Source organism: Streptomyces sp. NPDC005492 (genome assembly GCF_040605995.1).
Taxonomy (GTDB): domain Bacteria; phylum Actinomycetota; class Actinomycetes; order Streptomycetales; family Streptomycetaceae; genus Streptomyces.
In genome coordinates this window covers 1-56,151 of sequence record NZ_JBEXDX010000048.1, presented here as the reverse complement: position 1 = coordinate 56,151, position 56,151 = coordinate 1, and the positions used below count along the sequence as shown (strand labels likewise).

General features: G+C 71.5%; 50 protein-coding genes and 3 tRNA genes. 26 read left to right on the top strand and 27 right to left on the bottom strand.

Annotation, left to right across the window (positions count from 1 at the left end; translation table 11 throughout):
- Positions 1–58: 58 nt before the first annotated feature.
- The 3 genes from ABZT04_RS38665 to ABZT04_RS38655 all read left to right on the top strand — a co-directional run bounded on the left by ABZT04_RS38665 (position 59) and on the right by ABZT04_RS38655 (position 4,560).
- Positions 59–1,114 (top strand): NAD(+)/NADH kinase, encoded by a 1,056-nt coding sequence (locus ABZT04_RS38665; RefSeq protein WP_356063382.1) that lies wholly within the window; start codon positions 59–61, stop codon positions 1,112–1,114.
- A gap of 502 nt (positions 1,115–1,616) precedes the next feature.
- Positions 1,617–3,671, top strand: coding sequence for a phosphocholine-specific phospholipase C (locus ABZT04_RS38660; protein ID WP_356063379.1), 2,055 nt, complete (start codon positions 1,617–1,619; stop codon positions 3,669–3,671).
- A 52-nt stretch (positions 3,672–3,723) separates the two neighbouring features.
- Positions 3,724–4,560, top strand: coding sequence for a phospholipid scramblase-related protein (locus ABZT04_RS38655; protein ID WP_356063376.1), 837 nt, complete (start codon positions 3,724–3,726; stop codon positions 4,558–4,560).
- A 6-nt stretch (positions 4,561–4,566) separates the two neighbouring features.
- Here the strand turns inward: ABZT04_RS38655 and ABZT04_RS38650 are convergent, their stop codons facing one another.
- Both ABZT04_RS38650 and ABZT04_RS38645 read right to left on the bottom strand, forming a co-directional pair.
- Complete coding sequence (locus ABZT04_RS38650; RefSeq protein ID WP_356063373.1) at positions 4,567–5,532, bottom strand: hypothetical protein; 966 nt, start codon at positions 5,530–5,532, stop codon at positions 4,567–4,569.
- Positions 5,529–6,332, bottom strand: coding sequence for a phosphatase PAP2 family protein (locus tag ABZT04_RS38645; protein WP_356063370.1), 804 nt, complete (start codon positions 6,330–6,332; stop codon positions 5,529–5,531). Before ABZT04_RS38645 ends, ABZT04_RS38650 begins: the two co-directional genes overlap by 4 nt.
- Positions 6,333–6,558: 226 nt before the next feature.
- Between ABZT04_RS38645 and ABZT04_RS38640 the strand changes: the two genes are divergently transcribed.
- Positions 6,559–7,173 carry a TetR/AcrR family transcriptional regulator C-terminal ligand-binding domain-containing protein gene (locus ABZT04_RS38640; RefSeq protein WP_356063368.1) on the top strand — a complete coding sequence of 205 codons (615 nt, stop codon included), beginning with the start codon at positions 6,559–6,561 and terminating at the stop codon, positions 7,171–7,173.
- Between the two features lie 144 nt (positions 7,174–7,317).
- Here ABZT04_RS38640 and ABZT04_RS38635 read toward each other — a convergent pair whose 3' ends face one another.
- The 3 genes from ABZT04_RS38635 to ABZT04_RS38625 form a co-directional block, all read right to left on the bottom strand.
- Positions 7,318–8,337: a DUF2510 domain-containing protein gene (locus ABZT04_RS38635; protein ID WP_356063365.1), complete on the bottom strand. Its 1,020-nt coding sequence runs from the start codon at positions 8,335–8,337 to the stop codon at positions 7,318–7,320.
- A 93-nt stretch (positions 8,338–8,430) separates the two neighbouring features.
- Positions 8,431–9,585 (bottom strand): anhydro-N-acetylmuramic acid kinase, encoded by a 1,155-nt coding sequence (locus ABZT04_RS38630; protein ID WP_356063362.1) that lies wholly within the window; start codon positions 9,583–9,585, stop codon positions 8,431–8,433.
- Complete coding sequence (locus tag ABZT04_RS38625; protein WP_356063359.1) at positions 9,506–10,882, bottom strand: MFS transporter; 1,377 nt, start codon at positions 10,880–10,882, stop codon at positions 9,506–9,508. Before ABZT04_RS38625 ends, ABZT04_RS38630 begins: the two co-directional genes overlap by 80 nt.
- Positions 10,883–11,038: 156 nt before the next feature.
- Between ABZT04_RS38625 and ABZT04_RS38620 the strand changes: the two genes are divergently transcribed.
- Entirely contained in the window at positions 11,039–13,720 is a 2,682-nt protein-coding gene (locus ABZT04_RS38620; protein ID WP_356063356.1) for an AAA family ATPase, read from the top strand.
- A gap of 4 nt (positions 13,721–13,724) precedes the next feature.
- Here ABZT04_RS38620 and ABZT04_RS38615 read toward each other — a convergent pair whose 3' ends face one another.
- The 8 genes from ABZT04_RS38615 to ABZT04_RS38580 all read right to left on the bottom strand — a co-directional run bounded on the left by ABZT04_RS38615 (position 13,725) and on the right by ABZT04_RS38580 (position 21,029).
- Positions 13,725–14,516 carry an SDR family NAD(P)-dependent oxidoreductase gene (locus tag ABZT04_RS38615; protein WP_356063353.1) on the bottom strand — a complete coding sequence of 264 codons (792 nt, stop codon included), beginning with the start codon at positions 14,514–14,516 and terminating at the stop codon, positions 13,725–13,727.
- A gap of 74 nt (positions 14,517–14,590) precedes the next feature.
- Entirely contained in the window at positions 14,591–15,715 is a 1,125-nt protein-coding gene (pcaD, locus tag ABZT04_RS38610) for a 3-oxoadipate enol-lactonase (protein WP_356063350.1), read from the bottom strand.
- Entirely contained in the window at positions 15,712–17,043 is a 1,332-nt protein-coding gene (gene pcaB, locus ABZT04_RS38605; RefSeq protein WP_356063348.1) for a 3-carboxy-cis,cis-muconate cycloisomerase, read from the bottom strand. The genes pcaD and pcaB overlap by 4 nt, the downstream gene beginning before the upstream one ends.
- Positions 17,040–17,642, bottom strand: a complete 603-nt coding sequence (pcaG, locus tag ABZT04_RS38600; RefSeq protein WP_356063345.1) for a protocatechuate 3,4-dioxygenase subunit alpha — start codon at positions 17,640–17,642, stop codon at positions 17,040–17,042. Before pcaG ends, pcaB begins: the two co-directional genes overlap by 4 nt.
- A gap of 6 nt (positions 17,643–17,648) precedes the next feature.
- Entirely contained in the window at positions 17,649–18,422 is a 774-nt protein-coding gene (gene pcaH / locus ABZT04_RS38595; RefSeq protein ID WP_356063343.1) for a protocatechuate 3,4-dioxygenase subunit beta, read from the bottom strand.
- 8 nt (positions 18,423–18,430) lie between these two features.
- A complete protein-coding gene (locus ABZT04_RS38590; RefSeq protein WP_356063340.1) occupies positions 18,431–19,633 on the bottom strand; it encodes a thiolase family protein in 1,203 nt (400 codons plus the stop codon).
- Complete coding sequence (locus ABZT04_RS38585) at positions 19,630–20,274, bottom strand: CoA transferase subunit B (RefSeq protein ID WP_356063337.1); 645 nt, start codon at positions 20,272–20,274, stop codon at positions 19,630–19,632. The genes ABZT04_RS38590 and ABZT04_RS38585 overlap by 4 nt, the downstream gene beginning before the upstream one ends.
- A complete protein-coding gene (locus ABZT04_RS38580; RefSeq protein WP_356063334.1) occupies positions 20,274–21,029 on the bottom strand; it encodes a CoA transferase subunit A in 756 nt (251 codons plus the stop codon). The genes ABZT04_RS38585 and ABZT04_RS38580 overlap by 1 nt, the downstream gene beginning before the upstream one ends.
- A 210-nt stretch (positions 21,030–21,239) precedes the next feature.
- Between ABZT04_RS38580 and ABZT04_RS38575 the strand changes: the two genes are divergently transcribed.
- Complete coding sequence (locus ABZT04_RS38575; RefSeq protein WP_356063331.1) at positions 21,240–21,704, top strand: MarR family transcriptional regulator; 465 nt, start codon at positions 21,240–21,242, stop codon at positions 21,702–21,704.
- A 20-nt stretch (positions 21,705–21,724) separates the two neighbouring features.
- Here ABZT04_RS38575 and ABZT04_RS38570 read toward each other — a convergent pair whose 3' ends face one another.
- Positions 21,725–22,714, bottom strand: coding sequence for a DUF3048 domain-containing protein (locus ABZT04_RS38570; RefSeq protein ID WP_356063329.1), 990 nt, complete (start codon positions 22,712–22,714; stop codon positions 21,725–21,727).
- A gap of 127 nt (positions 22,715–22,841) precedes the next feature.
- Complete coding sequence (locus tag ABZT04_RS38565; RefSeq protein WP_356063326.1) at positions 22,842–23,912, bottom strand: ATP-dependent DNA ligase; 1,071 nt, start codon at positions 23,910–23,912, stop codon at positions 22,842–22,844.
- 75 nt (positions 23,913–23,987) lie between these two features.
- On the opposite strand from ABZT04_RS38565, the gene ligD reads away from it, so the two are divergent.
- The 3 genes from ligD (at position 23,988) to ABZT04_RS38550 (ending at position 27,076) form a co-directional block, all read left to right on the top strand.
- Positions 23,988–25,010 carry a non-homologous end-joining DNA ligase gene (gene ligD, locus ABZT04_RS38560; RefSeq protein WP_356063323.1) on the top strand — a complete coding sequence of 341 codons (1,023 nt, stop codon included), beginning with the start codon at positions 23,988–23,990 and terminating at the stop codon, positions 25,008–25,010.
- A gap of 4 nt (positions 25,011–25,014) precedes the next feature.
- Positions 25,015–25,944: an ornithine cyclodeaminase family protein gene (locus ABZT04_RS38555; RefSeq protein ID WP_356063320.1), complete on the top strand. Its 930-nt coding sequence runs from the start codon at positions 25,015–25,017 to the stop codon at positions 25,942–25,944.
- Between the two features lie 85 nt (positions 25,945–26,029).
- Positions 26,030–27,076 (top strand): LacI family DNA-binding transcriptional regulator, encoded by a 1,047-nt coding sequence (locus ABZT04_RS38550; RefSeq protein WP_356063317.1) that lies wholly within the window; start codon positions 26,030–26,032, stop codon positions 27,074–27,076.
- A gap of 23 nt (positions 27,077–27,099) precedes the next feature.
- Here ABZT04_RS38550 and ABZT04_RS38545 read toward each other — a convergent pair whose 3' ends face one another.
- Positions 27,100–27,891: a VOC family protein gene (locus tag ABZT04_RS38545; protein WP_356063314.1), complete on the bottom strand. Its 792-nt coding sequence runs from the start codon at positions 27,889–27,891 to the stop codon at positions 27,100–27,102.
- A 272-nt stretch (positions 27,892–28,163) separates the two neighbouring features.
- On the opposite strand from ABZT04_RS38545, the gene ABZT04_RS38540 reads away from it, so the two are divergent.
- The 5 genes from ABZT04_RS38540 to ABZT04_RS38520 all read left to right on the top strand — a co-directional run bounded on the left by ABZT04_RS38540 (position 28,164) and on the right by ABZT04_RS38520 (position 31,218).
- Complete coding sequence (locus tag ABZT04_RS38540; RefSeq protein ID WP_355919662.1) at positions 28,164–28,409, top strand: WhiB family transcriptional regulator; 246 nt, start codon at positions 28,164–28,166, stop codon at positions 28,407–28,409.
- A 58-nt stretch (positions 28,410–28,467) separates the two neighbouring features.
- Positions 28,468–28,540, top strand: a tRNA-OTHER gene (locus tag ABZT04_RS38535).
- Positions 28,541–28,549: 9 nt separating this feature from the next.
- A tRNA-Asp gene (locus tag ABZT04_RS38530) sits at positions 28,550–28,621 on the top strand.
- A gap of 30 nt (positions 28,622–28,651) precedes the next feature.
- Positions 28,652–30,004 (top strand): SDR family oxidoreductase, encoded by a 1,353-nt coding sequence (locus ABZT04_RS38525; protein WP_356063311.1) that lies wholly within the window; start codon positions 28,652–28,654, stop codon positions 30,002–30,004.
- Positions 30,001–31,218 (top strand): ribonuclease inhibitor, encoded by a 1,218-nt coding sequence (locus ABZT04_RS38520; RefSeq protein WP_356063309.1) that lies wholly within the window; start codon positions 30,001–30,003, stop codon positions 31,216–31,218. Before ABZT04_RS38525 ends, ABZT04_RS38520 begins: the two co-directional genes overlap by 4 nt.
- Here ABZT04_RS38520 and ABZT04_RS38515 read toward each other — a convergent pair.
- Both ABZT04_RS38515 and ABZT04_RS38510 read right to left on the bottom strand, forming a co-directional pair.
- Complete coding sequence (locus tag ABZT04_RS38515) at positions 31,196–33,022, bottom strand: AAA family ATPase (protein WP_356063306.1); 1,827 nt, start codon at positions 33,020–33,022, stop codon at positions 31,196–31,198. The genes ABZT04_RS38520 and ABZT04_RS38515 overlap by 23 nt on opposite strands.
- A complete protein-coding gene (locus tag ABZT04_RS38510; RefSeq protein ID WP_356063304.1) occupies positions 33,023–34,426 on the bottom strand; it encodes a hypothetical protein in 1,404 nt (467 codons plus the stop codon). It abuts the gene before it with no gap.
- A 90-nt stretch (positions 34,427–34,516) separates the two neighbouring features.
- Between ABZT04_RS38510 and ABZT04_RS38505 the strand changes: the two genes are divergently transcribed.
- Positions 34,517–34,592: transfer RNA gene (locus ABZT04_RS38505), tRNA-Trp, on the top strand.
- Between the two features lie 3 nt (positions 34,593–34,595).
- Here ABZT04_RS38505 and ABZT04_RS38500 read toward each other — a convergent pair.
- The 4 genes from ABZT04_RS38500 to ABZT04_RS38485 form a co-directional block, all read right to left on the bottom strand.
- A complete protein-coding gene (locus ABZT04_RS38500) occupies positions 34,596–35,444 on the bottom strand; it encodes a hypothetical protein (RefSeq protein ID WP_356063300.1) in 849 nt (282 codons plus the stop codon).
- Positions 35,445–35,501: 57 nt separating this feature from the next.
- Positions 35,502–36,476 carry an acyl-ACP desaturase gene (locus ABZT04_RS38495; RefSeq protein WP_356063299.1) on the bottom strand — a complete coding sequence of 325 codons (975 nt, stop codon included), beginning with the start codon at positions 36,474–36,476 and terminating at the stop codon, positions 35,502–35,504.
- Positions 36,477–36,691: 215 nt separating this feature from the next.
- Positions 36,692–37,468 carry a dimethylargininase gene (gene ddaH, locus ABZT04_RS38490; RefSeq protein ID WP_356063296.1) on the bottom strand — a complete coding sequence of 259 codons (777 nt, stop codon included), beginning with the start codon at positions 37,466–37,468 and terminating at the stop codon, positions 36,692–36,694.
- Positions 37,469–37,602: 134 nt separating this feature from the next.
- Positions 37,603–39,222, bottom strand: coding sequence for an ABC-F family ATP-binding cassette domain-containing protein (locus ABZT04_RS38485; RefSeq protein WP_356063294.1), 1,620 nt, complete (start codon positions 39,220–39,222; stop codon positions 37,603–37,605).
- A 338-nt stretch (positions 39,223–39,560) separates the two neighbouring features.
- Between ABZT04_RS38485 and ABZT04_RS38480 the strand changes: the two genes are divergently transcribed.
- Positions 39,561–40,394 carry an isocitrate lyase/phosphoenolpyruvate mutase family protein gene (locus ABZT04_RS38480; protein ID WP_356063291.1) on the top strand — a complete coding sequence of 278 codons (834 nt, stop codon included), beginning with the start codon at positions 39,561–39,563 and terminating at the stop codon, positions 40,392–40,394.
- A gap of 1 nt (position 40,395) precedes the next feature.
- Here the strand turns inward: ABZT04_RS38480 and ABZT04_RS38475 are convergent, their stop codons facing one another.
- Positions 40,396–40,812, bottom strand: coding sequence for an SsgA family sporulation/cell division regulator (locus tag ABZT04_RS38475; protein WP_356063288.1), 417 nt, complete (start codon positions 40,810–40,812; stop codon positions 40,396–40,398).
- A gap of 243 nt (positions 40,813–41,055) precedes the next feature.
- On the opposite strand from ABZT04_RS38475, the gene ABZT04_RS38470 reads away from it, so the two are divergent.
- From ABZT04_RS38470 to ABZT04_RS38455, 4 genes are all read left to right on the top strand, one after another.
- On the top strand, positions 41,056–42,150 hold the full coding sequence (locus tag ABZT04_RS38470) for an oxidoreductase (protein ID WP_356063285.1): 1,095 nt from the start codon (positions 41,056–41,058) through the stop codon (positions 42,148–42,150).
- A 62-nt stretch (positions 42,151–42,212) separates the two neighbouring features.
- Positions 42,213–42,536: a plasmid stabilization protein gene (locus ABZT04_RS38465; RefSeq protein ID WP_356063283.1), complete on the top strand. Its 324-nt coding sequence runs from the start codon at positions 42,213–42,215 to the stop codon at positions 42,534–42,536.
- Positions 42,537–42,607: 71 nt separating this feature from the next.
- Positions 42,608–43,297 carry an endonuclease V gene (locus ABZT04_RS38460; RefSeq protein ID WP_356063280.1) on the top strand — a complete coding sequence of 230 codons (690 nt, stop codon included), beginning with the start codon at positions 42,608–42,610 and terminating at the stop codon, positions 43,295–43,297.
- Positions 43,298–43,359: 62 nt separating this feature from the next.
- Positions 43,360–43,497 carry a hypothetical protein gene (locus ABZT04_RS38455; protein WP_356063277.1) on the top strand — a complete coding sequence of 46 codons (138 nt, stop codon included), beginning with the start codon at positions 43,360–43,362 and terminating at the stop codon, positions 43,495–43,497.
- Between the two features lie 222 nt (positions 43,498–43,719).
- Here the strand turns inward: ABZT04_RS38455 and ABZT04_RS38450 are convergent, their stop codons facing one another.
- Complete coding sequence (locus tag ABZT04_RS38450; protein WP_356063274.1) at positions 43,720–43,935, bottom strand: hypothetical protein; 216 nt, start codon at positions 43,933–43,935, stop codon at positions 43,720–43,722.
- Between the two features lie 146 nt (positions 43,936–44,081).
- Complete coding sequence (locus tag ABZT04_RS38445; protein ID WP_356063272.1) at positions 44,082–45,260, bottom strand: saccharopine dehydrogenase NADP-binding domain-containing protein; 1,179 nt, start codon at positions 45,258–45,260, stop codon at positions 44,082–44,084.
- Between the two features lie 183 nt (positions 45,261–45,443).
- Here ABZT04_RS38445 and ABZT04_RS38440 point away from each other — a divergent pair, with 183 nt between their 5' ends.
- The 3 genes from ABZT04_RS38440 to ABZT04_RS38430 are packed head-to-tail and all read left to right on the top strand — an operon-like array spanning position 45,444 to position 50,048.
- Positions 45,444–46,589, top strand: coding sequence for a CaiB/BaiF CoA-transferase family protein (locus ABZT04_RS38440; protein WP_356063270.1), 1,146 nt, complete (start codon positions 45,444–45,446; stop codon positions 46,587–46,589).
- Between the two features lie 11 nt (positions 46,590–46,600).
- On the top strand, positions 46,601–47,815 hold the full coding sequence (locus ABZT04_RS38435) for an acetyl-CoA C-acetyltransferase (protein WP_356063267.1): 1,215 nt from the start codon (positions 46,601–46,603) through the stop codon (positions 47,813–47,815).
- A 40-nt stretch (positions 47,816–47,855) separates the two neighbouring features.
- The gene (locus ABZT04_RS38430) at positions 47,856–50,048 is read left to right on the top strand and encodes a 3-hydroxyacyl-CoA dehydrogenase NAD-binding domain-containing protein (protein WP_356063265.1); all 2,193 of its coding nucleotides are present in this window, start codon (positions 47,856–47,858) and stop codon (positions 50,046–50,048) included.
- Positions 50,049–50,109: 61 nt separating this feature from the next.
- Here ABZT04_RS38430 and ABZT04_RS38425 read toward each other — a convergent pair whose 3' ends face one another.
- Complete coding sequence (locus ABZT04_RS38425; RefSeq protein ID WP_356063262.1) at positions 50,110–50,823, bottom strand: MerR family transcriptional regulator; 714 nt, start codon at positions 50,821–50,823, stop codon at positions 50,110–50,112.
- Positions 50,824–50,901: 78 nt separating this feature from the next.
- On the opposite strand from ABZT04_RS38425, the gene ABZT04_RS38420 reads away from it, so the two are divergent.
- Together ABZT04_RS38420 and ABZT04_RS38415 are read left to right on the top strand one after the other, a co-directional pair.
- Positions 50,902–51,381 carry a macro domain-containing protein gene (locus ABZT04_RS38420; protein WP_356063260.1) on the top strand — a complete coding sequence of 160 codons (480 nt, stop codon included), beginning with the start codon at positions 50,902–50,904 and terminating at the stop codon, positions 51,379–51,381.
- A 77-nt stretch (positions 51,382–51,458) separates the two neighbouring features.
- On the top strand, positions 51,459–52,397 hold the full coding sequence (locus ABZT04_RS38415) for a PfkB family carbohydrate kinase (RefSeq protein ID WP_356063257.1): 939 nt from the start codon (positions 51,459–51,461) through the stop codon (positions 52,395–52,397).
- Positions 52,398–52,439: 42 nt separating this feature from the next.
- On the opposite strand, the gene ABZT04_RS38410 is transcribed toward ABZT04_RS38415, so the two are convergent.
- Entirely contained in the window at positions 52,440–53,933 is a 1,494-nt protein-coding gene (locus ABZT04_RS38410; protein WP_356063254.1) for a M1 family metallopeptidase, read from the bottom strand.
- 161 nt (positions 53,934–54,094) lie between these two features.
- Here ABZT04_RS38410 and ABZT04_RS38405 point away from each other — a divergent pair, with 161 nt between their 5' ends.
- Complete coding sequence (locus ABZT04_RS38405; RefSeq protein WP_356063251.1) at positions 54,095–56,044, top strand: Xaa-Pro dipeptidyl-peptidase; 1,950 nt, start codon at positions 54,095–54,097, stop codon at positions 56,042–56,044.
- The last annotated feature ends 107 nt before the right edge of the window (positions 56,045–56,151 follow it).

Genomic DNA, 56,151 nt, shown 5'->3' with positions numbered 1-56,151 from the left:
TCACCGACGGTCTCGCCGGACGAACGCCCCGCCCCCGGCCGCATTTCCTGGAGGCTCCATGCCCGTACGCCGTATCGGCCTCGTCGTCCACCAGGGACGCGCGACGGCCCTGGAGGCGGCGCGCGCCGTGCACGACTGGAGCGAGGCGCACGGCGTCCGCTGCACGGAGATCGACGTGTGGGCCAAGGACCACCACCGCCGCACCGGACGCGAGGAGGCCGAGGCGGCGGGCAACCCCGATCTCGTCGTCACCCTCGGCGGAGACGGCACCTTCCTGCGCGGAGCCCGCATCGCCGTCAAGAGCGGAGCCGACGTCCTCGGCGTCGACCTCGGCAAGGTCGGCTTCCTCACCGAGGTCCCGGCCCACGACATCGGCGACGCCCTCGATGCCGTGCACGAGGGGCGGGCCGTCGTCGAGGAGCGGATGACGCTGACCATGCGCGCCTCCCGTCCGCTGGACATCCCCGCCGAGATGGAGGCCATGCTGCGCTACGGCCGCGGTCCCGCCCTGCCGCCGCCGCGGGTTCGGCCCGAGACCACCGAAGGGGGCGGCTGGGGCTGTGCGTTGGACGTCACCGCCCTCAACGACGTCGTCCTGGAGAAGCTGGCCCGCGACCGGCAGGTCGGCGTCGGGGTCTACCTCGCCGGACGACTGCTCGCGACCTACTCGGCCGACGCGCTGGCCGTCGCGACCCCGACCGGTTCCACGGCCTACAGCTTCGCCGCCGGCGGACCCGTCCTCTCACCCCACATGGACGCCGTCGTCTTCACCCCCATCGCCCCGCACATGACGTTCAACCGCAGCGTGATCGCCGCCCCCGACGAACCGGTCGGCCTGCGCGTCCTGCCCCACTCCGGCCAGGCCGCCGTCAGCGTCGACGGCCAACTGCGCGGTGTCCTCGACCCCGGTGACTGGATCGGCGTCTTCCGCGCCCCGCAGCGCGTCCGCCTCGTCCGGCTGCGCCCCACCGACTTCTACGGCCGGCTGCGCGACCGCTTCCGCCTCACCGACGCCCCCGCAACCGCCCAGGACGCCTCCGAACCGTTCTTCCGCCCGGACACCCCGGTCCCGCCGGACCTCGCGGGGATGCGCCTGCCGCCGGCGGCCGAGTAGCGGCCCGCGGCGGCCGGTACGGGTGGTGGAGGCACGCCGGTGGTCCCCGCGCGGCCCCGAAGGCCGTCGACGATGCCGTCTCGCATGGATTCCAGCCGGCCCCGATCGGTACCGGGCGCAGTGCGCGGTGCCAGGGGCCACATCGCCGACGAGGCCCGACGGCCGCCGACGCAGGTTCCTCGACTCGACACCGGCCGGCCGGTACGGCCCCTCCCGGTCCCCGAACGCCGCACGGAGACCGGACCACTGCGGGCGCCGGGCCCCAACAGGACCAAATCCGGGGCCGGTTCGGCACCGGCACCGTGGCCCTGCCCTGGACCCGGGCGGTCCGACCGGCGCCGTGACTGTCCGGCGCCGCCCGTGCGCCCCCGCGCGTACGGACGACATTCACACGGGCGCCACCAGACCCTTCCCTGACGTTCGTTGCTCTTGGAACACTCGCACCGCGCGCATTTCGCCATGTTCCGGCCGGCCGCGCGTCAGGATGAGAGGTGCCTCACCCATGTCCGAAGTCAATCGGCGTCGATTTCTGCAACTCGCGGGTGCCACCACGGCGTTCACGGCGCTGTCCAACAGCATCGAGCGGGCCGCCGCGCTCCCCGCGAACCACCGGTCAGGGAGCATCGAGGACGTCGAGCACATCGTCGTCCTGATGCAGGAGAACCGCTCCTTCGACCACTACTTCGGCTCGCTCAGAGGCGTCCGGGGCTTCGGCGACCCCCGTCCGGTCGTGACCCGCCAGGACGGCAAACCGGTCTGGTACCAGTCGGACGGCACCAAGGACATCCTCCCCTTCCACCCCGAGGCCGACGACCTGGGCCTGCAGTTCATCCAGGACCTCCCGCACGGCTGGAACGACGGACACGCCGCGTTCGACGGCGGCAAGTACGACAAGTGGGTGCCGTCCAAGGGCTCCACGACGATGGCGTACCTGACGCGAGAGGACATCCCCTTCCACTACGCGCTCGCCGACTCCTTCACCATCTGCGACGCGTACCACTGCTCGTTCATCGGCTCCACCGACCCCAACCGCTACTACATGTGGACGGGTTACACCGGCAACGACGGCCAGGGCGGCGGCCCCGTCCTCGGCAACGACGAAGCCGGCTACAGCTGGACGACGTACCCCGAGCGCCTCGAAAAGGCAGGGGTCTCCTGGAAGATCTACCAGGACGTCGGCGACGGCCTCGACGCGGCAGGCAGTTGGGGCTGGATCCAGGACGCCTACCGCGGCAACTACGGCGACAACTCGCTCCTCTACTTCAAGCAGTACCAGAACGCCCAGCCCGGCGACCCGCTCTACGACAAGGCCCGCACCGGCACCGACGCCACCAAGGGCGAGGGTTTCTTCGACCAGCTGAAGGCCGACGTCAAGGGCGGCAAGCTGCCGAAGATCTCCTGGGTCGTCGCCCCCGAGGCCTTCACCGAGCACCCCAACTGGCCCGCGAACTACGGCGCCTGGTACGTCGCCCAGGTCCTGGACGCGCTGACCTCCGACCCCGAGGTGTGGGCCAAGACGGCCCTGTTCATCACCTACGACGAGAACGACGGCTTCTTCGACCACCTGGTGCCGCCGTTCGCGCCGGGCTCGGCCGCGCAGGGCAAGTCGACCGTCGACGTCGGCCCCGACCTCTTCAAGGGCGACGCCAGCCACCCGGCCGGCCCCTACGGATTGGGCCAGCGCGTGCCGATGATCGTCGTCTCGCCCTGGAGCAAGGGCGGTTACGTCTGCTCGGAGACCTTCGACCACACCTCGGTGATCCGGTTCATGGAGCGCCGCTTCGGTGTGCACGAGCCCAACATCTCGCCCTGGCGGCGCGCGATCTGCGGCGACCTGACCACCGCCTTCGACTTCTCGCACAAGGACACCAAGCGGGTTCCGCTGCCCGCCACCGACGGCTACCAGCCGCCGGACAAGAACCGTCACCCCGACTATGTGCCGACGCCGCCCGCCAACCCGGTGCTCCCCGAGCAGGAGCGCGGACAGCGGCCGGCCCGGCCCCTCAAGTACGCGCCCGCGGTGGACGGTTCGGCGGATGCGGCGGCCGGAACGTTCACGCTCGCCTTCGCCTCCGGCGCGAAGGCCGGCGCGAACTTCCTGGTCACCTCCGGCAACCGCACGGACGGGCCCTGGAGTTACACCACCGAGGCCGGCAAGAAGGTCTCGGACGCCTGGAACTCGGCGTACTCGAACGGCTCCCACGACCTGACCGTGCACGGCCCCAACGGCTTCCTGCGTGTCTTCAAGGGCCCCGGCAAGAAGGCCGGCCCCGAGGTCACCGCCCGCGACTGCGGCGACGACGTCGAGCTGACCTTCACCAACAAGGGCTCCGGCACGGTGCAGTTGAAGGTCACCAGCGGCTACGGCGGCCGTGACCGGACGTTCAAGGTACGGGCCGGCGCCACCGTACGGCACACCTTCGACCTCGGCGCGAGCAAGCGGTGGTACGACCTGACGGTCACCTCCGACGCCGACGCGGGCTTCCTGCGACGATTCGCCGGACATGTCGAGAACGGCCGACCGGGGGTCAGCGACCCGGCGTTCGGTACCGCGTAAGGGCTTTCGTGACGCCGGTTGTTTTCCGGGGCACTCGCGGTAGTGTGCCCCGGTGACCACGCATTCGAACACACCTGCAGGCTGGTACCCGGATCCGCACGGAGCGCCCCAGACCCTCCGCTACTGGGACGGCGCGAAGTGGACCGACCACACCAACGCGGACCAGCAGGGGCAGGCCGCGCAGCAGGCGCCGCCGCAGGCCGTACCGCAGCAGGCGGCCGGTCCGGACCCGCGCGTCCAGCAGCAGGTGCAGCAGCAGGCCGGGGTCGCCGCGGGCGGCCCCGGCGGCGGCGGCCTGTTCAGCGAGCCGGTCCTCGTGGTGAACCAGAAGGCCAAACTGATCGAGCTGACCAACGAGTACAAGGTCATGGATCAGAACGGCAATCTGATCGGCACGGTCACCGAGATCGGTCAGAGCACGCTGAAGAAGGCGCTGCGCTTCGTCTCCAGCATCGACCAGTTCATGACCCACAAGCTGGAGATCCGCGACGCCCACGGGCAGCCTCAGTTGGTGTTGACCCGGCCGGCGAAGATCATGAAGTCCAAGGTGATCGTGTCCCGTCCGGACGGCTCGCCGGTGGGTGAGATCGTCCAGCAGAACATGATCGGGAAGATCAACTTCGCGATGGTCGTGAACGGCCAGCAGGTCGGTGCGATCAAGGCGGAGAACTGGCGGGCGTGGAACTTCGCGATCGTCGACCACACGGACAACGAGGTCGCCCGGATCACCAAGACCTGGGAAGGCCTCGCCAAGACGATGTTCACCACCGCGGACAACTACGTCCTGCAGATCCACTACCAGCTGCCCGAGCCGCTGCTGAGCCTGGTGGTCGCGACGGCGCTGACCGTCGACACCGCGCTCAAGCAGGACTCACGCGGTCTCGGCTGACCCCGCTCAGAGCGCGGTGAGATGCCCCGGCGCGGACTTCCGGTCCGGCTGCCGGGGCAACAACGCCGGTTCCGCGGAGGCCGATTGGGCCTCCAGCGCCAGTACGGCGGCCACGGGATGTTCGTGGTCGCCGTATTCGTGTGTCAGCGGTGTCACGGGGACCGCCCGGGTCAGCAGCACCACGCCCCACGAGGCGAGTCCGGCGCCCGCCAGCGCGAGGAGGATGCCCGCCGCGCCGCCCTGGAGGCGTTCGCCCAGCAGCGCGAGGCCGATCGCGGCGGCGGCCACCGGGTTCGCCAGCGTCACCACCGCGAGCGGGGCGCCGAGCCCGCCCCGGTAGGCGGTCTGCGAGAGCAGCAGCCCGCCCGCCGCGAACAGCGCGACCAGCAGGGCGACTCCGACCACCTGCATGCTCAGCAGCGGGCCCGAGCGGTCCGTCGCCGCGACCGTCACGGTCTGGGTGAGCGCGGAGGCGACACCCGAGGCGACCCCGGACGCCGACGCGTGCCGTAGCCCCGGCCGTGCGCCGCGCCGGGCCAGCACTCCGATCAGCGCGGCCGTCGTGCCCGCGACCGCCAACGCCTGCGGAACACCGAGGACTTGGTCGGGCTGCGGTCCGGACGCCGTGACCAGCAGGGCGGAGAGGCCCAGCAGGGTCAGGGCGGTGCCCCGCCACTCCACCGGGCTGACCCGCCGCCCGGCCACCCGCGCGCCCATCGGCACCGCGGCGACGAGGGTGAGCGCGCCCAGCGGCTGCACGACGGTCAGCGGACCGTAGTTGAGGGCTACGACGTGCAGCAGCGCGGCCGACGCGTTCAGGACGACCGTCCACCACCAGGCTCCGGTGGCGAGCAGTCGCAGCATGCCCGCGTCGGAGTTGCGGGCGGCCAGTCGTTCCTGGGCCACGGCCGCGGCCGCGTAGGCGACGGCCGAGAAGAGGGAGAGGACGACGGCGACGAGGGTGGCGTTCATCGGCCCGCTCCGACGAGAGCCGGCTCTTCGGTGACTTCGGGCACGAGCCGCGGCTGACCGCGGCCTGCCGTCGTCGCCGTCCGGTGCGGCGGGTGCATCACGGCGAGGGCGGCACCGAGCATGGCGGTGGCCACGATCGCGTCCAGCCAGTAGTGGTTCGCGGTGCCCACGATCACCAGCAGCGTCAGCAGCGGATGCAGCAGCCACAGCCAGCGCCAGCGGGAGCGGGTCGCGACGATCAGGCCGATCGCCACCATCAGCGCCCAGCCGAAGTGCAGCGAGGGCATCGCCGCGAACTGGTTCGAGAGGTGGTCGCTGGTAGGCGGCCCGTAGACCGAGGGGCCGTAGACCTTGGCGGTGTCGATCAGGCCGGTCGCGGCCAGCATCCGCGGGGGAGCGAGCGGGAACACGAAGGGCAGGACGAGGGCGGCCGAGGTGACCGCCGCCAGCACCCGGCGGGCCCAGACGTAGTGCGCCGGGCGCCGCAGGTACAGCCAGACCAGGAAGGCCACGGTGGCCGGGAAGTGGACCGTCGCGTAGAAGGTGTTCGCCAGGTGCACGAGGGTGTCGCCGTGCAGCAGCGCCGACTGCACCGAGCCCTCACCGGGGAGGCGCAGGGTCCGCTCCAGGTCCCAGACACGGCGGGCGTTGTGCAGGGCCTCACCGGTGTGGCCCGTCGCCAGTTGACGGCCGAGCTTGTAGACGAGGAAGAGCCCCGCGACGAGCAGGAGCTCACGGACGAGCGGAGGCCGCGCTATCGCGCCGGTCTCCTTCTCTGCAGGCTCGGTTCGGGCATTCATCCCCCGGCCCCTTCGCTGACGGTGGTGCGTGTGGTGGTGCTGGCAGGGCTTGTGACCCCTCCGGCGGACCGAACTCATCGGTACGGGTTCGTTCCGATACGCCAGTGTACCGATACGAGCGGGTACCGATACGGTGGAGTACCGGTACACTGGCGTATCGATAGCGAAACGAGACACACTGGAGAGCGGACCCCCGGGCCGCGGAACCGAGCGAGGAGAAGAGCCCATGACGTCGCAGGCTGAGGACGGACCGGACACGGTCACCGCCTCGCGCCGCTCCAAGATCACGCCCGAGCGTGAGCGGGAGTTCTTCGACGCCGTGCTCGAACAGATAAGAAAGTGCGGCTACGACTCCGTCAGCATGGAGGGCGTCGCCACCAGCACCCGGTGCAGCAAGTCCACGCTGTACCGGCAGTGGGGGACCAAGCCCCAGTTCGTCGCCGCCGCGCTGCGCGCCAACCGCCGGGTGCACTTCACCGGCATCGACACCGGCTCCCTCGCGGAGGACCTGCGCCAGGCGGCGCGGGCCGCGGGCGCCTGGTCGGCGAAGGACACCCAACTGGTCGCGGCGCTCGGTCATGCCGTCACCCAGGACAGCGAACTCGCCGGCGCACTGCGCGAGGCGCTCGTCCATCCCGAGATCGCCGCGCTGGAGGACATCCTGCGGCGCGGGGTGGAGCGCGGCGAGATCCCGCCGGACCACCCGGCTCTGCCGTACGTCCCGGCCCAGATCTTCGGCGTCCTGCGGGCCCGTCCGGTCCTGGAGGGCTGCTACGCCGACCCCGACTACCTCGTCAAATTCGTGGAGGCCGCGGTGCTCCCCGCACTCGGACTCACCTGAGAATCAGGCCGCCGTCCCTGGGATGACTGGACGGTGACCTGTTCGCGCCGCACCGTGGGGACGGGGGCGGCGCGCACCCCCGGCCGGGTGGGGTTCCTCTTGAGCGGAGAGGCGCCCCACCCGGCCGACTGTGTGCGGGGCGGATCAGATCGTCTGGCCGTCGCCGCCGCCCGAGGCCACCTTGATGCCCGAGGTGATCTCGTCGATGACGGACTGCTTCTGGCCGACGTCGACACCGAAGCGGACCACGACGATCTGACTGGCACTGGCCGGCGACGGGAACGCGAGCGACTCGACATAGCCGTCGGCACCCTTGCTGGTCACCGCCTTCCACCGGACCAGATAGCCCTTCTGCCCGGCCACCGTCACGGCCTTGGACGCCAGCACCTGGTGCGAGGTGATGCTGCCGTAGGTCGTACCGCCGTAGGACTCCTTGGCGTTGGCGGCGATGTCCGCCTTCGCGACCGCCTCGGCGGTGGAGCCCTTCGTACCCAGCACCACCGCGGGCGCCGAGTACGCGCCGCCGTTGGTGCAGGTCTGCGAGGTGTTGCCGGGGCATTTGTACGAGGTGTTCGAGCTGACCTGCGCGCCGACCTCGATGACCTGCCCGTACCAGTCGGACGGCACGGGAAGGCTGATGCCGTCGAGCGAGTCGGTCACGGTGCCGCCGGCCTTCACCTTCGGCTGTGCGGACTGGCTGGGCGCGGGAGTCGCACCGCCCGTACCACCGGACCCACCCGTCCCGCCGGACCCGCCGAAGGGATCGCTCTGGCCGCCCGTACCGCCCTGTCCCTCGGGGCCGCCCTGTCCGCCGAAGCCGCCCTGGCCGTTGGGCGCCTGCTGCGTACCGGCCTGGTCGCCGTTCCCGCTGCCGTTGTCGGACAGCGCGTACGCGCCGACACCGATGGCCGCGAGGACCGCGACGGCCGCGGCCACGGCTATGCCCGTGCGCAGATTGCGCCGCGGCGCGGCCGGCGGCAGCGCGGGATACGCCGGGTAGGCCCCGGCGGCGGGCGGCTCCGTCGGGGGACCCCATTCGCCGGCCGACCCGGCGGGGCGGGTCTGGTCCGTCCAAGCCTTGCCGTCCCACCAGCGCTCGGTGGAAGGACCGTCATTCGTCTGCCCGGGATCGGGGTACCACCCGGGGGGAGTCACCTGCGTCATGTACCTACCGTATGAGGCGTCGGTGAAAGCGGGATGAGAGGATCCGGTCCGAATCGGTCAGCCCCGGTGCGCGACGGGCACTTCCGCCGCCCGTCAGCCCAGGACCAGCCGTCGGGGACCGTGCTCGACGACCGGCGGAAACGAAAATCCCCGCCGCCCCGGCGTCACCGACCCCAGCACGCTCGGATGCCGCGCGCCCGTGCTCGTCGGAACGGTGCCCGGGAGTCCGTGGGCCGTCAGGAAGCCGAGGACGGCGAAGGCGTAGGCCTCCTTCGCGGTGGACGGCAGGCCCAGTTCGTCGGAGGTACGCAGTGGGATGCCCGGGAGTTCGGCGGCGAGGAGGGCCATCAGGACCGGGTTGCGGGTGCCGCCGCCCGAGGCGATCACCTCCGTCGCGGCCACCGACCGGACCGCGTCCGCGACCGTACGGGCCGTCAGCAGGGTGAGGGTCGCGACGACGTCCTCGGCAGACAGGGTGCCGAGACCGGCCAGCGCGTCCTGGAGATAGCCGAGGTGGAAGAGTTCCTTGCCGGTCGTCTTCGGGGCGGGCAGCGCGTAGTACGGATCCTTCAACAGGCGTTCAAGCAGCGGCTGTTGGACGGTTCCCCGGGCCGCGAGGGCGCCCTCCGCGTCGTACGCGAGACGGCCGCCGCTGAAGCCCCGGGCCGCCGCGTCGATCAGCGCGCACGCCGGTCCGGTGTCGAAGGCCGTCCCGTCGGGCGCGGTGAGGTTGGCGATCCCGCCGAGGTTGAGCGCGACCGGGGTGCCCGGACGGCCGCGCAGCCACAGCAGGTCCACCAGGCTGACCAGCGGCGCGCCCTGGCCCCCGGCGGCGATGTCGCGCGGCCGGAAGTCGGCGACCACCGGCAGCCCGGTCGCCTCCGCGATCCAGGCCGGCTGCCCCAGTTGCAGCGTGCCGCGCACCGCGCCGCCCTCCACCCAGTGATAGACGGTCTGTCCGTGCGAGGCCACCAACTCGGCCCGCCCGTCGCACAGTTCGGTGTTCGCCCGGACGGCCGCCGCGGCGAAGGCCTGCCCGATCCGGGTGTCCAGCCGGCACACCTCGGCCAGGGTGGTGGCCGCCGGCGGCAGCGCCGCCGCGAGCGCGTCCCGCACCTCGTCGTCGTAGGCCTCGCTCACCATCCCGAGCGGCTCCAGCACGACACTGTCACCGACGAGGCTCAGCCCGGCCGCCGCCGCGTCGATCGCGTCGTACGACGTCCCGGACATCAGCCCGATCACCCGCATCCGTGTCCTCCCGATTCGCCTGTCCCACCGGGCACTTGCCCACCGTCAGCGTGAGCACGCTCACCGCGCAGGCCGCCGCCGCGTAGTACGCGGGGATGTCCGCGTTCCCGGTCCACTGCACGCTCCGAGTGATGATGAGCCCCGCACAGCCCGAGAAGACGGCATTGGACAGGGCGTAGGCGAGTCCCAGACCGGTGTGGCGCACGCTCGTCGGGAACAGCTCGGAGAGCATCGCCGGGCCGGGGCCCGCCATCAGCCCCACCACCGCTCCCGCTCCGAACACGGCCGCGCCCTTCACCGCGTCCGAAGTCCCGGCGTCCTGAAGGAGGTTGAACAAGGGCACCGACAGGGCCACCACCAGCGCGGCCCCCGTCACCATCACCGGCCGCCGCCCCACCCGGTCGCTCAGCAGCCCGGCCGGCAGGACGGCGACCGCGAAACCCGCGTTGGCCAGGACCGTCGCCAGCAGTGCCTGCCGGAAACTCGCGCCGAGCGTGCTCTGCAGATACGACGGCAGCACCACGAGGAAGGTGTAGCCGGCCGCCGCCCACCCCATCACCCGCCCGGCGCCCAGCGCGATCGCCGCCCGGACCTCACGCGCGGGCGGCACCACCCGCACCGGCTCGTGCCGGAACGACGGCGTCTCCTCCAGCCGCAGCCGGAGCCACAGCGCGCCGAGCCCCATGGGCAAGGCCAGCAGGAACGGCAACCGCCAGCCCCAGTCGCCCAGTTGAGCCGGATCGAGGACGGTCGCCAGCAGCGCCGCCACGCCCGCCCCGCCCAACAGCCCCAGTGCCACGGTGAACGACTGCCACGCCCCGTACAGCCCACGCCTGCCCGGCGGCGCGAACTCCGTCATCAGCGACACCGCGCCCCCGAACTCCCCACCCGCGGACAGCCCCTGAGCAACCCTCAGAAATGTGAGCAGCCAGGGCGCGAGGACACCGGCCGTCGCATACGTCGGCAGCACGCCGATCAGCGCCGTCGCAGCGGTCATCAGCGCGATCACCAGGATCAGCACCGGACGCCGGCCCACCCGGTCGCCGAGCCGGCCGAACAGGGCGGCGCCGAGCGGCCGGAAGAAGAACGCCAGCGCGAACGCGGCGTACGTCCTCACCAGCCCCTCGGCGGCGCCCGCGCCCTCCGGGGTGAAGAACCGCGCCGCGATCACCGTCGCGAAGTAGCCGTAGACACCGAACTCGTACCACTCGATGAAATTCCCCACCGACCCCGCGATCAGCGCCGTTACCGCGGACCTGTCCGGGACGGGCCGGAACAGATCGGAAAACACCTTCATTTCAACGCCTCTTGACCATTCGTCACGTCCGCGAGCCCTGCAGGCCGGCCCCGTCACCCGTTGCGGCAACAGGTCCCCGGACCGGCCTCCACATCGGCATCCGGACGGCTACGCTCAAGGTCCGTACGTCGTTCGGCCTACTGGGGAGGTTTCGGGATGACGGAGGAACGGCCTGCGGACGCCGCCTCGGCCTCCCTGTGGGAGCGCGAGGAGGAGATCGCCGGCGTGGCGGAGGCGATCGACGCCCTGTGCGCGGACGAATCGTCGTCGGGCAGCCTGCTGCTGGTCCGCGGCGAGGCGGGACTCGGCAAGACCGCCCTCCTGGCGGAGGCCCGCCGCATCGCCGAGGCGCGCGGCTGCCAGGTCTGGCAGGCCCGCGGCGGCGAGACCCTCAAGTCCGTCCCCTTCAACGTCGTACGGCAGTTGCTGCAACCCGCCCTGATCTCGCTGATGCCCGAGGAGATCCGCGAGTACCTCGGCGACTGGTTCGACATCGCGGGACCCGCCCTCGGCGTCACCGAACCGGGCGAGCGGCAGGCCGACCCGCAGGGCGTGTGCGACGGTCTGGTCGCCGCGATGAGCCGGCTCGCCAAGCGCTACTGGCCGCTGGTCCTGCTGGTCGACGACGCGCACTGGGCCGACCAGGAGACCCTGCGCTGGCTCGCCGCGTTCGCCGAGCGCCTCGACGACCTGTCCGTCCTGGTCGTGGTCGCCCGCAGGCCCGGCGAGGTCAGCGGCGAGAGCGCCCGCCACCTGGACGCGATCGCCGCCTCCGCCGGCCACTCCGTCACCGACGTGAACGCCCTGACCCCGGCCGCGACCGCCGGACTCACCCGCGCCACCGTCGGCCAGCACGCCGACGCGGCCTTCTGCCGCGAGGTGTGGGCGGTCACCGACGGCAACCCCTACGAGACCGTCGAACTCCTCGCCAAGGTCCAGGACAGCGCCCTCGAACCCGTCGAGGCCTCGGCCGCCGAACTGCGCGCCCTGAACCGCTCCGCACGCGGCCGCGGACTGGTCGCCCGCCTCGACGACCTGGGCGCCGAGGCCCGCCGGTTCGCCTGGGCCGCCGCCATCCTCGGCACCGGCATCTCCGTGAAGCTGGTGGCCAGGCTCGCCACCATGGGCAGCGACGAGGCGGAGCGCTGCGCCGAGTTGCTGCGCAGCGCCCGTATCCTCACCGCACCCGACCCCGCCGCCTCCCAGGCCGACGCCGGTGAGCTGGAGTTCGTCCACCCGCTGATCGCCAGCGCCGTCTACGACTCCATTCCGGGCGGATGGCGTACGGCCATGCACGGCATCGCCGCCCAGGTCGTCACCGACTCCGGACTGGGCGCCGCCGCCGCCTCACGGCATCTCCTCCAGGTGCACCCGGACGACGACCAGGAACTCGTCGAGCAACTGCGTGAGGCCGCCCGGGAGCACCTCTCCATCGGCGCCCCCGACGCCGCCCGCCGCTGTCTGGAACGGGCCCTGCTGGAGCCGCCCCTTCCCGAGGTCCACGCGCATGTGCTCTACGAACTCGGCTGCGCCACCCTGCTGACCGCGCCCGCCGTCACCATCGGCCATCTGCAGACCGCGCTCGGCATGCCGGGCCTGGACGGTCAGGCGCGCGTGGACGCCGTCCTGCGGTTGTCCCAGGCGCTGGTCCACAACGACCAACTGGAGGTGGCCGTCCGCACGGTCGAGGAGGCCGCCCGGCACGAACCGGGCGTCGCCAAGATGCGGCTGCAGGCCGTGCAGTACATGTGGGAGGGCATCTACGCGGGCGCGAGCACCTCCCCGGGACGCTCCGGACACCTCGCGGAACTCGCCGCCACCTGCACCGGCCGCGACAACTCCGAGCGGGCCCTGCTGATCCTGCGCGGCTTCGACGCCATGACGCACGGCGAGAACGCCGAGGAGGTCGTCGAGGTCTGCGACCGCGCCCTGGTCAACGGCCGGCTCGCCCCCGGACTCGGCTGGACCGACACCGAGTGGGGTCTTGAGATCCTCATGATGCTGGCCAGCGCCTACGCCTACACGGACCGCCTGGACCGCGCGGAGAGCATGTACAACGAAGCACTGCGCGCCTACACGTCGGCCGGCTGGAGCGGCGGCCACCTCGCCATCGCGCACGCCTACGTCGGACTCGGCCACCGCAGGCGCGGACGCCTCGGCGAGGTGGAGACCTCGCTGCGCGAGTCCCTGCGGCTGGCCGAGCGCGTCGGCCGCGGACTGCCCCTGTACTGGTCGGCGATCTGCAACCTGGTCGACACCCTGCTCGCCCGCGGCCGGGTCGAGGAGGCGTGGGAGGTCGCCGAGCAGTACGGCTTCGCACCGCCGTACCCCTCCACCATCGTGCTGCCCGATCCCCGTTGCGTGCGCGGCCGGTTGCTGCTCGCGGTGGGCCGCACGAAGGACGGCATCAACGAACTGGAACAGGCCGCGAAGGCGGCGACCCTACGCGGCCACCACAACCCCGTGCTGGTCCCGTGGGCCGTGGACCTCGCCCGGGCGCTCGCCGGCGAGGACCCGACCCGCGCCGCCCAACTCGCCTCCGACGCCCGCCGCCAGGCCGAACGCTTCGGCACGGACACGGCGATCGGCGAGGCCCTGCGGTGCGCCGCCGCGCTGGAGACGGGGCAGCGCGCGGTACGGCTCGCCGGGCAGGCCGCCACCTATCTGGAGTCCTCACCCTGCCAGTACGAACACGCGGCGGCACGGGTCGAGTACGGCATCGCGGCGAGGTCGGTGTCCGAGATCAACAGGGGTCTGACGCTGGCCCGTTCATGCGGGGCGGACGGGTTGGTGGCGCAGGCGCTGGAGGTTCTGGAGACGAGCCGCGGCCTGCGCTGACACCTCACATGGCCAGCAACTGATCCGTGACGGCGGCCAACCGCTTCCGCACCTCGGGGTCGTACGCCGCCTCGTGCGCCCGCGAGGGACTGGTGCCGTCGAAGTAGCCGCCCGTGCCCAAGTCCCTTGTGGCCAGGGCCAGTACACCCGGGGCGCCGTCGGCCACGGAGTTCCAGGGCGTGATGTCGCTCTCGCGCACCATCGCCGTGTCCATGTACGTCGCCGGGTGCAGCACGTTGACGGAGACGCCGGTACCCGTCAACTCCTCGGCCAGCGTGAAGGTATGGGCGGCCAGCGCGAACTTGCTGCGGCAGTACGCGGAGACACCGCTGTAGCCGCGGGTCAGCTCGGGGTCGTCGAAGTCGAGGGGTTCCTGGCCGGCCGAGCCGACGTTGACGATCCGGGACGGGGCGTCCGCGCGGAGCACCGGCAGCAGGGCACGGGTCAGGGCGACCGGCGCCAAGTAGTTGACCGCCAGGCGCAGTTCATGACCGTCGACGCTCAGCTCGCGCCCCGCGCCACGTGAACCCCCGCCCACGCCCGCGTTGTTGATCAGCGCATCGAGCCGGGGGTGCGCGGCGGCGACCCGGTCGCCCAGCTCCCGCACCCGCTCCAGCGAGGCCAGGTCGGCGACGAACCCCTCGGCCGTGCCCTCGGCCCGCAGCTCGTCGACGAGCCGGTCGGTGCGGCCCGGGTCACGCCCGTGCGCGAGGACGAGATGCCCGGAGCGGACCAGCTCGAAGGCGAGATACCGGCCGAGACCGGAGGTGGCACCGGTGATCAGAACAGTGGACATACCGCCAGCCTAGGCACGGGCGGGCGCCGGGCGAGAGCGTCAGGGTGCTGCTGCTGGGGCTACGACCGGCAGGGTCACCCTTCTTCTTCCTCTTCGGCCAGGACCCGCTGTGCGGTCGCGAACGCCGAGTTCGCCGCCGGCACCCCGCAGTACACGGCGCTCTGGAGTAGTACGGCGCCGATCTCCTCCGGTGTGAGCCCGTTGCGGCGCGCGGCGCGCACATGCATGGCCAGCTCGTCGTAGTGGCCGTGCGCGATCAGCGCGGTGAGCGTGATCATGCTGCGTTCGCGGCGCGTCAGCGTGGGGTCGGTCCAGATCTCGCCCCAGGCGTACCGGGAGATGAAGTCCTGGAAGCGGGCCGTGAACGGCGTCTGCCGGGCCTGCGCCCGGTCCACGTGCTCGTCGCCGAGCACCTCCCGTCGTACCGCCATCCCGCGCCTCGCACCCCCGCCCAGGTGGGCGCGGAGCGCGGTGAGGACGGCCTCCGGGCACTGTGCGGGCGCCAGATGGGAGGCGCCCGGGAGTTCCACGAGGGCCGAGCCCGCGACGGCGTCGGCGATCTCCCGCAGATGGGCGGGCGGGGTCGCCGGGTCCTCGCGTCCCGCGATCACCAGCGTCCGCGCGCCGATCTCGGGCAGCCGCTCGCGCAGGTCGTACGCGGCCAGCGCGTCACAGCACGCGGCGTACGCGGCCGGGTCGGCGGCCCGCTGGTCGGCCACCAGCTCCGGCACGGTGAACCCGGGCGTGAACCAACGGGAGTCGGCGTTCTCGGCCAGCCAGTCCAGCCCTTCGCTCCGCACCCGCGCGGCCCGTTCCTCCCACGGCTTCGACCCGTTGAAGTGCGCCGAGGAACAGATGACGGCGAGCGACGCGATCCGCTCGGGGTGGGTCACCGCGAGGTGCAGGCCGACCGCACCCCCCAACGACACACCCGTGTAGGCGAATTGCCCGATGCCGAGCGAGTCGGCGAGTGCGAGCACCAGCTCGGCGAGGTCGGCCACGGTCGCCCCGGGGCCGATCAGGTCGGCCGGTGAACCGCCGTGTCCGGGCAGGTTCCAGCGGATCACCCGGTGGGTGAGGGACAGTTCGGGCGCGACCTTGTCCCACAGGGCGTACGAGGTGCCCAGCGAGGGCCCGAGCAGCAGCGGGGGAGCGGAATCGGGGCCCTCGGCACGGAAGTCGAGCAGTTTCTCGGTCAACGTCGCTCCAGCGCACGGTCGGTGAGGGCTCCGGCGGAACCCGTGTAACGGGCGGGGTCGGTGAGGGCGATGAGGTCGAGGTCCTTCAACTCGGGCTCCTCGGCGAGCAGTTCGGCCAGCGTGCGGCCCTCGGCGTATGTCCGCCGGGCGGCCTCGGTGAGCAGTTCCTTGGCCCGGGCCCGCCCGAGCAGCGGTGCCAGCTCGGCCGACAGTCGCTCGGAGACGATCAACCCGTGGGTGAGACCGAGGTGTTCACGCATCACCTCCGGACGCACCCGCAGCCCCTCGGCCAGTTCGGCGGCATCGCGGGCCGCACCGCCGACCAACCGCAGCAGCTCCCGCAACGGCTCCCACTCGGCGTGCCAGGCCCCGGCCGGCCGCTCGTCCTCGGCGACCAGCGAGCCGTACAGGACGGCCGCGAGCTGCGGCGCCCGGCGCGCGGCGGCGGCGATCAACGTGGACCGTACCGGATTCGCCTTGTGGGGCATGGCGGACGAGCCCCCTCCGCTGCCCTCCGCGACCTCGGCGATCTCGGTGCGGCACAGCACGAGTACATCTGCGGCGGCCTTGCCGAGCGCCCCCGCCGTGAAGGCCAGGCAGCCTGCGAGGTCGGCGATCGGGGTGCGCAGTGTGTGCCAGGGCAACAGGGGTGCCGTCAGGCCGAGTTCACGGGCGTACGCGTCCGGCAGGGCGAGCGGGTCCTCGGCGCCGTACGCGGTGAAGGCCGCCAAGGTGCCTGCCGCACCGCCGAGTTGAGCCGGGAGCCCGTCCCGTACGGCACGCACCCGGTCCCGTGCGTCGAGCACCAGCGACCGCCACCCGGCGGCCTTCAGCCCGAAGGTCGTCGGTACGGCGTGCTGGGTGAGCGTCCGGCCGGGCAGCGCGGTGTCGCGGTGGTCGGCGGCCAGTCGGGCCAGCGCCTGTTCCGTGCGGGCCAGGTCGCCGAGGACCAGGTCCAGGGTGCGGGCGGCGACCAGCATCGTGGCCGTGTCCATGATGTCCTGGCTGGTCGCACCCCGGTGCACGTAGGGGCCGTATTCCCCGCCGACCGCCTTCGTCAGATCGGCGACCAGCGGGATGACCGGGTTGCCGCCCGCGCGGGCGCGTGCGGCGAGCGCGTGGATGTCGAAGCGGCCGGGGTCGGCGGCCTCGGTCACCGCCGTCGCGGCCCCGGCCGGGGCGAGCCCCAGCGTGGCCTGGGCGCGGGTCAGCGCGGCCTCCGCGTCGAGCAGCGCCCGCAGATAGGCGGTGTCGCTCGTCGCGGTCGCGGCGGGGGAACCCGCCCAGCCGGGCCCGAGGAGCCCGGCGTCGTCGTACTCGGATGTCACTGGAACTCCAGGAAGACCGTTTCGCCCTCGCCCTGAAGGCGGATGTCGAAACGGTAGGTCCCGCGGCCCTGGTCGGTGGCGATCAGCGTGTCGCGCCGGTCGCCCACCCGGGTGAGCAGCGGGTCGGCGGTGAGGGCCGCGTCGTCGTCCGGCAGATAGATCCGGGTGAAGAGGTGGACCAGCAGCCCGCGCGCGAACACGCACACGCTGAGGTACGGGGCACTGTTCCCGCGTGCGCCCGGGCGCAGGGTCCGCGCGTACCAGTGACCGTTGGCGTCGGTCTGGATACGGCCCCAGCCGGTGAACTCCACGCCGTTGCGGCCGAGATAGCCGCCGGTCGCCGGGTCGCGCCGGATCGAACCGTCGACGGTGGACAGGGTGCCGTCGGGGTCGGGCCCCCACAGTTCCACGAACGCGTCCGGCAGCGGATTGCCCTCGCCGTCGTACACGTATCCCTGGACCGTGATCGTGTCCGGGTGGCCCACGGGCGCGATGTCACCGCCGCCGGGGAAGGGCAGCGCGTAGCCGTAGAAGGGGCCGACCGTGTGCGACGGGGTCGGCAGTACGGACTCCGGGCGGCTCGTGTCGATCTTCGTCATGGCGGGTCAGCGTCCTTCTTCGATCCAGGTGGCGTGCGGGCCGTCGAGCACGATGTCCCAGTGGTAGCCCATCGAGAACTCGGGCACGGACAGGCTGTGGTCGTAGGTCGCGACGAGGCGCTGGCGGGCCGCGTCATCCGTCACCGACTGGATGATCGGGTCGTACGGGAACAGCGGATCGCTCGGGAAGTACATCTGCGTCACCAGCCGCTGGGTGAACGCGGTGCCGAACATCGAGAAGTGGATGTGCGCCGGCCGCCAGGCGTTGACGTGGTTGCGCCAGGGGTAGGGGCCCGGCTGGATCGTCGTGAAGCGGTACCGGCCCTCGTCGTCGGTCAACGTGCGGCCCACACCGGTGAAGTTGGGGTCCAGCGGGGCGTCGTGCTGCTCGCGCTGGTGCGCGTAGCGGCCGGCCGAGTTCGCCTGCCAGATCTCCACGAGCTGCCCGCGGACCGGGCGTCCGTCGCGGTCCAGCAGCCGTCCGGAGACGGTGATCCGCTCACCGATCGGCTCCCCGTGGTGCTGCCGGGTCAGGTCGTTGTCGATCTCGGTGATGTCCCGTTCGCCGAAGGCGGGGGAGGAGAGCTCCACCAGCTCCGGGTCCTGGGAGACGTCGATGGTGACCGGCGGCTGTTTCGGGTGGCGCAGCAGCGAGGAGCGGTACGGGGCGTAGTCGCGGCGCGGGTGGTGCTCGACCGGGGCGCCGTCCGCGACCCGCTTCTCGTACGTCGCGTGCTCGGCCGCTATTTCGAGGTCGATGTCGTGCTGGGTGAGAGCCATGGGGGTTCCTACCGTTCGAGGACGAGGGCGAGGCCCTGGCCCACGCCGATGCAGAGGGTGGCGACACCAACTCCTGTTCCCTTGCGGGCGAGTTGGTGGGCGACGGTGCCGGCCAGCCGGGCACCGGAGGCGCCGAGCGGATGGCCGAGAGCGATGGCGCCGCCCTGGGGGTTGAGGATCGCGGGGTCGAACTCGGGCCACTCGGCGACGCATCCGAGGACCTGGGCGGCGAAGGCCTCGTTCAGTTCTAGGACTGACAGATCGTCAAATCCCCTGCCCGCCTTGGCGAGTGCGCGGTTGACGGCTTCGACGGGGGCGAGTCCGAAGTAGTCCGGGTCGATCCCGCTGACCCCGGTCGCGGAGATCCGCGCGAGGGGTTCGCGGCCGGTGGCCTTCAGCCCCTCCTCGTCGACCAGGAGCAGCGCGGCGGCACCGTCGTTGAGCGGCGAGGCGTTGCCCGCGGTGACCGTCCCGTTCTCTGTGCGGAAGGACGGCTTGAGCCTGGCCATCGCAGCCAGGGAGGCGTCGGGCCGTACGCATTCGTCGGCGGCGAAGGCGACCGGGTCGCCCTTGCGCTGCGGGACCGGGACGGGCGCGAGCTCGTCGTCGAAGAGACCCGCGGCCTGCGCCTCGGCCGCCTTGCGGTGGCTGGCGAGCGCGAACTCGTCCTGCTGCTCCCGGCCGATCTTGTGCTTGTCGGCGATCAGCTCCGCGCTCTCGCCGAGCGGAATGGTCCACTGCGGGTTCATGGCCGGGTTGGTCATGCGCCAGCCGAGCGTGGTCGAGTACAGCTCGGTGTGCCCTGCGGGGAAGGGACGGTCCGACTTGGGCAGCACGTACGGGGCGCGGGTCATCGACTCCACCCCGCCCGCCACGGCGATGGAGGCGTCGCCGACGGCGATGGCGCGGGCCGCCTGGATCACGGCTTCGAGCCCGGAGGCGCACAGCCGGTTGACGGTCACGCCCGGCACCGAGGTGGGCAGGCCGGCCAGGAGTCCGGCCATGCGGGCGACGTTGCGGTTCTCCTCGCCGGCGCCGTTGGCGTTGCCGAAGTAGACGTCCTCGATCCGCGAGGGGTCCAACTGCGGGGTGCGGGCGAGGAGTTCACGCAGGGCGTGGGCGGCGAGGTCGTCGGGGCGGACGGCGGCGAGCCCTCCGCCGTACTTGCCGAACGGGGTGCGGACGGCGTCGACGAGGTAAACCGGGTTCACAGCAGGCCTTCCGTGACGATGAGTTTCGCGTCGGTCCTGGCGACGATCTCCTCGACCGCGACGCCGGGCGCGGTCTCGGTCAGCACCAGACCGTCGGGTGTCACGTCGATCACGCCGAGATCGGTGATGACTCGGTTCACACATGCTTTCCCGGTGAGCGGCAGCACGCATTCCGAGAGGATCTTCGGGGAGCCGTCCTTGGCCACATGGGTCATGACGACGATGACCGTGCGGGCGCCGTGCACGAGGTCCATCGCCCCGCCGATCCCGGTGATCATCTTGCCGGGGACCGCCCAGTTCGCCAGGTCGCCCCCGGCCGACACCTGCATCGCGCCCAGCACGGCGACATCGATGTGACCGCCCCGGATCATCCCGAAGGAGAGCGCGGAGTCGAAGAAGGAGGCGCCCGGCAGGACCGTCACGGTCTCCTTGCCGGCGTTGATCAGATCCGGGTCGACCTGGTCCTCGGTCGGGTACGGGCCGGTGCCCAGGATGCCGTTCTCCGACTCCAGGATCACTTCCACGCCGGGCGGGAGGTAGTTGGGGATCAGGGTCGGCAGACCGATGCCGAGGTTGACGTACTGCCCGTCCTCGAGTTCGAGCGCGGCACGGGCCGCCATCTGTTCGCGTGTCCAGGCCATCAGTCGCTCACCGTCCGCCGCTCGATCCGCTTGTCGGCGGCCTGCTCGGGGGTGAGGGCCACCACCCGCTGCACGAAGATCCCGGGCAGGTGCACCGCGTCCGGGTCGATCTCGCCGGGCTCGACCAGTTCCTCGACCTCGGCGATGGTCACCTTCCCGGCCATCGCCGCGAGGGGGTTGAAGTTCCGGGTGGACTTGTTGAAGACGAGGTTGCCGTGCCGGTCGCCCTTCGCCGCCCGCACCAGCGCGAAGTCGGTGCGGATGCCGTGCTCCAGGACGTACTCGGTGCCGTTGAACTCCCGCACCTCCTTCGGGGGCGAGGCGAGACAGACCCCGCCGGAGCCGTCGTAGCGCCAGGGCAGTCCGCCCTCGGCGACCTGGGTGCCGACGCCCGCGGGGGTGTAGAAGGCGGGGATGCCCGCCCCGCCGGCCCGCAGCCGTTCGGCGAGGGTGCCCTGGGGGATCATCTCCACCTCCAGTTCCCCGGCGAGGTACTGGCGGGCGAACTCCTTGTTGGCGCCGATGTAGGAGCCGGTCACCCGCGCGATCCGCCCGGCGGACAGCAGCACCGCGAGGCCGGACTCCATCGCCCCGCAGTTGTTGGAGACCACGCCCAGCGCGCCGACCCCGCGCTCGAACAGGGCCTGGATCAGCACGTTCGGCACCCCGCTCAGCCCGAAGCCGCCGACGGAGAGGGTTGCTCCGTCCGGCACATCGGCCACGGCCTCGTCGGCCGTGGCGACCACCTTGTCCATCCGTGAAGCTCCGTCCCGTCCGAGCGCCCGGGTCAGCAACTGGTCAGGGCACTGAGCATTTCGGTGAAGTTTTCTTCACGCTGTCACTGTGCGGGCTCCGCGTCAAGACCCGGGAGAACAGCGAGGTCAACCCGGTGCGCGGGGCTGGACTCGGCCGTAGGGCATCCGGGTATTGTTCAGTGCACGGATGAATAGACCTCGGGAGGGCACATGGCCGCGGTGGACCTCACCACCCACCCCGGGCACCTCGCCCGGCGCCTGCAGCAGGCGCATTATCTGCTGTGGAACACGATGGTCTCCGAGGAGATCACCTCGCCGCAGTTCGCGGTGCTCAACGCGCTCGCCGACGAGCCCGGGCTGGACCAGCGGACGGTGGGGGAGCGGGTGGGCCTGGACCGGTCGACCATCGCCGAGGTGATCAGCCGGCTGATCCGACGCGGGTTGCTGGACAAGTGTCGCGATCCGCAGGACGGCCGCCGATTTCTGCTGCGCCTGACCGACGACGGCATGCGCACCCACCGCAAGCTGATCGTGCGTACCGCCAGGATGAACCAGGTCTTCCTGGCCCCGCTCTCCGCCGCCGAACAGGGCGTGTTCTTCGACCTCATCCAGCGGGTCGCGGACGCGGCGGAGGGGCTCCGCAATCCCGCGGAACCCCTCGCCGCCCAGCGCTGACCCGTCACCGCTCCACGGTGTCAGGCCTTCGCGAACACCACCCACACCTGGCCCTTCGCGAAGTTGACGGGTGTGCCGTCCGAGGTGGTGAACTCCGTTCCGTCGGTGGCCTTCTGCCGTTTCCAGTCGACGCTGTACGTACGACCGTCCCGCAGCACGTCCGCCTTCCCGGAGCCGACGGTCACGGTTTCGGGCGTGTTGTTGCCGAGGACGTCGTGATAGCGGGACTTGCGGATCCGCACGTACTGCACGACGACCGTCGCCGGAGCCAGCCGTTTGCCGGCGGTCGTCACGGTGGGCGTGCCGTCCTCGGTGACCAGCCAGCGGTGCTTGTCCCCGGACCAGGAGAAGGTGAAGCGGGCCGCCGGATAGCGCACGGTGCGGGAGGCCGTGGGCTTGCCGCCCGCAGGGGCCGCGCCGTAGCGGAAGCCGGTCGTCAGGGCCGCCGGGCCCGGGGCGGCGGAGAGCAGCTTGTCCGGACGGAGATAGAGATTGTGCGGGGCCGACTTCTTGACCCCCCGGTAGTAGGCGCCGGACACCTGCTCGGGCGACGCGGACCGCAGCGGCGCCTTGGCGATCAGCGGCAGCAGCTTGTGCTGCGCCCCGGAGAACGCGAGCGTCGGTTCGTCGAACTGGCGCAGCAGCTCCAGATCGGACACCCGGGCGCTGCGCACCGGTCCGACGGACTTCGGGAGCTTGGTGGCGAACACCGCCATCAGGCGGCTCAGTCCGCCCTCGACCTGCTCGGCGTACACGATGTCCGCGGCGTCCAGGCCGGTCTGCGGGCGGGCCTCGGGCACGTTGTCGATCTTCACCGCGAGCACCGGACCGGCGGCGGTGATCGTGCCGCCACTGCTCGGGCTCTGCGTCGGGGAGTGGCTCTCGCCGCGTCCGTCGTCGGCGGGGCGGCCGTGATGTGCCGTGCAGCCCACCGCCAGGGAGGCCGTCATCGTGGCGGCCAGCAGTGCCGCTCTTCTCGCGCCGCGACGCCGGGGCGCCCTCTGTCCCATGCCCACCGTTGCCACCAAGTCTGTGTTTTCGATTGTGCTCTTATAAGTTCATTGGTGGTCATACCCGTCCGGTTGTGATTGTGCGCGTCGAATGGGCCGATCGGCCCACCCGAAGATCCGGAAGAGGTCACTCCGGCGGGCGGAGGATCTCCGCGAGGTCGTAGCGGACCGGTTCCTCCAGTTGCGCGTAGGTGCAGCTCTCGGGCGTCCGGTCCGGGCGCCAGCGGCGGAAACGCGCCGTGTGCCGGAAGCGCACGCCGTTCTCCATGTGGTCGTACGCCACCTCGGCCACCCGCTCCGGAGCGAGCGGCACCCAGGAGAAGTCCTTCTTGTTCGACCAGCGGCTCGGCGCACCCGGCAGCCGGGCCGTCTCATGGGCCGCCTCCTCCGCCCAGGCCGCCCACGGATGCCCCGACGGGTCGGCCATGCGCAGCGGCTCCAGCTCCTCGATCAGCTCGGCGCGCCGCTTCATGGTGAAGGCGGCGGACACCCCCACGTGCTGCAGGGTGCCCTGCTCGTCGTAGAGGCCGAGGATGAGCGAACCCACGACGGGTCCGCTCTTGTGGAGGCGGTACCCGGCGACCACCACGTCCGCCGTCCGCTCGTGCTTGATCTTGAACATGGCGCGCTCGTCCTGGCGGTAGCGCAGATCCAGCGGCTTGGCCACGACACCGTCGAGCCCGGCCCCCTCGTACTGCTCGAACCAGCGCCGGGCCACCTCGATGTCGGTGGTCGCGGGTGCCAGATGCACGGGCGCGGTCACGTCCGACAGCGCCAGCGTGAGCAGCGCCCGGCGGTCGCCGAGCGGCACGTCCAGCAGCGACTCCTCGGCCAGGGCCAGCAGGTCGAAGGCGACGAAGGAGGCAGGGGTCCGCTCGGCCAGCGTCCGCACCCGCGAGTCGGCCGGGTGGATGCGCTCGGTCAGCGCGTCGAAGTCGAGCCGCCCCTCCCGGGCGATCACGATCTCCCCGTCCAGCACACAACGCTCCGGCAGCCGCTCCTTCAGCGCCTCGACCAGCTCGGGGAAGTACCTGGTCAGCGGCTTTCCGGTGCGGCTGCCCAGCTCGACCTGGTCGCCGTCGCGGAACACGATCGCCCGGAAGCCGTCCCACTTCGCCTCGTAGTGCATGCCCGGCGGAATCCTCGCCACCGACTTGGCGAGCATCGGTTTCACGGGCGGCATCACCGGCAGATCCATGGTTCCGATTGTGCTCTCGTACGGTGCTTGTCGCCCGGTATGCGATGTCTGTGCGACGGGCCTACGGTGGCTCGCATGGGCGAAGCGGTGGAACTGGAGGCGGGCGGCCGGACGGTACGGCTGTCCAGTCCCGACAAGATCTTCTTCCCGGAGCGCGGCTTCACCAAGCTGGACCTCGCCCGCTACTACATCGCGGTCGGCCCGGGAATCCTGCGTGCCCTGCGGAACCGTCCCACCACCCTGGAGCGCTATCCGGAGGGCGTCGAGGGCGAGAACTTCTTCCAGAAACGGGCGCCCAAGAACATGCCCGACTGGATCCCGACCGCCCACATCACCTTCCCCAGCGGACGCAGCGCCGACGAGATGTGCCCCACCGAGGAGGCCGCCGTGCTGTGGGCCGCCCAGTACGGCACGCTCACCTTCCACCCCTGGCCGGTCCGCCGCGACGACGTCGACAGCCCCGACGAACTCCGCATCGACCTCGACCCGCAGCCCGGCACCGACTACGACGACGCGGTCCGTGCCGCCCATGAACTCCGCGCCGTACTCGACGAGTTCGGCGGTCTGAAGGGCTTCCCCAAGACCTCCGGCGGACGCGGCCTGCACGTCTTCGTCCCCATCGAACCGCGCTGGACCTTCACCCAGGTCCGCCGCGCTGCCATCGCGGTGGGCCGTGAACTGGAGCGCCGGATGCCCGACCACGTGACGATCAAGTGGTGGAAGGAGGAGCGCGGCGAGCGCATCTTCGTCGACTACAACCAGACCGCCCGCGACCGCACCATCGCCTCCGCCTATTCCGTACGGCCCCGCCCGCACGCCCCCGTCTCGGCACCGCTGCGCTGGGACGAGGTCCCTTCCGCGCATCCCCGCGACTTCGACCTCGCGACCATGCCGGCCCGTTTCGCCGAACTCGGCGATGTGCACGCCGACATGGACGACCACCGCTTCTCGCTGGACGCCCTCCTCGAACTCGCCCGCCGCGACGAACACGACCACGGGCTCGGCGATCTGCCCTACCCGCCGGAATATCCGAAGATGCCGGGGGAGCCCAAGCGGGTACAGCCGAGCAGGGCGAAGAAGGACCCCGGGGGATCATGAGCGGATGACCCGCCTGCTGACGCGAAGCGACCTCAGTGCCCTGCTGGACCCCTCGGACTGCCTGACCGCGTTGCGCGAGGGCTTTTTCGCCACCGGTGCCGCGCCGGCGATCCCGGGCCAACGGGTGCGCACCGACCTGCCGTTCCCCGGTACGGCCACCGCCCTCATACCCGGACTGCTGCCCGGCATCGAGGCCTACACGGTGAAGGTCAACGCCAAGTTCCCCGACGCGCGGCCCGCGTTGAGGGGAGTGATCTGCCTGCACAGCGGTACGGACGGGGAGTTGCTCGCCCTGCTGGACTCGGCGACGGTGACCGCGTGGCGGACCGGACTGGCGGCGGCCCTGGGCACCCACGTCCTGGCACGCCCGGACCAGAAGGCGGTGGTGGGGGTGATCGGCGCCGGGGCACAGGCCGAGCTGATGGTCCGAGGGCTGGGCGCCCTGCGGCCGTACGGTGAACTCGTCGTCCACGACACGGACTTCGAGCGTGCGGCCGAGTTCGCCGTACGGCACGGCGGCCGGGTACTGGGATCGGCGACGGAGATCGCCTCGGCCGCCGACATCGTCCTGCTCGCGACCTGGTCCCGCACTCCGCTGCTGTCCCTCGCCGACACCAGGGTGGGACAACACCTCACCAGCCTGGGCGCCGACGAGCCCGGCAAGCGGGAACTCGCCGCCGATCTGCTCGGCGCGGCCCTGGTCGTCGTGGACGACCGCCAACTGGTCGCGTCCGTAGGCGCGTTGGCCCCGACGGACATCGACACCACACTCGGCGACGTCCTGCGCGGCAGCCACCCGGGACGGGCCGACACCACCAGCCGCTCCGTCTACGCCCCCGTCGGACTGCCGTGGCAGGACCTGGCGCTCGCCTGGCTGGCCTACGAGCGGGCGGAGCGGGACGGGGTGGGACGGCGGGTGAATCTGCTGGGGTGAGCCGGGGCCCGGTCGAGTTGGGAGCGCTCTCACCTTCGGGTGGGGCCGCGGCTATCCTGAGCCGCAGCAACGAGGGGGGCCAGAAGTGACCGAGGCAGCAGCGCGTCCCACGCTGGAGGCCGTGGCCGCGCGGGCCGGGGTGTCGCGGGCCACCGTGTCCCGGGTGGTCAACGGCGGGGACGGGGTGCGGGAGCCACTCGTCGAGCGGGTCCGGCAGGCCGTGGAGGAGCTGGGATACGTCCCCAACCAGGCGGCCCGCAGCCTGGTGACGAAGCGGCACGACGCCATCGCCGTGGTCATCGCCGAACCGGAGGCCCGCGTCTTCGCAGACCCCTTCTTCGCCATGCAACTCCGGGGCATCAGCAAGGAGTTGACGTCCCACGACTCCCAACTCGTGCTGCTCCTCACGGAAGGCCGCGACGACCACGCCCGCGTCGGCCGCTATCTCGCCGGCGGCCATGTGGACGGCGCGCTCGCCTTCTCCCTGCACCTCGACGACCCGCTGCCCGGACTGATCCAACGCGCCGGTGTCCCCACGGTGTTCGGCGGCCGGCCCTCCTGGAGCGAGGGGACGCGCGGCTTGGGCCCCACCGTGTACGTCGACTGCGACAACCGGGGCGGCGCCCGCGAGGCCGTACGCCATCTCGTGGGGCTCGGCCGCACCAGGATCGCGCACATCACCGGTGCGCTCGACCAGACATCCGCGGTGGACCGGCTCGACGGCTACCGGGACGTCATGGTCGACGCGGACCCCCGGCTGATCGTCGAGAGCGACTTCACCCCGGGCGGCGGCGAGCGCGCGATGCGTGAACTCCTCGACCGCTGCGCCGACGTGGACGCCGTGTTCGCCGCCAACGACCTCACCGCCTACGGCGCCCTGAAGGTGCTGCGCGAGGAGGGGCTGCGGGTGCCCGAGGACGTGGCCGTGATCGGCTTCGACGACATGCTCCCGATCGCCGAGCAGACCGAGCCGCCGCTCACCACGGTCCGTCAGGACATAGAGGAGATGGGCCGGTTGATGGCCCGGCTGCTGCTGCGCGGCCTCGACCGCCGGACCACCCGCGAGGGCGTCGGAGGCGCGCCGTCCAGCGTGATCCTGCCGACCACACTGGTCCACCGCGCCTCCGCGTAGACGCGCCCCCTCCGGGCACGGAGTCAGCCCTGCGGCGGTTCGCTCTTGATGATCGCGAAGCGGGCGCCGTGCGGGTCGGTGAGCTGTGCCATGCGGCCGACGCCCTCCATGCTCGCGGCGGGCACGGTGACCTTGCCGCCCGTCTCCAGCGCCTTGGCGACGGTGGCGTCCACGTCGGCGACCTCGAAGTAGGCCAGCCAGTACGCCCTGGCGGCCGCCCCGGTCGGATCGAGGTCGAGCGGGACGACACCGCCGAACATCGCTTCCTCGCCGGCGCCGGACGGGTTGAGACAGGTGTACTCACCGCCCGGCATGGGCGCGGCCGAGGTCTCCAGACCCAGGGTGGCGTGGTAGAAAGCGGCCGCCGCCGCGACGTCCGGCGTGTACAGCTCGACCCAGGTCAGCGAACCGGGCTCACCCGCGACGTCGACGCCCTTGGTCAGGCCCGGCTGCCAGACGCCGAAAGCGCCGCCCGCCGGGTCGGCGAGGACCGCCATGTGCCCCTGGCCCATCACGTCCAGGGGCTGGAACAGCACCGTGCCGTGCGCCTGCTCCACCGCCTTGGCCGTGGCCTCCGCGTCCGGGCTCTGGAAGTACACGGTCCAGGCGGACGAGTCATGCTCCGGGGGCAGGGGCATACCGCCGGCGACGGTCTTTCCGTCCAGTTGGAAGAAGCCGTAGCCGCCGGCCTCGGGTCCCGCCGACTGGAACCGCCAGCCGAAGAGACCGCCGTAGAAGGAGATGGCGCCGTCGATGTCGGGTGAGCCGACATCCAGCCAGTTGGGAGCGCCGTTGACGAAACGGGTGGTGAGCATTGTTGCCCTCCTCATTGAAGGGGCCCGTTCTCTGCAGTGCCGAGTCTGGCACCGCCCACTGACAATCGCTGCCGGAGCGCCGCGGTGAGCCGGTCCGGGCGCCTTGTTCACCCTCGGTGACCGCGGAAGTTCTCCGTGTTTTCCTGTGGTTCCGCGCGCCGCCGTGCGCCCTCGCGGACGCGGCGTCACCATCGGGGTGGCAGGAGGCCTTGGAACGCGGCGTTGATCCCGCGTTGATCGAACGTTTTTCGCCGCACGGCACGCTTTTGGGCATGCACATCGACACGATCACCTCGCCCGACCTGGACTGGCAGCAGGAGGCGTTGTGCGCGCAGACCGGGGCGGACTTCTTCTTCCCCGAGCCCGGCAGCTCCGTCCGGGAGGCGAAGCGCATCTGCGGCATGTGCCCGATCCGGTCCGCCTGTCTGGAGTTCGCCCTCGACAACGACGAACGCTTCGGCGTGTGGGGCGGTCTCTCCGAGAAGGAGCGCCTGGAGATCAGACGGGGCTCGCACTGACCGGGGCGTTCATCGGTGCGGCTCGCGCGGGGGAGTGCGGTTAGGATCCGGGGGCGCACCCGGGCGTAGCGCAGAGGCAGGCGCGCGTCTTGCTCAGACGAACCACGTCGGTTCGAATCCGATCCCCGGGCTGCGTTCGGGGCCCTGTAGAGCAGAGGCAGACTCGCCACCTTGTCAGGGTGGATACGCCGGTTCGAATCCGGCCGGGGCCCCACTCCAGGGCACGGCCGGGGCGGGGAACGATGACTGACGAGGGCGGGATCACCGAGGCGGAGCTCGCGGCCTTCCACCACGCGGTGGGCAGGCTGCGGGAGTTGCCCGTCGACGATCCGGTGCGCCTGCGGGCGGAACAGGTCGCCGCGTCCTTCGCCCGGGACGGACGACTCAGGCGCCGCAAGGCCCGTAGCGCCGACCTGTCCGCGGCCGACGCGGCGGTGATGGCCGCGACGGCGACCGGGTCGGTGGACCGCCGCGAGGACGCCCCGCTGAGCCCGACGGCCGAACCGGCTCATCGTGATGCCGGGGGTGTCTACCGCAAGCCGCGCGGTTGCTATGTCTGCAAGTCGCCCTATCGACAGGTGGATTCCTTCTACCACCGGCTGTGTCCCGAGTGCGCCGCCGACAACACCGCGCGTCGCGCGCTGAGTACGGACCTGAGCGGTCGCCGGGTGCTGCTCACCGGCGGCCGGGTGAAGATCGGGTTCCAGTTGGCGCTGATGATGCTGCGGGACGGTGCCGAGACGCTGGTCACCTCGCGGTTCCCGCACGACACCGTGCGCCGGTTCCGCGCGCAGGCCGGCAGCGAGAAGTGGCTGGACCGGCTGACCGTAGTCGCCGTCGACCTCCGCGACCCGCGTCAAGTCCTCGGCCTGTGCGAGGAGTTGCGGCAAGCGGGCGAACCGCTGGACATCCTCGTCAACAACGCCGCGCAGACCGTGCGGCGCCCTCCGCGGTCGTACGCGCTGCTGGCCGCGGGTGAGCGCGACGCACTGCCCGAGGGGGCACGGCAGGCGCCGGGGTTCACCCCGATGCGGATGCTCGCGGGCGGGGCCTCGGCGCTGCCCGTCGTGCTGCGCGAGGCCGACGAGGCCGGTCTGCTGCCCGACCCGTCTCCGGAGAACTCCTGGTCAGCGCGCCTGGGCGCCCTCGATCCGGCCGAGGTCCTGGAGACCCAGCTCGTCAACGCGCTGGCCCCCGCCCTGCTGTGCGACCGGCTGCTGCCCCTGCTGCTCGCCTCGCCGCGGCCCCGCAGATACGTCGTCAACGTCACCGCCGTGGAGGGCCGGTTCGCCGTCCGCAACAAGACGGCCGGCCACCCCCACACCAACATGGCCAAGGCCGCGCTCAACATGCTCACCCGCACCAGCGCCGCCGAACTCGCCGACCAGGGCGTCCACATGTGCGCCGTCGACACGGGCTGGATCACGGACGAGAACCCCGCGCCCAAGAAGGGCCGCATCGCCGAGGCCGGCTTCCGCACCCCGCTGGACGTCGTGGACGGCGCGGCCCGCGTCTACGACCCCATCGTGCGCGGCGAGTCCGGGGACCCCGTGTCCGGGGTGTTCCTCAAGGACTACCGGGAGGCGGCGTGGTGAGGCGAGGACCTTCGGCGGCGGACCGCTTCGCCGGAGTGCCGTCCGTCGTGCCCCGCCCGGTCGCCGAACTCGGGCCGCTGCTCGACTGGTTGCGGGCCGGACGGCCGGCCGGCGAGCGGCTCGACTTCACCGTGGGGACGGCATTGCCGGACGGACGGCTCGATCTGTGCAAGCAGGAACTGGGGGCGGAGGGCGCCGCGCTGGTCGCCGAGGCGCTGAGCCAAGGCCCCTCGCCCGTACGGCACTTGCTGCTCGGCACCGACGGCCTCGGTGACGAGGGCGCCGAGGCCGTGGCCGGTGGGAGCGGTGACGTCGAGACGCTCTACCTCGGCTGCAACGGGATCACGGCCGGTGGCGCCTGCCGGATCGCCGACCAGTTGCGGGCCTCACCGCAGGTCGTCACCGGCGTGTGGCTCAAGCGCAACCCGCTGGGCAGCGGAGGCGGGCGGGCGGCGGCCGAACTCATCGATTCCGCACGGTCGCTGCGCACGCTCGACCTCGTGCAGACCGGGCTCGACCCGGCGGGCGTGACCGTCCTCGCCGACGCGCTGCTCGCCGCCGCCGGCAACGGGCGCCGGATCGAGCGCCTCTTCGTCGGCGGCAATCCGCTCGACGCGGACGGCGCCGTGCCCCTCGCCGCCGTCGTCGCGGCGGGCGCGATCGACGAACTCTACGTCTCCGCCGCCCGGTTGGGCGACGCGGGCGCCCTCCGGCTGGCCGACGCCCTGGAGCGGGCGCCGTACGGACGGCTCACGCGGCTGTCCGTCGCCAGCAACGGCATCGGTCCGCGGGGCACGGCGCGGCTGGTGACGGCGGCCACCGCGGCCGGGGTCGGTGTCCTGGACCTCGGCCGGGTCCGGGCGGCGGCCGTCCTCGGAGCGGCCGACAACCACATTGATCTGTCCGCCGCCGAGACCATCGCCCAAGCCCTGGCGGGCGCCGAGCACCGGCTCGGCCATCTCGTCCTCTCCCACACCGGGATGCGCAGCCGCGAGGCCCACCGCCTCCTCGACACGGCACCGCGTGCGATCACCCCCACCCGCTTCGTCCTCGGCCAGGGGATCGCCGCCAGCATCAAGCGCCGCCTGGAGTCCCTCACCGCCCACCTCCCCGCACCACCGCTCGCCCCCGACGTGGCCGCCGTACGCAGCGTGCACCGCACGGCACGGCCGGGAGAGGCCGGGCACGGGGTCAGCGACGCGCCAACCCCGTGAACACGTCCGTCCAGAACCGCTGTTGCTGCTCGGAGGCCCCCACCAGATAGGTCGCCCGGAGCTTCGCCGGCAGCAGGGCCACCAGGCGGGCCACCACCGCGCGGTGCTTCTTGAGCTGGGACAACTCCGCGTTGGCGAGGATCTGGTGGACCACATCGCTGTCGTCGCCACCCTCGTCGGTGAGCTCGGCCGCCCGGCGCAGCCGGGCCTCCCAGCGGTCCGCGTCACGGGCCAGCTCGCGCAGGCCGGTGACCGGGCGGCCCTTGAAACGGTCGATCAGCGCGGTGAGCGGCACGGGCGCGTACTCGCCGTCGCCGAGATAGACCGTCGCCATCTCCAGTGGCAGCCCGCGCCGGTGCAGCTTGATGAGCCGCTCCAGGGTGCGCTTGGTGATCCAGGCGCGGCCGTCGTCGTCGATGTCGTGCTTCCACCACTCCAACACCGTCTCCGCGTCCGGGCCGTAGCGCGCCAGCAGCCACTCGTTGGCGGGGATGTCCTGCGGCTCCACCGTCAGCGAGGCGGTGAACCGGGTCGCCTGGGCGATGTTGTTGCGCGAGACCAGGAGCTTGCGACCGAGATGGTACGGCGGGTTCTGGACGGCGATCTGCGCCCGCAGGTTCTCGATCCGCCGTCCGGCGAGCGACCACTCCTGGGTGATCTCCATGAGCTTGGCGAACGCGGCCTTGTCCTTGGGCCTGTTGTACTCGTCCCACACGATCGCCTTGGGCGCCGACCCGGTGAAGTTCGCGGCCAGCAGGTTGTCCAGGGTGCCGTCCGCCGCCGGGATCGGCGCGCACAGGTCCTCGACGTTCGTCACCGGGAGCGAGAAGTACAGCGGCTCCCGGCCCAGCCCCGCGCGGACCGTCTCCCGGACCAGCTCCGTCTTGCCGCAGCCGGGCGGGCCTTGGAGCAGCACCGTCCAGCGGTTGCGCAGCGCTGCCCGCACCACCTGCCGTACCGGGTCGGGGATCGTGGCCGGGTTGGGCACACCGAGGGCCTCGGCCACGCGGTCCAGGATCTCCGCCGTGCGGTTCTGCCCGGGTCTGCTGTCGGGGCCCGGCTCGGCCAGGCGCAGCCGCTCGCCGTCGATCAGGGGCAGGCCCCAGCGGAGCGGGAAGCCCTCCTTGGCGTTGGCCAGGACGTGGTCCAGCGTGCGCGGGGACAGCAGCTCGCGCAGCGCGGGGGAGAGCGACGCCCACACGGCGAACACCGGACGGAGGTCCCACGGGCGGTACTTGGCGGCCAGATGCCGGCGCCAGGACGTGTCGTTCGCCGTGATCCGCATCGTGACCATGCGGTCGAGCAGCGCGAGGTCACCGCGCCGGGCCGAGGTCTCGGACAGCGACTCGTTGTCGGTGAGGAAGACACCGACGCAGCCCAGGGCCCGCAGATCGTGCTCCCCGAGAGTCCAGTTGCAGGCGACCTGCATCAGTTGCGACTGGATCGTGTCGCCCGCCTGCAGCGAGTCGTCGATGAGCAGCACGAACGGCGTGCCCGGCTTCAACTGGCTCATCACGAGCTGGCGCAGCACGAGTTCACCGGTGTGCGGGTCCCGCACCGGCGCGTTGACCAGCAGGTCGTCCGGTGTCAGATTCGCCGCCGGGACGTACACCAACGCGGTCCCCGGGTGGGCGCGGCCGATGTGGGAGAAGAACGTCGCCGTCTTGCCGATGCCGTGCTCGCCGAAGACCTGCCCGGTCTGCCCCAGGTCGATCATCGCGTCGATGAACGACTCGAGACGCGAGACCTCGCGCCGCTCGCCCTCGCCCTCCGCGGCCCTCAACTGCCCTGTGTCCGTGCTCATCTACCGCGATCCTGTCGTGACGCGATGGCAGTCCATCGCCGGGGTGTGCGTCTCGGGCCACTCGCTGCCGCCCTCGGTGATCAGCCAGATCCACCGGTCCGGCTCGGCCGGAGTGATCGGCGGCGCGTACCCGTCGGTGAGGACCACGACCGCGTCCGGGGTGACGTCCAGCCGACGGCCGTCGACCTCCGTGCGCCCCTCCACGTAGTCCGCGACCGCCTGGAAGCTGGTGCCGCCACCGCCGTAGACCCGCTCGCCCGGGTTGAACGGCATGACGACGGCGTCGAAGGACAGCCAGTGCGCCTCCACGCCGTCGATCCGGCCGACGAGTTCGGTGAGCCAGGTGATCACCTGCTGCGGCATCGAGCCCGAGGTGTCGTACGCGACGACCAGGACCTTGTCCCGGACCGGGCCCCGCCGCGAGAGCATCGGGTCCTGGCCGAGGGCGGTGAGCAGCGCGCCGCGCTTCTTCGGGTACACCAGCCGCTCGCCGTCGCGCAGCTTCGAGCCGAGGACGTCGACGAGCCAGCGCTGCCACCAGTGGACCGTACGCGTGCCTGCCGTCTCGCCGCGCAGGACGCCCGCGCCGAGGTTCCCCCAGATCCGGGCGGCCCGCGCGGAGCCGTCTTCCGTACGCCCCATCAGGTCGAGCAACTCCCGCTCCGCGCCCGCGTGTCCGCGCCGGGCCGCCAGCAGGGAGTTCAGCAGCGCCGACGAGGTCACCGCGTCCACGGTCTCCTGGTCGGCCGGTACCGCCCCGTCCACCAGGTGCACGCACAGCCGCCGCTCCGGGACCGGGGGATGCCGCATCCGCTTCAGCTCGCCGTAGACCTTCATGTCGGTCGCGGTGAACTCCTCGTACGGCACCGGCTCCAGGCCGTGCGCGGTGAGGTCCTCGCGGTACAGCCCGTGGATCTCGCGGGGGTCGATGCCTGTGGGCCGGCCGTCCAGCAAAGGCAGTGCGGGGCGGCCGAGGCGGACCAGGGCGACATGGTTGATGGAGACCTCGGCGGCCAGCTCGAACACCGGGTCGTCGCGCAGCTCGGGGTCGGCGAACAGATGGCGCTGCACCAGATGCCGGGCCTCGTGGAACAGCACGAACTTGACGCCGTCCAGGCCGAGTCGGACGAAGAAGTCCGGGTTGAAGAGCAGCAGGCAGGAGCCGTCCCCGGAGGCCACCACGGCCGCCGTGTCCACCGCCGTGGTCGGGATCTGGTGGTGGCACTTCGCGTACAGCCACGACGCCACCGCCGACTCGGTCAGCCCGAAGTCCAGCAGCGCGGCCTCCTTCAGCCGCCGTGCCTCGGCGACCGCGGCCGGGTCCGCCGGCCGGTACCGCTCCAGCGCCCTGCGGTCGGCCAGATCGACCACAGGGGTACGCCGACCCCGCTCCCCGTACGCCATCCCACGCCCCCCGCGCCGTGTTTCCCCCAGTGCCTCATTGGTACCAGGCCGCACTGACAACGGGCCAAGGCATTACGCTCCGGTCCCAAGGCGGGGCCGTAGCGCAGAGGCAGGCGCACCGGTCTCCACAACCGGAACACGCTGGTTCGAATCCAGCCACCCCGCCCCCTCAGGCGATCGCGCCCGCCGTCACCACCAGCTCCACCGCGTTCCCGTGGAAGGTGTCGACGAGCTGGGCCAGTACCGCCCAGGCGTCCTCGCGGCCGCCCAAGTGGTCGCGCACGAGCGGGCGTAGCGCGGCCTCGGCGTCGCCCACGCGCGCGGGGAACAGCAGCCGCCCCATGGAGAGCACCTTCAGGACGTGTGACGCGGGGCCCCAGGCGGTGGCGTAGTCGGCGGGGCCGTCCAGCACGCCCGCTTCCTCGACCCGGTGGGTGAACTTGCGGTGGGTGCCGAACCGCGCGCGCAGTTCGGGCGGGCAGTCCGGCCGTATCGACAGTGCCCAGCGGGCGTAACCGGGCAGGGGGCGATCCCGGTCCGCCTCGGTGACCGTCCGCCAGTCGGAGCGCTCCAGGACCATGGACGCGGCCGCCCGCGCGGCCCGCATGGAGGTGCCCTCGCGCAGGGCACCGACCAGGCCGAAGCGGGTGAAGTTCTCGGGGACCGGCGGATCGTCCTCCCGTCGCACGCTGGTGGCGACGGTCAACGGCCCCTTGGGCGCGGGGCCGAACGGCACACCCCGCGCGATGGCACGCCGCATGGCGGTGTCCGCGGAGACGTGCCGCCAGACCCACTGGTTCAGTTCCGGATCGTCTTCCTCCAGAACCCACAGCAGCACGGAGGTCGGGACGGCCGTCCTCGTCCAGGACCAGAGGTCTGTGCTGCCGCGGTCCTCGGGGGACTCCTCACCGGCCGGTTCCGGCAGGCCGATCCGCCGCCGTATCCGCTCGGCGTCTTCGCTGTCGATCAGGCCCAGCAGAAAGCCGACGGCCGCCCCTGACGGGCTGTTCTCACGCATGGCGGCATGATGCCGCAGCGGGGCGGCCCCTGGCATCGGGGATTCGGTCGGCGCCGGTCAGGCGCTCGCGCGGGCCGCCATCCGGGCCTTGCGGGTCGCGAGCTTCTCGTCGAACTTGGAGGCCTCGGAGTCCAGACCGCCCATGTAGAGGCCGATCTCCTCCTGCGCCTGCTGTCCCTCGGGGCCGAGACCGTCGATGTCCATGACCTTCAGGAAGCGCAGCACGGGCTGGATCACGTCGTCGTGGTGGATACGCAGGTTGTAGACCTCGCCGATGGCCATCTGCGCGGCGAACCGCTCGAAGCCGGGCATGCCGTGACCGGGCATCCGGAAGTTGACGAGGACGTCCCGCACGGCCTGCATGGTGAGGTCGGGGGCGAGCTCGAACGCGGCCTTCAGGAGGTTGCGGTAGAAGACCATGTGGAGGTTCTCGTCGGTCGCGATACGGGCCAGCATGCGGTCGCAGACCGGGTCGCCCGACTGGTGGCCGGTGTTGCGGTGCGACACCCGGGTGGCCAGCTCCTGGAAGGCGACGTAGGCGACGGAGTGCAGCATCGAGTGCCGGTTGTCCGACTCGAAGCCCTCGCTCATGTGCTGCATGCGGAACGCCTCGAGCTTGTCCGGGTCGACCGCGCGGGAGGCGAGCAGGTAGTCGCGCATCACGATGCCGTGCCGGCCCTCCTCCGCCGTCCAGCGGTGCACCCAGGTGCCCCAGGCGCCGTCGCGGCCGAAGAGGGACGCGATCTCGTGGTGGTAGCTGGGGAGGTTGTCCTCGGTGAGGAGGTTCACCACGAGGGCGATCCGGCCGATCTCGGTGACCTTGGACTGCTCCTTGCCCCAGGCTTCGCCGTCCTCGAAGAATCCGGGGAAGTTACGGGCGTCGCTCCACGGCACGTACTCGTGCGGCATCCAGTCCTTGGTGACCTTCAGGTGCCGGTTGAGCTCCTGCTCGACGACTTCCTCCAGCGCGTACAACAGCTTGGCGTCGGTCCAGACTGCGGGGCTGCCGAGGTGCGGGGAAGTGATCGTCACGGGGACTCCAGGGGGACGCGGTACAGAACTGAACAGCCGGCGAGCGGGGCCGGAATCTGTGGAACTTACGGAATCGTAGGCTACGAAACCGTAGGTTACGAGACCGTAGGTTAAGGACGCTGTAAAAGATCGCTGTTCAGACCATGTGCCCGCGAAAATCCCCCCGGCCCCAGGGTCGCAGGTCCCGGCACCGAACGGGGGATTCGATCACGAGGTCAGGCGTACAGATCCCGGAGCCTGACCGAGAGGCACGTCACACATCCTTCGAGCTTCTCGAACTCGCTGATGTCCACCACGACCGGCTCATGGCCGAGGTCGCTCAGCAGGTCGGCCGTCCTGGGCGCGCTCGCCGCCATCAGCAGCTTGTCGCCGCCGAGCAGCACCACATGAGCGCCGGCCTCCTCGGGCACCGACAGGAAACGCGGGAACAGCGACGGCCGGTCCACCTTCGGGATGTGCCCGAGCACCGTCCCGTCGGGCAGCGCGGTGACCGCCGACTTCAGATGCAGCACCCTGCTCACCGGCACGCTGACCACCCGCGCCCCGAGCGGCTCGAACACGGCCCGGAGCTGCTGCACCCCGGCCGCGTTCGTCCGACCGCCGCGGCCGACGTAGATCGTGTCGTCGACCTTGAGGACGTCACCGCCCTCCAGGGTGCCCGGCTCCCAGATCCAGTTCACCGAGCAGCCGAGCCGGGCCACCGCCTCCTCGACCCCGCCGGTCTCCTCGCGCCGGGAGTCGGCGCCGGGCCGGGTGATCAGCGCCACGTTCTTGTACACGACCACCGTGTCCTCGACGAACACGGAGTCGGGGCAGTCGTCGGCCGCTTCCACCTCGATCGTCTCCCAGCCGTGCGTCCGCAGCGTCTGCGCGTACGCCTCCCACTGCTCGACGGCTTGCTCGACATCGACCTTCTCCCGCTCGATGTGCGTGACCAGCCCTTCGGCCAGGCGCGGGCTGGGGCGGCGGACGAGGGCCTTCTTGCTGGGCACGAGCGGGTCTCCGTATCGGCGTGATCGTTTTCGGCGCTGTGTCGCGGCACCGGTTGGCCATCATGCGTCACCCGTCCGTGCCGACAAAACCCCTGGAGTGCGGCTGTGGCCCTCCTGCAATGCGACGGGCGGCGCTACACCGGGTCCTCCACCTCCTCCGGCGTGATCGTCCGCAGCTCCCCGTCCAGCAGCAGCCAGCGGGTGATGCCGATCGACTCCAGGAACGGCAGATCGTGACTGGCCACGATCAACGCCCCCTCGTACGACTCCAGTGCCGTGGTCAGTTGCCGCACGCTCGCCATGTCGAGGTTGTTCGTCGGCTCGTCCAGCATCAGCAGTTGCGGGGCGGGCTCCGCCAGCATCAGCGCGGCCAGTGCCGCCCGGAAGCGTTCGCCGCCGGACAGTGTCGCCGCCTTCTGGTCGGCGCGGGCACCCCGGAACAGGAAGCGGGCCAGCCGCGCCCGGACCCGGTTGTTGGTGGCGCCCGGCGCGAACCGTGCCACGTTCTCGGCCACCGTCAGCTCGTCGTCGAGGACGTCGAGCCGCTGCGGCAGGAAACGCAGCGGGACATGCGTGGTCGCCTCGCCCGACACCGGCGCCAGCTCCCCGGCGATCGTGCGCAGCAGCGTCGTCTTGCCCGCGCCGTTGCGCCCGATCAGCGCGATCCGCTCCGGCCCGCGCAGATCGAGCCCGCCCACCCGCGCGCCGTACGCGAGTTCCAGGTCCAGCAGCGTGAGGACCTGCCGACCCGGCGGTACTGCCGTGTACGGCAGGTCGACGCGGATCTCGTCGTCGTCCCGGACGGCCTCCACCGCCTCGTCGAGGCGCTCCTTCGCCTCGGTGAGCCGCTCCTCGTGCAGGATGCGGTGCTTGCCGGCGGACTCCTGTGCGGCCCGCTTGCGCGCGCCCATGACGATCTTCGGTTCGCGCTTCTGCTCGTACATCTTCTGCCCGTACTTCTTGCGCCGGGCCAACTTGACCTGGGCGTCGGACAGTTCGCGCTTCTGTCGGCGGAAGTCCGCCTCGGCGACGCGCACCATCCGCTCGGCGGCGTCCTGTTCGGTGGTGAGGGCCTCCTCGTAGGCGGAGAAGTTGCCGCCGTACCAGGTGACCTCCCCGGAGCGCAGATCGGCGATGTGGTCGACGAGTTCCAGGAGTTCACGGTCGTGGCTGACGACGATCATCACCCCCGGCCAGGACGCCACGGCCGAGTACAGCCGCCTGCGGGCGTACAGGTCGAGGTTGTTCGTCGGTTCGTCGAGGAGCAGGACGTCCGGCCGGCCGAGCAGCAGCGCGGCCAGGCGCAGCAGCACCGACTCACCGCCCGACACCTCGCCGATGGTGCGGTCCAAGTCGATGTGTCCGAGCCCGAGTTCGCCGAGGGTGGCGAGCGCGCGCTCCTCCACGTCCCAGTCGTCGCCGAGCGTCTCGAAGTGCTCCTCGGCCGTGTCACCGGCCTCGATGGAGTGCAGGGCGGCGCGTCGCGCGGCGATGCCGAGTGCCTCGTCGACGCGCAGGGCGGTGTCGAGCGTGACGCTCTGCGGGAGGTAACCGACCTCGCCGGCCACCCGCACCAGGCCGTCGGCCGGGGTGAGTTCGCCCGCGATCAGCTTCAACAGGGTTGATTTTCCTGACCCGTTGACGCCGACCAGACCGGTTCTGCCGGCTCCGAAGGCGACGTCGAGCTCCTCGAACACGGGGGTGCCGTCGGACCAGGCGAAGGAGAGGGACGTACAGGTGACGGAGGTATGCATGAGGGCCTCGCGGTTGCTTGATGCGGTCGGGGCAGACGCGTATCGAGACACCGCGGGCGGGAGACTGGTCCTGGAGGGCACGGGAAAGGCCCTGTTCCGCAAGGACGGCTCGAACGCCGAGGTCGAACACGACGAGAACACACCTCAGGGGTGTGTGACGCGGTGTCTCAGAACCTCAGACGAGCAACGTCCTTCTCCAATCGACGGCAACAGGACCGAGGGAAACGCTACGAACCCCCTCGGCGGCTGTCAACGCATTAAACGGGGGCCTGCGGCCGACACCACGACGTCGCATTCCTGCCAGCCGGAGCGCACCTGAGGCTGCTTCAGTGGGGCCCATGACGAACCAGAACATCCTCCGTGACCGGGCGCAGGCCTTCCGCTCGCTGCATGTGCCGGGGCGTCCGCTCGTCCTTCCGAACGCCTGGGACGCCGCGAGCGCCCGCATCGCCGAGGACGCGGGCGCGGCGGCCGTGGCGACCACCAGCGCGGGCCTCGCCTGGGCGCTCGGCGTCCCGGACGGGGACCATCTGGACCGGGAGCGGGCCATGGAAGCGGTCGCCCGGGTCACCGCGACGGTCGCCGTACCGGTGAGCGCCGACATCGAGAGCGGCTTCGCGCAGGACGCGGCGGGCGTCGCCGACACGGTCCGCGCGGTGCTCGCGGCGGGTGCGGTGGGGGTGAACATCGAGGACGCGCTCTACGGGGGTGCGGGCGTCCTGCGGTCCGTCGCCGAGCAGTCCGAGCGCATCGCCGCCGCCCGTGCGGCCGCCGACGCCGAGGGGGTGGCGCTGTTCATCAACGCGCGCACCGACACGTTTCTGCGGGGCGCCGGGGGAGTCGACGCGACCCTGGAGCGGGCCGCCGCCTTCCGGGCCGCGGGCGCCGACGGGATCTTCGTGCCCGGGGCCGTCGACCCGGGAACGGTCAAGGAACTCGCCGACGGGATCGACGCACCGCTCAATGTGCTGGTCGGTCACGGCGCACCGCCGGTCGCCGAACTGGCAGCGCTGGGCGTGGCGCGGGTGAGCGCGGGCTCCACTGTGGCGCTGGCCGCGTACGCCGTGGTCCGCCGTGCCGCGCGGGAGCTGCTGGACACGGGTACCTACGACACGCTGCGGGGAGGGCTCGGCTACGGGGAGCTGAACTCGCTGCTGGGCTCGGGGGAGTAGCTCAGCAGGCGTCCCGCATCAGCTCGGCGAGGTCGTGGTCCAGGTCGAGCTGGAGGTGTTCGAGACCGGCGGGCACCAGCTCGTCGGTGGCCCGCAGGAAGCGGCGCACGTCGGCCGAGTGGATGTGCACGACGGCGGTGCCCTCAGGGGCGTGGAACTCCAGGACGGTGCGGTCGAAGCCGTAGGGCCGCACCCGGACGTCGCCGTGGCCCTCGGCGCCGTGCAGACCGGCCGCCAGGAGTTCGCGGGCGAAGGTCCAGCAGACCTCGACGCCCTCCAGGGTGGCCGGCGCCGGGAAGGTCATCCGGACGGCGAAGGGGTCCCGCCGGTCGTAGTGCAAGGTGGCGGGAATGCTCGGCATCCGCGGTGCGGCGGCGACGAGACGGGCCTCTACGGGCTGCTCGATGACGATGGACAACGCCTTGCTCCCTTGTGTGACGGCGGTGCGGACTGCGGTGACGGCCGGTCGGACTCCCCGAACGAATTCCGGAACGGACCCCCGAGTGGATGCGCCCGCACTGGAAGAGACGCCGGAACGGACCGATCCGTGCACATGAATTTCGAGTGACCTGCGTCACCGCCGCCCATATGCCCCCAAGGTGGGCGCAGGCCGTCTGGACGGCCCCGGGGGAGTGGACTAGCTTCGCCCGCCATGAGGCGCATGGGGAAGACGCGACGGGTGGGACGCACATACCGCAGGACGGCGGTCGGGGTGGTGTGCGGGGCGGCGCTGGCCGTGCTGACCGCCGTACCGGCGCAGGCGCGGGAGGCGGCGCACCGGGCTCCGCACTGGGAGCTGAAGGACAGCGGAGCCGCCGATGTGCGCTTCCGGGGGCTGTCGGCCGTCAGCCGGAACACCGCGTGGGTGGCCGGGACCGCGGGCACCGTGCTGCGCACCACCGACGGCGGGGCGAGCTGGCGGAACGTCTCGCCGCCCGGTGCCGCCGACCTCCAGTTCCGGGACATCGAGGCCTTCGACGCGCACCGCGCGGTGGTACTGGCGATCGGCGAGGGTGAGGCCTCGCGCGTCTACCGCACCGACGACGGCGGGACGACCTGGACGGAGTCCTTCCGCAACACCGACGCGAACGCCTTCTACGACTGCATGACGTTCTTCGACAGCCGCCACGGCCTCGCGATGAGCGACCCCGTGGACGGGAGGTTCCGCATCCTGTCGACCGGCGACGGCGGCCGCTCCTGGAAGGTGCTGCCCGACACCGGGATGCCGGCCGCGCTCGACGGCGAGGCGGGCTTCGCCGCGAGCGGCCAGTGTCTGGTGAGTTCCGGGCCGAGGGACGTCTGGCTGGCCACCGGCGGGGGCGCACGCGCGCGTGTCCTGCACTCCGCCGACCGGGGCCTCACCTGGACGGCGACCGACACGCCGATCCCGGCCGGTGACCCGGCGCGCGGAGTGTTCGCGCTCGCCTTCCGCGACCGTACGCACGGCCTCGCCGTCGGCGGCGACTACACCGCAGGCCGGCCCTCACCACTGGCGGCAGCCGTCACCGGCGACGGCGGCCGCACCTGGCGTCCCGCCACGACCCCGCCGCCCGCCTACCGCTCCGGCGTGACCTGGCTGCCCCGCAGCCGTGCCACCGCGCTCGCGGTCGGCCCCACCGGCACGGACCTGACGACCGACGCCGGCCGCACCTGGAGGACGGTGGACACCGGCTCGTACGACACCGTGGACTGCGCGGCCGACCTGGGCTGCTGGGCGGCGGGGGAGCAGGGGCGCGTGGCGCGGCTGGAGGACTGACGCGGGTGGTTCACGCGTGGCGTCGCGGGTACTCGTCGTGGCGCCGAAACGAGGAGGTGGCCATGCCACGCGGATCCAGCCCCAAACGGGAACGTCAGTACGAGCACATCAGGGAGAGTGCGCGGGACCGCGGCGAGAGCCCCGAGCGCGCCAAGGAGATCGCCGCGCGGACCGTCAACAAGGAACGCGCCCGCTCCGGTGAGTCCAAGGAGGCCAGCCGCACCTCCGTCCAGGACAAGTCGTCCGGCGAGCGCGGCGGTCAGCGTTCCCACAGCGGCTCGCAGGGCCCGACCTACGACCAGCTCTACGAGGAGGCCAAGCGGCGCAACGTCCACGGCCGTTCGGACATGAACAAGCAGCAACTCAAGCGCGCTCTGGGCAAGTGAGCCCGCGGCGAAGCGGCGGGGACCACGGCGGTCCCCGCCGCTTCGACACGCGCCGTACGCTCGGCACCACCATGACGACCGTAAGCATTCCCGCGGGCTGGCCCGCGACCGAGGAGCAGGCCCGCGCCGTCCAGGACGAGTTGCGGGAGCGGGTGGTGACCCACGAACCGGGACCGCCGCCAAGGGCCGGTCGTGTCACGGGAGTCGACGTCGCCTACGACGACGAGCGGGACGTGGTCGTGGCGGCGGCGGTGGTGCTCGACGGTTCGAGCCTCGCCGTCGTCGCCGAGGCCACGGCCGTCGGCCGGGTCTCCTTCCCGTACGTGCCGGGGCTGCTCGCCTTCCGGGAGATCCCCACGGTGGTGGCCGCGTTGGACGCCCTGCCGTGCCCGCCGGGCCTGGTGGTGTGCGACGGCTACGGCCTCGCCCACCCCCGCCGCTTCGGCCTCGCCAGCCACCTCGGTGTCCTCACCGGCCTGCCCACGATCGGCGTCGCGAAGAACCCCTTCACCTTCACCTACGACGAGCCGGGCATCCCGCGCGGCTCCGCGTCCCCGCTCCGTGCGGACGCAGACGAGGTCGGCCGCGCCCTGCGCACCCGCGAGGGCGTGAAGCCGGTCTTCGTCTCCGTCGGCCACCGGGTGACCCTCGACAACGCCTGCGCCCACACCCTCGCGCTGACCCCCGAGTACCGCCTCCCGGAGACGACACGCAGGGCGGACGCGCTGTGCCGGCGTGCGCTGCGGGAGGCGACCGCCTGAGTACCTGATCTGAGTATGTGTACGGATGTGACCGCGCCCCGGTGGTCGGCAGGCTGTACCGCATGACAACGCACCGTTCCCCGAAGCCCGTTGCCCACCCGAGCCAGCCCGTCGAGCGCGCCGTGATGATCGCGCTGGTCCTGTCCGTGGCGGCCGGCCTCGCCTGGATCGGCGGAATGCTCTACACGCTGTGGCCGTGAGCCCAATGCGCTTACCGGGGCCGGAAACACACGAGCCCCACACCGCAACAAGCGGTGTGGGGCTCGGACTTGAGCGCCGGGCAGGCCTTGCACCTGCATCTCCCCGCAGGAAGCGGGACGTCTTTCCTTGGACCACCAACGCGCGACCAGACTCCGGGAGTTCCGGCGACCGGCTTCAAGATCCAGCATAGCCCATCCCTGGGGGCACCCTGAACTCGCCGATCAGCGCGGCCGTTTCGTGGCTCGGCGTTCCGCGGCGGCATGCCACCAGCCGGGCGGTGACGTGCCGACGGCCTCGGCGGTGGGCTGATCCGGATGCAGTCCGAGGCGGCGCAGCGTGTCGGCGTGCACCTGGACGTCGAACCAGCCGTGCCAGTGGCCGTCGGAGCCGATGCCGCAGGCGAGATCCCAGCGCAACTCGTCCTGGGCGAAGGGCATCCAGTCGATACCGCGCTCGCGCAGTCAAGCGCGCGCGGCCGCCCACGGCGAGCGGCGGCCGGGCAGGTTCTCGTAGGCCGCGACGCTGATCCAGTCGGTGCTCGATGTCTCCATGGCGTCCATCGTGGCACGGGGACCCGACCCGCTCACCGGATCGCCGCCACCCGGAACGTGATCCCCGCCGCCTGAAGCCGTTCGATGAGGGCGTCGCCCATCGCGACCGCCGTCGTCACCTGACCCGCTGTGGGCGGGAGTTCGTCGAGGGCCAGGGAGAGGGCCGCCTCGGCGAACATCTTCGCCGTCTCGTCGTAGCCGGGGTCGCCGCCCGCGACCTCCGTGAAGACCCGGCGGCCACCGCCCTCGCCGACGAACTTCACGGAGAACCAGCTCTTCGCGCGCTTCTCCGGGCCCGGTCCGTCGCCGGGCTTGAGACGGTCGGACAACCAGCGCCGGGCGGGCGGGAGTTGGGCCGCCGTGAACAGCGCGCCCGCCGCCGTGATCCCGCCGAGCGCCACGGGGAGGTGCCGTACGGCCGCGTAGTGGCGGTAGCGGAAGTCGGGGCCGTATCGCTCCAGGGCCTTCGCGGAGCGTCGGACGATCTGCGCGTCGATGGTCGGCAGCGGCACCGCCCAGCAGCCGACCTCCCCGGCGAACCGCGGTGCCCCGGCGGGCGCGGTGGCCCGGCGTCCCATCAGCCGGGGTTCGTGGCGGCGCCGTTCCCGGGCGGCGGCCAGCATCTGACGGCCGCGCGCGAACTGGCCGAGCGCCGAGGCGAACGTACCGCCGGAGAACATCGCGTCAGCGGTCACGAAGCCGTCCACCGTCAGGGGCACCCCCTCCGGCAGATGCCGCACGGTGAAGTACGCCCCCAGGTCGTGCGGAACCGAGTCGAAGCCTGCGGCGTGCACCAACCGCGCACCGGTCTCCCGCGCGCGTGCGTCGTGCCGGACGTACGTCAGATCGATGAACTCCGGCTCACCGCTGAGGTCCAGATAGTCCGCGCCGGTGTCCGCGCAGGCGGCGACGAGATCCTCGCCGTAGGCCACATAAGGGCCGACTGTCGTGGCCACCACGCGCGCGTGCTCGGCCAGTCGGCGCAGTGAGGCGGGGTCCGAGACGTCGGCCCGCAGGACACCCACCGAGGTGCCGCCGGGCAGCCGCTCGCGCAGCCGCTTCAGTTTCAGCTCGTCCCGGCCGGCGATCGCCCAGCGCAGGCCCTCGGGCGCGTGCGCGGCGAGATACTCCGCGGTGAGCGCGCCGACGAAACCCGTGGCCCCGAAGAGCACGATGTCGTAGGGACGGCCCGTTGTGTTCAGCCTGCTCATGACACTCCTGGATCTCGCAGCCCGCGCCGCTGTCGGTGGCTGAGGCTAGCGTGAGGAGTGTGCAGTCCGACGACGAGCCCGGAGTACCTTGACTAAGCGCTTGCTCGCCCAGGTCTTGTGTTGAGTGGAACACGTTCTTAGCATCATCGGTGTTACATCAGTTGTGTCATAGCTGGGGGCTGGATGACAGCGGCAACGACGCCCGGGCACGGCCCGCTCTCCGGCGTGCGCGTGATCGAGCTGGCCGGGATCGGCCCCGGCCCCTTCGCGGCCATGCTCCTCGCCGACCTCGGCGCCGATGTCGTCCGCGTCGACCGGCCCGGCGGCCCCGGCCTCGGAGTCGCCCCCGAGCACGACGTCACCAACCGCAACAAGCGCTCGGTGCTCATCGACCTGAAGACCCCCGAGGGCCCCGCGCGCGTCCTCGACCTCGTCGAACGCGCCGACATCCTGATCGAGGGCAACCGCCCGGGAGTCACCGAGCGCCTCGGAGTGGGCCCCGAGGCCTGCCACGCCCGCAACCCCCGGCTCGTCTACGGCCGGATGACCGGCTGGGGCCAGGACGGCCCCCTCGCCCAGCGCGCCGGGCACGACATCGCGTACATCGCGCTGACGGGGACCCTCGGCATGATCGGCAGCCCCCAGGAGCCCCCGCCCGCCCCCGCCAACCTCCTCGGCGACTACGCCGGCGGCTCCCTCTACCTCGTCGTCGGTGTCCTGGCCGCCCTGCACCACGCGCGCGCCACCGGCACCGGCCAGGTCGTCGACGCCGCCATCGTCGACGGCACCGCCCACCTCTCCGCGATGATCCACGGCATGCTCTCCGCCGGCAGCTGGCAGGACCGGCGCGCCGCCAACCTCCTCGACGGCGGCTGCCCGTACTACGGCACCTACGAGACCGCCGACGGCAAGCACATGGCGGTGGGCGCCCTGGAGCCCCGGTTCTACGACGAGTTCGTGCGCCTGCTCGGCCTGGCCGACTTCACCGACGCCCGCCGGGACTGGACGCGCTGGGGCGAGCTGCGCGAGGCGGTCGCGGCCCGCTTCCGCAGCCGTGGCAGAGACGAGTGGACGGCCGTCTTCGAGGGTACGGACGCGTGCGTGGCGCCCGTGCTGTCGCTGCGCGAGGCTCCGCACCATCCGCACCTCGCCGCGCGCGGCACCTTCACCGAGCACGGCGGGATCACCCAGCCGGCCCCCGCGCCCCGGTTCTCGACGACGCCCACCTCGGTGCGCGGCGGGCCAGCCCTGCCCGGCGCGGACACCTCCGACGTGGCCCGGGACTGGGACGTCCCCCGACTTCTCGACGCTGTTGAAAACCCTCGTTGAAAGGCTTGGCAGTGAGCACCGAAGCGTATGTCTACGACGCGATCCGCACCCCGCGCGGGCGCGGCAAGGCCAACGGATCCCTGCACGGCACGAAGCCCATCGACCTCGTCGTCGGACTCATCCACGAGATCCGTGACCGGTTCCCCGACCTCGACCCGGCCGCGATCGACGACATCGTGCTCGGCGTCGTCGGCCCGGTCGGCGACCAGGGCTCCGACATCGCCCGGATCGCCGCCGTGGCCGCCGGACTGCCGGACACCGTGGCCGGAGTACAGGAGAACCGCTTCTGTGCCTCGGGCCTCGAAGCCGTCAACATGGCCGCCGCCAAGGTCCGTTCGGGCTGGGAGGACCTCGTCCTCGCCGGTGGTGTCGAGTCCATGTCCCGGGTGCCGATGGCCTCGGACGGCGGCGCCTGGTTCAACGACCCGATGACGAACCTCGCCACCAACTTCGTGCCGCAGGGCATCGGCGCCGACCTGATCGCCACGATCGAGGGATTCTCGCGGCGCGACGTGGACGAGTACGCGGCGCTCTCCCAGGAGCGCGCGGCCACCGCCTGGAAGGAGGGCCGCTTCGAGCGGTCCGTCGTCCCGGTGCGGGACCGCAGCGGCCTGGTCGTCCTCGACCACGACGAGCATCTGCGCCCCGGCACCACCGCCGACTCCCTCGCCCAGCTCAAGCCGTCCTTCGCGGACATCGGTGAACTGGGCGGCTTCGACGCCGTCGCCCTGCAGACGTACCACTGGGTGGAGAAGATCGACCACGTCCACCACGCGGGCAACTCCTCCGGCATCGTCGACGGCGCCTCCCTCGCCGCGATCGGGTCGAAGGAGGTCGGCGAGCGCTACGGCCTCACCCCGCGCGCGCGGATCGTCTCCGCCGCCGTCTCCGGCTCCGAGCCGACCATCATGCTCACCGGTCCCGCCCCGGCCACCCGCAAGGCCCTCGCCAAGGCCGGGCTGACCATCGACGACATCGACCTCGTCGAGATCAACGAGGCGTTCGCCGCCGTCGTCCTGCGCTTCGTACGGGACATGGGCCTGTCCCTGGACAAGGTCAACGTCAACGGCGGAGCCATCGCGCTCGGCCACCCCCTCGGCGCCACCGGCGCGATGATCCTCGGCACGCTCGTCGACGAACTGGAGCGCCAGGACAAGCGCTACGGACTCGCCACGCTGTGTGTCGGCGGCGGCATGGGCGTCGCGACGATCGTCGAGCGCGTCTGAAACCCCGGCGGAACCAAGAGACCTCACGGAGACCCTCACCATGACCGAGAGCACCACCATCCGCTGGGAACAGGACGACACCGGCGTCGTCACCCTCGTCCTCGACGACCCGAACCAGTCCGCGAACACCATGAACGCGGACTTCCGCGACTCCCTCGCCGCGATCACCGACCGCTTGGAGGCCGAAAAGGACTCCATCCGGGGCATCATCTTCACCTCCGCCAAGAAGACCTTCTTCGCGGGCGGCGACCTGCGCGACCTCATCCGTGTCACCCCGGACACCGCACAGGAGATGCTCGACGGCGGCCTCGCCATCAAGCGGAATCTGCGCCGCATCGAGACCCTCGGCAAACCGGTCGTCGCCGCGATCAACGGCGCGGCCCTGGGCGGCGGTTACGAACTCGCCCTCGCCTGCCACCACCGGGTCGCCCTCGACGCCCCCGGCTCCAAGATCGGCTGCCCCGAGGTCACCCTCGGCCTGCTCCCCGGGGGCGGTGGAGTCGTCCGTACGGTACGGCTGCTGGGCATCGCCGACGCCCTGCTGAAGGTGCTGCTCCAGGGCACCCAGTACAGCCCGAGGCGCGCCCAGGAGAACGGCCTCATCCACGAAGTGGCCGCCACCCCGGACGAGTTGAACGCCAAGGCCCGCGCCTTCATCGATGCCAACCCGCAGTCGCAGCAGCCCTGGGACAAGCCCGGCTACCGCATCCCTGGCGGCACCCCGGCCAACCCGAAGTTCGCGGCCAACCTGCCCGCCTTCCCCGCCAGTCTGCGCAAGCAGACCAACGGCGCCCCCTACCCGGCCCCGCGCAACATCCTCGCCGCCGCCGTCGAGGGCGCGCAGGTCGACTTCGAGACCGCCCAGGTCATCGAGGCCCGATACTTCGTGGAACTGGCGGCAGGCCAGACCTCGAAGAACATGATCCAGGCCTTCTTCTTCGACCTCCAGGCCGTCAACTCCGGCGCCAACCGCCCCCAGGGCATCGCCTCGCGCCCGGTGCGCAAGGTCGCCGTCCTCGGCGCCGGGATGATGGGCGCCGGCATCGCCTACTCGTGCGCCCGCGCGGGCATCGACGTCGTCCTCAAGGACGTGACGGACGAGGCGGCGGCCAAGGGCAGGGCCTACTCCGAGAAGCTCTGCGCCAAGGCCGTCTCCCGAGGCCGTACGAGCCAGGAGCAGGCGGACGCGCTGCTCGCCCGCATCACCGCCACCGCCGACCCGCAGCAACTCGCGGGCTGCGACGCGGTGATCGAGGCCGTCTTCGAGGACACCTCCCTCAAGCACAAGGTGTTCCAGGAGATCCAGCACATCGTCGAACCCGACGCGCTGCTCTGCTCCAACACCTCCACCCTCCCCATCACCGTCCTCGCCGAAGGAGTCGAGCGCCAGGCCGACTTCATCGGGCTGCACTTCTTCTCGCCCGTCGACAAGATGCCCCTCGTCGAGATCATCAAGGGCGAGCGCACCGGCGACGAGGCCCTGGCCCGCGCCTTCGACCTGGTCCGGCAGATCAAGAAGACACCGATCGTCGTCAACGACTCGCGCGGGTTCTTCACCTCACGGGTGATCGGGCAGTTCATCAACGAGGGGGTCGCGATGGTCGGCGAGGGCATCGAGCCCGCGTCGATCGAGCAGGCCGCCGCCCAGGCGGGCTACCCGGCCAAGGTCCTCTCCCTGATGGACGAGTTGACGCTCACCCTCCCGCGCAAGATCCGCAACGAGTCGAAGCGAGCCGTCGAGGAGGCCGGCGGCACCTGGCCCGCCCACCCCGCCGAGGCCGTCATCGACCGCATGGTCGACGAGTTCGGCCGCACCGGGCGCAGCGGCGGCGCGGGCTTCTACGACTACGACGAGGACGGCAAGCGCGTCGGTCTGTGGCCTGGCCTGCGTGAGCACTTCACCCGCGAGGGCGCCGGGACTCCCGCCGAGACCGTGCCCTTCACGGACATGCAGGAACGCATGCTGTTCTCCGAGGCGCTCGACACCGTCAAGCTCCTTGAGGAGGGCGTCCTGACATCCGTGGCGGACGCCAACATCGGCTCGATCTTCGGGATCGGCTTCCCCGGCTGGACCGGCGGTGTCCTCCAGTACATCAACGGCTACGAGGGCGGCCTGCCCGGCTTCGTGGCACGCGCGCGTGCACTCGCCGAGCGCTACGGGGACCGCTTCACCCCGCCCGCACTGCTGGTGGAGAAGGCCGAGAAGGGCGAGCGGTTCACGGACGCGCGCTGACGCGTCGCCGACCGACACGCTGCCCCTGCCCTCCGTGGGCGGGGGCGGCGCGTCGGACGGATCAGCCCTCGTCCGACCCTGCCGGCTCCTTGAGCCACTCGCGGAGTTCCTCGCGCAGCGAGCGCTGAAAGGCCGTCAGCAGGGCCTGCACCACCAGGGGTTGCATGTGTGCGGACAGCGACTTCACGTCCTCGGTGGCGCGTTGGGAGACCTCCTCGCGCAGGAGCCCCGACAGTTCGTGGGCCGCCGCGCGGGAGTGCTCGATCAGGACGGTCCGCGCGGCGAGGATCGCCTCCTGCGACAGCGGCACGTCGAGCAGTCGTACGCCGAGCCGCAGCAGGCCGGCGTCGACGCGGTACGAGGCGCCGTCGGGCCGGACCACGTCCATCGCGACGAGCCGCTCCACGTCCTCCTCGTCCAGCGCCCGGCCCGCCCGCCGCTCCAACTCCCGCCGGTCCAGGGTCTGCGTATCCTCCGGCGCCCAGGACGCCACCACCGCCCGGTGGATCGCGAGGTCGTGCGCGCTGAGGTCCGGCGGCAGTTGCCCCAGATAGCGCTCGATCGCGGCCAGTGTCATGCCCTGGTGCTGCAACTCCTCGATCAGTGCCAGCCGTGACAGATGCTGCTGCCCGTAGTGCCCGACCCGCCGCGCCCCGAGCACCGGCGGCGGCAGCAGGCCCTTGGTGCTGTAGAACCGGACCGTGCGGACCGTGGTGCCGGCCCGCGCGGCCAGTTCGTCGATCGTGAGCGTGGGCTCCTCGGTGTCGGTCGTCATGCGCAGCAGTATCGCTGTCTCACCAATGCTGTGAACACCGGAAGGCCGTTGTCAGTGGTGCCGTCTACGGTGGTTGGCATGGGGGAGATCAACTATGTCCGCGGTGACGCGACCGTTCCGTCGGTCAAGGGCGTCAAGGTGATCGCGCATGTCTGCAACGACCTGGGAGGCTGGGGAAAGGGCTTCGTGCTGGCCGTGTCCCGCCGCTGGCCGGAGCCGGAGAAGGAGTACCGGGCCTGGCACCGCGAGCGCGCGGCCAACGACTTCGCGCTGGGCGCCGTCCAGCTCGTGCGCGTCGAGCGCCATGTGTGGGTGGCCAACATGATCGGCCAGCGGGGGATACGCACGGGCAGCAAGGGCGTCCCCGTGCGCTACGAGGCGATCGACACGGCGCTGGGCCTGCTGGCCGAGCGTGCGGCTGAGCTGGGCGCGTCCGTGCACATGCCGCGCATAGGGTGCGGCCTCGCGGGCGGCAAGTGGTCACGGGTCGAACCGCTGGTGACCGAGCGGCTGGTACGGCGGGGGATCGCGGTGACGGTCTACGACCACGAGGACTGAGCGGACCGTCGAACCAACTTGCCCCGCGCTGAAAGGAGTTGCAGAATCTTGCGCAACCACAGGGAGGGTCGTGAGCCATGAGCCGTGACATCGACGTCCTCGTCCTCGGCGGCGCCGGAGTGGACACCATCGTCCATGTCCCCGAGCTGCCGCTTCCGTACGCCGACAGCTACATGATCGACCCTGGTATCCGCACCCGCGCCGGCCAGACCGGCGACTTCGTGGCCCTCGGCCTGAGCGCCCTGGGCCTGCGCACCCACCACCTCGACATGCTCGGCGCCGACCCCGAGGGCGACCTGGTCCGCGCCCTGCACCGGGACCGCACCATCCCGCTCACCGAAGTGCCCGGGCCCGCCGGCACCAAGCGGGCGGTCAACCTCGTCGGCCCGGACGGACGACGGCTGTCCCTCTACGACTCGACCCGCGCCCACCCCGACGACCGCCTGCCGGAACCCACCGTCCGCACCCTCGCCACCGCGAGCCGCCACGCCCATGTCTCCATCACCCAGCCCTGCGCCCACGCCCTGCCCACCCTGCGCGAGGCCGGCGCCACGATCTCGACGGACCTGCACAACTGGGACGGCGTGAGCCCGTACCAGGCGGAGTTCGCCCACGCGGCGGACATCGTCTTCCTGTCCACCACCGCGCTGACCGGCACCCCCGAGAACACCATGCGCGCCATCGCCGAGCGGGGCCGGGCCCAATTGGTCGTCGCCACGGCCGGTGCGGAGGGCGCCTATCTGCTGGCCGACGACGAGGTGACCCACATCCCGGTCGTCAGGCCCCGCAGACCGGTGATCGACTCGAACGGCGCGGGCGACGCCTTCGCCGCCGCCTTCCTCTTCGGCCGGCTCGGCGGAGAGTCCCCGCAGCGCTGTGCCCGCTACGGCGCGGTGGCAGGGGCGTACGCCTGCACGGTGCCCTCGACGGAGATCGACGCCATCGGCCGCGACGAACTCCTCCTCCAGGTAGCCGAGTTGGCCGAGTCGGCCGGGGTGGAGTCCCGCACGGCGTAGGCGGCCCAGGACCCGCACACCCCCCGGGCCGCCCTTCACCACTCAGCCGCCGTGGACGTCGTTCGTCGCGGCGATCTTCGTCCACGACTTCGGCCGGACCGGAGCCGTCGACGCCTTCGCGATGGACGCGGTCCGGGCCGCCGGAGCCGCCGGCTTCGACGGCTGGAACAGCCAGGTGTCGAAGAGCGCGGACAACGGCTTTCCGGACACCTGCTCGGCGTAGGCCCGGAAGTCCTCGACGGACGCGTTGCCGTAAGCGTGCTCCTTCGGCCAGCCCTTCAGGATGGCGAAGAACGCGTCGTCGCCGACCTCGTTGCGCAGCGCCTGGATGGCCAGCGCGCCCCGGTCGTAGACCGGAAGCTCGAACTGGTTCTCCGGACCCGGGTCTCCGGGCGCGATCGTCCAGAAGGCGTCGTCCGCCGGGTGCGAGGCGTAGACGTAGTCGGCGAGCTGCTGCGTGGTGCCCTCGCCCTCGTGCTCGGACCACAGCCACTGCGCGTAGCGCGCGAAGCCCTCGTTGATCCAGATGTCCTTCCAGCCCTTCAGCGACACGTCGTCGCCGTACCACTGGTGGGCCAACTCATGCACGACGACAGAGGTGTTGGCGCCGTTCGCGAACTGCTTCTGGCTGTAGTAGACGCGGGTCTGCGTCTCCAGCGCGTACCCGGTGGTCGTGTTGGGCACATACCCGCCGGCACTGCTGAACGGATACGGCCCGAAGTAGCCGCTGAGCCAGTCGACGATCTCCCCGGTCCGCTCCACACTCGCCCGCGCGGCCCCGTCGTTGTCCCCGAGGTCCTTGCTGTAGGCGTTGACGACCGGGACACCGCCGTCCGAGGTGCTGGTCGTGATGTCGAACTTCCCGAGGGCCAGCGTGGCCAGATAGGTGGCCTGCGGCTTGTTCTGACGCCAGTTGTAGCGGGTCCAGCCGAGTTGTGAACTCGTCGACTGGAGCGTGCCGTTGGAGATGGCCTGCGTGCCGTTCGGCACGGCGACCGACACGTCGTAGGTCGCCTTGTCGCTCGGATGGTCGTTGCTCGGGAACCACCACCACGCCGACTCGGGCTCGTCCGCCGCGACCGCGCCGTCCGGGGTGCGGTGCCAGGTGGTGAAGCCGTACGCGCTCTTCGTGGACGGCACCCCGCTGTAGCGGACCACGACGGTGATCGGAGTGCCCTTGGGCAGCGGGGTCTTCGGGGTGATCTCCAGCTCGTGCTGGCCGGAGGTCGCGAAGGTCGCCGCCGCGCCGTTGACCCGCACCTCGCTCACGTCCAGCAGGAAGTCCAGGTCGAACCGCGACAGATCCTGCGTCGTCCTGGCGAGGATGGTCGCCGTGCCCGCCAACTCGTCGGTGGCGGGCTGGTACTGGAGCCTGAGGTCGTAGTGCGAGACGTCGTATCCGCCGTTGCCGTAGGCCGGGTAGTAGGGGTCGCCGATGCCCGGCGCGCCGGGGGAGTAGCTTGCCGCCGACGCCGGGATCGCCAGCATGAGGGAGGCCGCCGCGAGTGCGCCCGGCGCGATCAGTCTGCGGTGCACGAGAACTCCAAGTCGTAGAGGCGCGAAGTCTGTACGCAGGCTATTCAGTCCCTGTGGCCCTTCGTCTGTCCACGGCCCCTCCTGTCACACGATCGCCATTCGGCCGACATGACTCCGAGTGCCTCTTCCAGCACGGGAGTTGACCGATGTACCGTCCGCGCATGCCGAAACGCACGCGCTTCACGATCTGGAGATCGCTCGCGACGGCGGCCGTAGCCGCCCTCATGGCCGCCTTCCTCACCCCGGCAGCGGCCCAGAGCGCCCCACAGGAGAGCCAACCCGTCTACTCCTACGCGAACGCCATCCGGGAGGCCGTCTGGGTGGACACCGGACTCGACGGAGACGGCGACGGGAGGAACGACCGGGTCGCCGTCGACATCGTCCGCCCGAGCGAACCCGCCCAGCAGGGCCACAAAGTGCCCGTCATCATGGACGCCAGCCCCTACTACTCCTGCTGCGGACGCGGCAACGAGGGGCAGATCAAGACGTACGACACCGACGGCAACGTTGTCCAGATGCCGCTCTTCTACGACAACTACTTCGTGCCCCGCGGCTACGCCTTCGTCGGCGTCGACCTCGCCGGCACCAACCGCTCCGACGGCTGTGTGGACGTCGGCGGCCGTTCCGACATCCAGTCCGCCAAGGCCGTCGTCGACTGGCTGAACGGCCGGGCCAAGGCCTACACCAGCCGCACCGGAACCGCCCGCGCCACAGCGAGCTGGACCAACGGCAGGACCGGCATGATCGGCAAGAGCTGGGACGGCACCATCGCCAACGGCGTCGCGGCCACCGGCGTCAAGGGCCTGAAGACGATCGTCCCGATCAGCTCCATCTCCTCCTGGTACGACTACTACTTCGCCCAGGGCGCCCCGCTCTACGACTCCGGCCCCGACTGGCTGTCCGACGCCGTCGAGAGCCCCGACGCGCAGGCCCACTGCGCGGCCATACAGCAGAAGCTCGTCGACGGCGCGCCGCGCACCGGCGACTGGACCTCGCTGTGGACCGAGCGGAATTACGTGAAGGACGCGAGCAAGGTCAAGGCCAGCGTCTTCCTCGTGCACGGACTCCAGGACCTCAACGTCCGCACCAAGAACTTCGGCCAGTGGTGGGACGCCCTCGCCAAGAACGGCGTCGAGCGCAAGATCTGGCTCTCCCAGACCGGTCATGTCGACCCCTTCGACTACCGTCGCGGCGCCTGGGTCGACACCCTGCACCGCTGGTTCGACCACGAACTCCTCGGCTACGACAACGGAATCGACCGCGAGCCGATGGCCGACGTCGAACGCCACCCGGACCAGTGGGTCACGTCCAAGGTCTGGCCGCCGAGCGGCACCGCGACCACCACCCTCCACCCGGCGCAGGGCACCCAGGCGGGCGTGGGCACGCTCGGCCTCCGCACGGGAGCGGGCACCGAGACCTTCACCGACAACCCCCAGCAGAGCGAGACCGACTGGGCCGCCGCGATCGACAAGTCGACCCAGGACAAGGCTGGGTTCGTCACCGGGGCCCTCAAGAAGGACGTACACCTGGCGGGTTCCTCGAAGGTGACGATCACCGCGACGCCCACGACCTCCACGGCTCATCTGTCCGCCGTCGTCGTGGACCTGGGCCCCGACACCATCCGCGACTACGCCGACGCGGCCGAGGGCATCACCACGCTCACCGACCGCACCTGCTGGGGCGAGAGCACGGCGGGCGACAGCGCATGCTTCCTGGCAACCCAGGCCAAGACCAAGGCAGTTGACTACAACATCGTCAGCCGCGGCTGGGCCGACCTCGGCACCTACGCCTCGGCCGGCAAGGGCGTACCCCTCACCCCGGGCAAGGCCTACACCATCACCCTCGACCTGGCCGCGACCGACCACGTCGTCCCGGCCGGCCACCGCCTCGCCCTGATCGTCGCGGGCACGGACAAGGACCTCATCGACCCACCGTCCACCACCCCGACCCTCACCCTCGACCTGTCCCGCACCTCGGCCCAACTCCCGCTGGTCGGCGGCGAGTCGGCCTTCGCGAAGGCCACTGCGGGTGCCAGGGCGACGACCCCCACGTCCACGACCCTGGACGGCGTCCGGGCACCGCGTTCCGCACAGCGGGTACCGGGCAACTGATCGCCGACTCCGGGTGGGGCTGGAGGAGCTGTCGCCGTAGAGACCCGACGTGCTGGAAGAGTCGAAGGTCGAGCCGTAGGTCGAGCTGTACGAGGACGAGTCGTCCG

Bases quoted from the DNA above. Each gene is read 5' to 3' on its own strand.
- ABZT04_RS38665 (WP_356063382.1), top strand. From the start codon at position 59: ATGCCCGTACGCCGTATCGGCCTCGTCGTCCACCAGGGACGCGCGACG.
- ABZT04_RS38660 (WP_356063379.1), top strand. From the start codon at position 1,617: ATGTCCGAAGTCAATCGGCGTCGATTTCTGCAACTCGCGGGTGCCACC.
- ABZT04_RS38650 (WP_356063373.1), bottom strand. From the start codon at position 5,532: ATGAACGCCACCCTCGTCGCCGTCGTCCTCTCCCTCTTCTCGGCCGTC.
- ABZT04_RS38645 (WP_356063370.1), bottom strand. From the start codon at position 6,332: ATGAATGCCCGAACCGAGCCTGCAGAGAAGGAGACCGGCGCGATAGCG.
- ABZT04_RS38640 (WP_356063368.1), top strand. From the start codon at position 6,559: ATGACGTCGCAGGCTGAGGACGGACCGGACACGGTCACCGCCTCGCGC.
- ABZT04_RS38635 (WP_356063365.1), bottom strand. From the start codon at position 8,337: ATGACGCAGGTGACTCCCCCCGGGTGGTACCCCGATCCCGGGCAGACG.
- ABZT04_RS38630 (WP_356063362.1), bottom strand. From the start codon at position 9,585: ATGCGGGTGATCGGGCTGATGTCCGGGACGTCGTACGACGCGATCGAC.
- ABZT04_RS38625 (WP_356063359.1), bottom strand. From the start codon at position 10,882: ATGAAGGTGTTTTCCGATCTGTTCCGGCCCGTCCCGGACAGGTCCGCG.
- ABZT04_RS38620 (WP_356063356.1), top strand. From the start codon at position 11,039: ATGACGGAGGAACGGCCTGCGGACGCCGCCTCGGCCTCCCTGTGGGAG.
- ABZT04_RS38615 (WP_356063353.1), bottom strand. From the start codon at position 14,516: ATGTCCACTGTTCTGATCACCGGTGCCACCTCCGGTCTCGGCCGGTAT.
- pcaG (WP_356063345.1), bottom strand. From the start codon at position 17,642: ATGACGAAGATCGACACGAGCCGCCCGGAGTCCGTACTGCCGACCCCG.
- pcaH (WP_356063343.1), bottom strand. From the start codon at position 18,422: ATGGCTCTCACCCAGCACGACATCGACCTCGAAATAGCGGCCGAGCAC.
- ABZT04_RS38585 (WP_356063337.1), bottom strand. From the start codon at position 20,274: ATGGCCTGGACACGCGAACAGATGGCGGCCCGTGCCGCGCTCGAACTC.
- ABZT04_RS38580 (WP_356063334.1), bottom strand. From the start codon at position 21,029: ATGGACAAGGTGGTCGCCACGGCCGACGAGGCCGTGGCCGATGTGCCG.
- ABZT04_RS38575 (WP_356063331.1), top strand. From the start codon at position 21,240: ATGGCCGCGGTGGACCTCACCACCCACCCCGGGCACCTCGCCCGGCGC.
- ABZT04_RS38570 (WP_356063329.1), bottom strand. From the start codon at position 22,714: ATGGGACAGAGGGCGCCCCGGCGTCGCGGCGCGAGAAGAGCGGCACTG.
- ABZT04_RS38565 (WP_356063326.1), bottom strand. From the start codon at position 23,912: ATGGATCTGCCGGTGATGCCGCCCGTGAAACCGATGCTCGCCAAGTCG.
- ligD (WP_356063323.1), top strand. From the start codon at position 23,988: ATGGGCGAAGCGGTGGAACTGGAGGCGGGCGGCCGGACGGTACGGCTG.
- ABZT04_RS38555 (WP_356063320.1), top strand. From the start codon at position 25,015: ATGACCCGCCTGCTGACGCGAAGCGACCTCAGTGCCCTGCTGGACCCC.
- ABZT04_RS38545 (WP_356063314.1), bottom strand. From the start codon at position 27,891: ATGCTCACCACCCGTTTCGTCAACGGCGCTCCCAACTGGCTGGATGTC.
- ABZT04_RS38540 (WP_355919662.1), top strand. From the start codon at position 28,164: ATGCACATCGACACGATCACCTCGCCCGACCTGGACTGGCAGCAGGAG.
- ABZT04_RS38525 (WP_356063311.1), top strand. From the start codon at position 28,652: ATGACTGACGAGGGCGGGATCACCGAGGCGGAGCTCGCGGCCTTCCAC.
- ABZT04_RS38515 (WP_356063306.1), bottom strand. From the start codon at position 33,022: ATGAGCACGGACACAGGGCAGTTGAGGGCCGCGGAGGGCGAGGGCGAG.
- ABZT04_RS38510 (WP_356063304.1), bottom strand. From the start codon at position 34,426: ATGGCGTACGGGGAGCGGGGTCGGCGTACCCCTGTGGTCGATCTGGCC.
- ABZT04_RS38500 (WP_356063300.1), bottom strand. From the start codon at position 35,444: ATGCGTGAGAACAGCCCGTCAGGGGCGGCCGTCGGCTTTCTGCTGGGC.
- ABZT04_RS38485 (WP_356063294.1), bottom strand. From the start codon at position 39,222: ATGCATACCTCCGTCACCTGTACGTCCCTCTCCTTCGCCTGGTCCGAC.
- ABZT04_RS38480 (WP_356063291.1), top strand. From the start codon at position 39,561: ATGACGAACCAGAACATCCTCCGTGACCGGGCGCAGGCCTTCCGCTCG.
- ABZT04_RS38470 (WP_356063285.1), top strand. From the start codon at position 41,056: ATGGGGAAGACGCGACGGGTGGGACGCACATACCGCAGGACGGCGGTC.
- ABZT04_RS38465 (WP_356063283.1), top strand. From the start codon at position 42,213: ATGCCACGCGGATCCAGCCCCAAACGGGAACGTCAGTACGAGCACATC.
- ABZT04_RS38460 (WP_356063280.1), top strand. From the start codon at position 42,608: ATGACGACCGTAAGCATTCCCGCGGGCTGGCCCGCGACCGAGGAGCAG.
- ABZT04_RS38455 (WP_356063277.1), top strand. From the start codon at position 43,360: ATGACAACGCACCGTTCCCCGAAGCCCGTTGCCCACCCGAGCCAGCCC.
- ABZT04_RS38450 (WP_356063274.1), bottom strand. From the start codon at position 43,935: ATGCCCTTCGCCCAGGACGAGTTGCGCTGGGATCTCGCCTGCGGCATC.
- ABZT04_RS38445 (WP_356063272.1), bottom strand. From the start codon at position 45,260: ATGAGCAGGCTGAACACAACGGGCCGTCCCTACGACATCGTGCTCTTC.
- ABZT04_RS38440 (WP_356063270.1), top strand. From the start codon at position 45,444: ATGACAGCGGCAACGACGCCCGGGCACGGCCCGCTCTCCGGCGTGCGC.
- ABZT04_RS38430 (WP_356063265.1), top strand. From the start codon at position 47,856: ATGACCGAGAGCACCACCATCCGCTGGGAACAGGACGACACCGGCGTC.
- ABZT04_RS38425 (WP_356063262.1), bottom strand. From the start codon at position 50,823: ATGACGACCGACACCGAGGAGCCCACGCTCACGATCGACGAACTGGCC.
- ABZT04_RS38420 (WP_356063260.1), top strand. From the start codon at position 50,902: ATGGGGGAGATCAACTATGTCCGCGGTGACGCGACCGTTCCGTCGGTC.
- ABZT04_RS38415 (WP_356063257.1), top strand. From the start codon at position 51,459: ATGAGCCGTGACATCGACGTCCTCGTCCTCGGCGGCGCCGGAGTGGAC.
- ABZT04_RS38405 (WP_356063251.1), top strand. From the start codon at position 54,095: ATGCCGAAACGCACGCGCTTCACGATCTGGAGATCGCTCGCGACGGCG.